We start from the raw sequence: 54729 nt of genomic DNA, 5'->3' as shown, positions 1-54729 counted from the left end.
CCGAGGGCGGTCGTCGGTCCGTGACGGTGGTCACGGCCGGCCACACCGGTCTCTGCGGTGAACGGGGGTGGGTCAGCCCGCGGCGGCGAGTGCCGCGTCGTAATCGGGCTCCTGGCCGATCTCGGGAACCAGTTCGGTGTAGGCGACGTTGCCGTCGGCACCGACGACGACGACCGCACGGCCCAGCAGTCCCGCCATCGGACCGTCGGCGATCGTGATGCCGTAGTCCGCGCCGAAGCTGTCGCGGAACGCCGAACCGGTGGTCACGTTCTCGATGCCCTCGGCACCGCAGAATCGCTTCTGCGCGAAGGGCAGATCGTTCGACACGCACACGACGGTGGCACCGCCGGCGGCGGCACGCTCGTTGAAGGTGCGGACGCTGTTGCCGCAGACCGGGGTGTCGACCGACGGGAAGATGTTCAGCACGACGGACTTCCCGCGGAACTGCTCGCTGTCGACCACGCCGAGGTCGGTGCCGGTCAACGTGAACGACGGGGCCGGGCTGCCGACCGCGGGCAGTTCGCCGACGGTGTTGATGGGGTTTCCGCGCAAGGTTATCTGTGCCATGGGCACAGTCTGCCAAGCCGGAGCGGCGGGTGGGCGGTCAGGGTGCTCGCGGGAGTCACCGTGGGGTGCGCGTCACCACTCGATGATGCGTACGAGGTAGGGCGCCATGTCCGTGGTGCGCACCGGCGACACGGCCACCGCGGTGTCGCTGACGCCGACCATCTTGCCGTTGCCGACGAACATCGACACGCTCTGCGTGCCGTCGGGGCCGTAGAAGAGGAGGTCGCCCGGCAGGGCCTGGGAGGGCAGGATCTTGCGGCCGACCTTGTACTGCTCGCCCGACGAGCGCGGCATCTTGATGCCGGCGCCGGCGAAGGCGTACACGATCAGGCCGGACGCGTCGAAGCCCGCCACCCGCGGTGCGGTCGGCGCGGCGGGGGCCGCGGGCACCAGGAGGCTGGGGACCAGCGGATCGGGGTTGGCCGCCGCCAGGCCCGTCGCGGACTGCTCGGGCTGCATCGCGCGCTCGGCGCTCGCCGGGGGCAGCGAGGGGCCGTTGACGTCGCCGCCGCCGTAGGTGAACGGCACGCCCTGCTGGGAGAGGGCGCGCTTGACCACCAGGTCGATGGCTTGCTGGCGCTGCGCGGGCGTCGCGTAGGTGTCCGCGTTCGCCACGCCCGCGAACAGCATGGCGAAGCTGATCGCCATGGCGGTGATGGCGGTGAATGCCCTGGTGCGTGTCATCGTTCTTCCTACTTCTGCAGTCGGCGGCCACGTGTGCTGGAGCCGTGGTCGAAGGAGTCACACGAATCACTCGAGTCACACCCGTCTCAAGTGTGCCAGTCCTCCTGTCAATAACCGGGTGTCGGTCGCGAACTTTGTCGGACCGTGACCGAACGGTTATCACCGGGTGTGTGCCCAATCACGTTTTGCTGGTTGCGGTTTCGCATGCCACGCCGAACGGTCGCCGTGCGAGGATGGCGGACGTGATGCCGATGCCGGAACAGCCCTGGTCGACCGCGCTGTGGAGTTCGATCGAACCGGTCTTCGACGCGATCCTCGCCCACCCGTTCATCACCGGCCTCACCGACGGGACCCTCGACGACGCGGCCTTCGCGCACTACGTCGCGCAGGACGTGTACTACCTGCGCGACTACGCGCGGGCCCTGGCGATCGTCGGGGCGAAGGCGCCGACCCTGGCGGACACCGCGATGTTCGCCCGTCACGCCGCCGAGGTGCTGGACGTCGAGTTGGCGCTGCACGGGTCACTGCTGCCCGAACTGGGGCTGGACGTCGACGCGCTCGAGGCGGCGCCGGTCGCCCCCACCACCACCGCGTACACCAGCTACCTGCTGGCCGCCGCCTATGGCGGGAGCTTCGCCGAGGGGCTGGCCGCGATCCTCCCCTGCTACTGGATCTACGCGCGGGTGGGCGCCGCACTGGCCGAACGCGGCTCGACCGATCCGCGCTACCAGCGCTGGATCGACGGATACTCCGGCGAGGAGTTCGCCGCGACCGTCGCCGAGGTGCTGGTGCTCACCGACCGCACCGGCCCGACGCTGTCCGCCGACGACAGGGCCGCCGCTGGTGACCACTTCGTGACGACCGCGCGCTACGAGTGGATGTTCTTCGAGGCCGCCCACCGCCGGGAAGCCTGGCCGGTCTGATCGGTTCGCCACGTAAACCGTTGTCGGACAGACACTTCGGTTACGCGGCCAGCGGGTCCGGAATGTGAGTGGCAGGCAGGTGGCAGGCACTGCCACGGGCGCGGTCGTCGACGGCGGCCGGAGGACGTCACGTCCCGAGTTTCAGGTGGCCGCGCTCGGGAACAACCGCACCATCACCGACGTTGACGAGACGCTGTACCAGAACTCGAGAGGACATTGCCATGGCTACCGATTACGACGCACCGCGCAAGACCGAAGCCGACGATGTCGCCGACGAGTCACTAGAAGCCCTGGCGGGCCGTCGCAACGACGCCGCCACCGCAGTGCTCGACGTCGACGACGGTGACGAGGGGGAACTGTTCGACCTCCCCGGCGCAGACCTCTCCGGTGAGGAACTGACCGTCCGGGTCGTGCCGAAGCAGGCCGACGAGTTCACCTGCTCGCGCTGCTTCCTCGTCCAGCACCGCAACCGGATGGCGCTGCAGACCGATCAGCAGCAGATCTGCTCCGACTGCGTCTAGAGCGCGTCGATCGTCCGGGCGATCCGGTCGAGCATCGCGTCCACCTGATCCGCGTCGAGTCCCCGCTTCCCCAGCGGGGACTTCGTGAATCCGACGCTGCGCACGTCGGCGGCGGACAGGTGACCCCTGCCGTCGAGGCGCCGCGCCGCCAGCTGCAGGAAGTCGTAGACCGACTTCTCCTCGTATCCCCGCTTGTTCCACGGCGACTTCTCGAACGTCGTGGAACGGACCTCGTCGGCCGTGAGCGCGGAGTCGCCAGTAGTCACGCCTGCCGATGGTAGGCGCGTCACCGCGCGGCGAGGTAACCGATCAGCGTGTCCGCCATGGCGGGGATGGCCTCGCGCGCGACCACCTCGTAGCCGTGGGTGCTCAGCGTCGGTAGGCACAGCAGACCCGCCCGCGGCGCGATCCCGCCGGCCTTGGCGTGCGACGCGTCCGACTCGAACGCCCCGAGCACCGCGGCCTGCGGCGACGACCCCGACTCGGTGGCGCTGCGCATCAGATGGTCGGCGACCGACTTGTCGTACACGCTCAGTGCGTCGCCGTACGCGACGATCGGTCCCCCGCGACCGCCGTCGAGTACTCCGCCTCGGCCGGGCCCACCTCCAGCGCGATCACCAGGTCGCCGGGCAGGGTGCGGGCTGCATACGCGCCTCCCACGCCACCGATCTCCTCGTTGGTCGTGAACACCAGGTAGGCGTCGATGGACGGCCGGATCCCGCGCTCCCGCATGCGCCTCGCGGCCAGCAGCAGGGCGGTGACCGGCGCCCGGTCGTCCATGAAGTAGCAGCCGAGGTAGTCGCCGAACTCGACGAGCGTCCGCTTGCTCCGGTCGACGCACACCCGCGTGCCCGGTCCGACCCCCGCCGCCGACAGCTCCTCGGTGGTGCGGCCGGTGAACACGTAGACGTGCAGCCAGTCCAGGGCCTTGTCGCCCTGGTCCGGCTTGGTCTCCCAGATCGACTGGCTCTCCTTCGTCGTGTGCTCCGACCCGAGGGTCAACACGCCACACAGCGTCTCGCCGTCGCCGAGGATCGCCACCGGGCCGAGACCGAAGTTGCCGGGATACATCGTGCCCAGTGGTGACAGGCGCAGCGAGCCGTCCGGTTCGACGCGCTTCACCAGCATCGACAGCTCGTCTAGGTGTGCCATGACCCGCGTCGCCCGGGCGTCCGCCCGGTCCGCGCCGTGGATCAGCCCGATCAGGTTGCCTGCCTCGTCCACCCAGGTCTCGTCGGCGAGCGGTTCGAGTTCGCGGCGGCAGACGTCGCGCACGGCGTCCTCCTGACCGCAGGGTCCGTAGGTACTCAGCAGCTCGCCGAGCAGGGGCCGGAAGTCGTCGTCGGTCACCCGGAGGGGCTACCCGCTCGGGATGCGAACAGTCAGTCCAGCACCGAGCGCACCAGCCGGCGCCACCCGTCGACCCTCGCGGGATCGGTCACCGCATACCGCCGGACCAGCGCGGGGTCGGGACCGGGCGGCATGGGCGCAACGGGAAGCCGGCCGTTCCTCGGCAGCAACGACCGTCCCTCGCCGACGACGTCGCCGTCGAGCAGCGCGCGGGTGCCGAGCGTGCACGCGTACGGCAGCGCGGGCAGTGACCCGGCCAGCGCCAGCCCCGCGGCCAGCCCGATCGAGGTGCCGAACGTCGAGGTGACTACGCACGGCAGGCCGACCGTCTCGGCGACGCGCAGCGCCCGGCGGACGCCGCCCAGCGGCGCGCACGCCAGGACGGCGACGTCGGCGGCGTCGGCCAGGGCGTCCAGGTCCCCACCGACGGCGGGCATCGCGATCCGCACGCCCACCCGCCGGCGCACGGCGGCGACATCGCCGAACTCCCGGCACGGCCGCTCGACGTACTGCAGGTCGCCGACCGCGTCGACGATGGCGCCGATCGCCCGGATCGCGGTGTCGGCGTCCCACCGGCCGCCCGCATCGCAGCGGACGGCGCCGCCCGGGCCGAGAGCGTCGCGCACCGCGACGACCCTCGCGACGTCGTCGTCGATCGGCCCGGTCCCGACGGTGACCTCGGCGACCGCGCACCCCGACTCGGCGGCGAGCGCCGCGGCGCGCGCGGGATCGACCGCCGGGATGGTCGCCGCGATCGGCACGTCGCCGCGCAGGGGTTCCGGCCAGCCGACGGTGCCGGGTTCGGTTGCGGCGGTGAGCCATCGGGTCAACCCGTCGGCGGTGCTGCCGGGCCACGGCGCGAACTCGCCCCAGCCCTGCGGCCCTTCGAGGAGGACGCCCTCGCGCACGGTGAGTCCGCCCGCCCCGTACCGGACCGGGATCGCGAAGACCGGCGCGGTGTCGAAGTCGATCAGCGTCCTCACCGGGCCCAAGCTAGTCACGCCGGGGCGACGGCTACCCGCCGGGTGGCTCCCAGTGCACGACCTTGACGCACGTCATCTCGTCGAGCAGTTCGGGACCGAACCCGAAGCCGTTGCCGCTGGCCCGCCGGGGCTCCGCGGCGCCACCCGGCGCGCCCCCGAACACCGCGTTGATCTTCACCGTGCCGACGGGCAGCGAGCGCCACGCGGTCTGGGCATGGGTCATGTCGGCCGTGAGTACCGTCGCCGCGAGGCCGTACCGGTCGTCGCACGCCTCGGCCAGCGCCGTCTCGAAGTCCGGCACCACCCGCACGGGCGCCACCGGCCCGAACGTCTCCTCGCGCATCACCAGCATGTCCGGCGTGCAGTCGGTCAGCACCGTCGGAGGGTAGAAGGTGCCCGGGCCGGGGCGCGGCTCACCGCCGGTGCGCACCGTCGCGCCGGAGCGCACCGCGTCGGTCACGTGCCCGTGGACCGCGTCGCGCTGTCGTCCGTCGACCACCGGCCCGATCCGGGCGTCCCACTCCCGCGCCGCGGTCACCAGTTCGGCGACGAAGGCGTCGGCGGCGGGTGCGACGACGTAGATGCGTTCCACCGACGTGCAGATCTGGCCGGCGTTGGCGAACGCGCCCAGCGCCGCCTGCTCCGCGGCCCACCGCGGGTCGACGCCCGCGTCGACGATCAGGGCGTCGTTGCCGCCGTTCTCCAGCAGCGCCTTGGCACCGCGTCGGGCGCACGCCGCGGCGATCTGCCGTCCGGTGGCGGTGCTGCCGACGTGCGCCACGGCCGCCACCCGGTCGTCGTCGGCCAACCGGGCGCCCACTCCGTTGCCGCCCAATTGCCCTGCAGCACGCGGCCGCCGTGCAGCGGACCGAGTTCGGCGTACTGGACGAGCGTGGCCGCGCCGGCCTCGACGCCCCCGAGCGCGTCGGCGCGCGGCTTGCCGGCCTCGCGCTCGTTGAGGTCGGCGAGCTCGTCGGCGGCCGCGGCGACCGATGCGGCGGCCGCGGTGAGCGCGGCGGCGCGTTCGGCGGGGGCGGTGCGCGCCCAGCCCTCGCCGGCGCGGACGGCGGCCTCGACGGCGGCGTCACACGCCGACGGTCCGGTGACGGGCAGGCGGGTGACGACGTCACCCGTCCGCGGATCGAGCACTGTCAGTTCGATGGTGTCGGTCACTGTCCTCCTCGGATCACGACCGGCTCGTCGGTGTCGACCGACCGCCGGATCGCGGCCCGGGGTACCCGCTGTCCGTCGCCGAAACCACCGTCTCGGAGCGGGACCGCAGGTGGCCGGGCGTCAGCCCAGTCGCTCGCCGTAGACCCTGTCGACGGCCAGCGTCATCAGCACCCGGCGGTCGGACACCATCACCGCGCGGTACTCGTCCCAGTCGGGATGCTCGCCCGCCGCCGTGCGGTAGTAGTCGACCAGCGCCTCGACCTCCGGGCCCGCCGGATCGGTGCCGGGTCCGATCAGCGTGACCGGTCCCTCGGCGGTGGCCCAGGACCGGCCGTCGGCGCTGGTGACCTCGAGTGCCGCCCGCGGGTCGCGGCGGAGGTTGGCGGTCTTCGCGCGGCCCTCCGTCATGGACACCCGGATGGTCTCGGAGGCGCGGTCGTAGAACGGCGTGACGGGCGACAGTTGCGGCAACCCGTCGGACTTGATGGTGGCGAGGACCCCGAGCCGGGCGTCGGCGAGCAGGTCTCGAGGATCGAAGGCGTCGGACATGGTGGGCGCAACCAGCGGCCGGACTACGGCATTCCCGGCGCGCGCGGCCCGACTGACACCATGGACGGCGTGACGGAGGACGACGGCGTGGCGGGACACGTCGCCACCCAGGTCGGCGAGTGGGCGCTGCGGGCCGACGGCCCACCGCGGCGCGGCTTCCGCTCGGTGATCCTGCCGGTGACGACGTCCGACGGCGTGCCCGCGGCGCTCAAGGTGGCCATCCCCGGCGTCGCCCCCGTCGAGGACCACCTGGTGCTGCGCCGGTGGGCGGGCGCGGGTGCGGTCCGGCTGCTGCGCGCGGATCCCCGCCGCGGCGCGCTGCTGCTCGAACGCGCGCTGCCGCGCGATCTCGTCGACCTCTGGGACGTCGAGGCGTGCGAGGTGGTCGCGGCGCTGTACCCGCGGTTGCACGTCCCGGCCATGCCGCAGCTGACCGACCTCGCCGACCTGGTCACCGGTTGGGTCGACGACCTTGCCGCCCTCCCCCGCAGCGCACCCATCCCGCACCGACTCGTCGAGCAGGCCGTCGGCGTGGGTCGCGACCTCGCGACCGACGCCGCCACCAGTGCCACGGTCCTGCACGGCGACCTGCACTACCGCAACGTGCTGGCCGCCGAGCGCGAGCCGTGGCTGGTGATCGACCCCAAGCCGCTCAACGGCGACCCGCACTACGAGATCGTCCCGATGCTGTGGACCCGGTGGGACGACCTCGCGGGCGACACCCGCGACGGCATCCGCCGACGGTTCTTCGCCCTGGTCGACGCGGCCGGGCTGTCCGACGAGCGGGCCAGGGACTGGGTGGTGCTGCGGATGGTGTGCGACGCGATGGTCGCGCTGCGCGCCGCCGAGGTCGATCGGTCCTGGCTGACGACCTGCATCGCGGTGGCCAAGGCCGTGCAGGGCTGAGCGGACGTCAGACGCGGCGGTTCAGCTCGGCGCCGATCAGGGGTGCGATCTTGTCCGCCATGTAGGCGTGTCCGGCGTCGGTGGGGTGCACGCCGTCGCCGCCGATCAGCTCGGGTCTGCCCACGAACCAGCCCTCGGCGATCGGGTCGACGAAGGTGGCGCCCGCGACGCCCGCGGTCAGCCGCAACACGTCGCGGATCTGCAGGACGGCGGGGGGAACGTCGGCGGTCGGCCACGGCGGACCGATCACCAGCAGCCGCGCCGACGGCGCCGTGCCACGGGCGAAGTCGAAGGCGCCCCGTGCCATCGAGGCGAGCGTCAGGGGGTCGACGCCCTGATCGTTGCGCGACCCGTAGAACACCACCAGTGTGTCGTCGGGGTGTACCGCACGCGGCGCCAGGTCGCCGAAGACGCTGTTCTGGTAGCCGCGTACGACGTACCCGGCGCGGCCCTCCGCGGCGACGTCGGCGTCCACCTGGGTGCCCTGCCGGGCGAGCTGCCGCCACGCCAGCGTGGTCCAGTTCCTGGCGCCGTTGCCGCCCTCGTTGCTGCCGGTGGTGTACGAGTCGCCGACGATGGCGATGGGGATCGACGGCGCGTCGCGGCCCGCCATGGTGATCTCGGGTGTGGCGGGGTTCGTCCACGCGCCGGCCAGCACCATCAGTGCGAGCAGCATCGCCACCGAACGGCCCACCAGGTACCTCCACATTCAGCCGGCCGAGGCCGGACGCGACGTCAGCCGGCGCGGGCCGGACGGGGTTCCGATCGGGGGTCGTGATCGGAGAGGTTCTGCAGCCTACCGCCGCCGGCTGAGTCCTTCGCCGACGCGTCGCGCGGTGCGGTCGCCACCCCTCGGACGTCGACCATCCGCCGCATCCAGTGCCGGGCCGGTTCCTCGACCAGGTGGTACATCAGGCAGCCGACGCCCAGGGCGGCGGCGAGCAGGCCGAGCAGGATGACCACGCCCGCGGGGCCCGCCAGCGTCAGCTCGAACTGCTTGGTCGCCCAGATCCACGCGTTGTGCACGATCTCGTGCACCATGTACAGCCCGAACGACACCTGGCCGAGGTACACCATGACCCGCGTGGACAGCAGGCGCGGGAGCGTCCCCGCCCCGATGGCCAGCGTCACGATCAGTGGCACGAACAGCAGGTCCACCAGGCCGCCGGCGTCGGGGATCCGCGGGTTCGGGTGGGCGTCGAAGTAGTACAGCGCGCCGACCACTCCGGCGAGGATGAGCACGGACGCGCCGCCCGCCAGATGAGCGGCGCGGTCGCCCACCCGGAGCTTGCGCACCGCCGCGCAGGCCAGCGCCCCCGCCGTGAACTGCATGACGATCCTCGGCAGCCAGCTCCACGGGCTGTAGAACTCCCCCGACGCCAGCAGCAGCACCACCGGCGGCAGCGACGCCGCCATCGCGAGCACCAGCAGGCTGCGGGCACGGGTCGCGCGGGCCACCCGGAACACCACCAGGATCAGGCCGCCGAACAGCAGGTAGGCCAGCCACTCGGCGCTGATCGACCAGGCCGGACCGTTCCAGCTGGAGAAGTCGAAGTACGGCTGGAACCAGAGCTGGACCAGGAACAGCTGACGCAGATAGCTGGTGGCGTTGAACTCCGCCGTGCTCTCCGGCGGCACGTGGCCGACGTAGATGGTGAAGATGACGAGCGCTGCCGCGAGGTGCAGCGTCACCAGGTACACCGGCCACACCCTGGCCAGCCGCAGCCACAGGAAGCGGATGGTGGCCCTCGTCGACCAGGTGCGCCCCATCTTGTCCAGGTAGTTCCAGGTCAGCACGAAGCCGCTGAGGATGAAGAAGAGGTCGACGCCCTGCGCGCCGCGATCGAGGACCGGGCTCAGCGCCGACGAGAATCCCGGTGCGGCCTCCCAGAACAGCGGCCGGAAGTGGAAGAGCACCACCCACACGGCGGCGACGATGCGAAGACCTGTCAGGGCCTTGATCTCACCGCTGCGCACAACACTCATTCCGTACGACTTCTCGAATTCCGTCTTCGCGTCACTGGCACGTCTCGGGGACGTCACTGCCCTGGGCTGCCGGGGTTCGGTGACCAGGCGGACAGCACTGGCAGGGTAACAGCGCGGGGCGGCCGGTGGCGCGGCCCGCGACCTGTGTGATCGCTGGCAGCCCGGTGGGATGCAGCCGGTCGCGGCCCAGCTCGGGCGCGGTGTCCGCCGGAGGTGGGTGGCTCTGCGCTCTATGCCTACCAGGCTCTGCTGCAACGGGATTCGATGCCGGATCGGACGGGACGGTTCGCTGGTGGTGGCCGGCGGTTGCGTCCGGCGCGTGGCCTGGCCGGGCCCGGCCGGACCGCCGTCGCGGGCCGCCCGGCGACCGTCGGCCCGGGCGCGTCGCGACCGAGGCCGGGACCACTTTCCCCCATCCCGGCGCCGCGCCGCGGCCACGGGGTCCACACTCCACGGTGAAGCCCGCGCCACAGCCCCGGCGCGGCGTGACCGAAGCGAGCCCGCATGCCCCTGAAGGATCTCCAGCCACCACGCCGCGTCGTCCTCGCCGGTGCCGTCCTCGGGGTGGCCGCCACGGCCGCCGCGTGCAGCAGCGACGGTGAGGGCGCCCAGCCGTCCGCCGCGTCGACCGCCGCCGGACCGCCGGGAACGCTGACCGCGACGGCGGACGTCCCCGTCGGATCCGGCGTGATCCTCGACGACGTCGTGGTCACCCAACCCACCGCCGGGGTGTTCAAGGGCTTCTCCAGTGAGTGCCCGCACGCCGGCTGCAAGGTCTCCGAGATCGCCGACGCGACCATCGTCTGCCGGTGCCACGGCAGCACCTTCGACCTGGAGGGCGCCGTCGTGAAGGGCCCAGCCACCAAGCCCCTCGAGCCGAAGGCCGTCGCCGTCCGCGGCGATTCGATCGTCGCCGGCTGATCCGCGGTCGCGGTGCGAGGATGGCCGGGTGAGCACGCGCTGGCAGCAGACCGACGCCCCTCGCGGCGACGAGTACGACGACCGCTGGCGGACGCTGGAGGCCGATGGCCGACCGATCCACGGTGAGGCCGACCTGGTCGACGGCCTGCTCGACGAGATCGGTGGCTCCCGGGTGCTCGACGCCGGCTGCGGCACCGGTCGCGTGGCGATCGAGCTGGCCGGGCGCGGCCGGTCGGTCGTCGGGGTCGACCTGGACGAGGCGATGCTGTCGGCCGCCCGTGCGAAGGCGCCGGGGTTGACGTGGGTGGCGGCCGACCTGACCGACGTGGCCGGGCTGGGCGGCGACCCGTTCGACGTCGTCCTGCTCGCCGGCAACGTGATGATCTTCGTGGAGCCGGGCAGCGAGGCCCGCGTGCTCGCCGCCCTCACCGCGCGGCTGGCGCCCGGCGGGCTTCTCGTCGCGGGCTTCCAGGTGGAGCCGCGGCTCCCGCTGGACCGGTACGACGCCCTCGCCGCCGATGCCGGACTGCGGCTCGTCGCGCGGTGGGCGACCTGGGACCGCGAGCCGTTCACCGGCGGCGACTACGCGGTGTCGGTGCACGGCCGGGCGGACGCGTGACCGACGCGCTGCCGACGCCCGACGGACGCCTGCCCCACCTCGCCGACGTCGTGCCCGCGGTGCTCACCGCGATGGGTGCGACCGGCTTCTCCAGCCCCATCGACCTGCCCGCCGACGTCTCGGGTGCGTGCGTGCTGCTGATCGACGGCCTGGGCGCCGACCTGCTCGACGCGCACGCCGCCGACGCGCCGGTGCTCGCCGGGATGCGGGGCCGGGCGCTCAGCGTCGGCTTCCCGTCGACCACCGCCGCAGGGCTGGCCGCCGTCGGCACCGGACACCGCTCGGGCGAACACGGCATGGTCGGCTACAGCTTCCTGCTGCCGGGCACCGGCGTCGTCAACGCCCTCACCTGGCGACCGCACCCCTGGGGCGACGACCTGCGTGGCCGCGCGGAACCCGAACGCGTGCAGCCACTTCCGACGACGTTCGAACGGGCGGCGACGGCCGGCGTCGCCGTCAGCGTCGTGTCGGCCGCGAAGTTCGAGGGATCCGGCCTGACCCGCGCGGTGCTGCGCGGCGGGCGCTACGTCGGCGTCCACGCCATCGGCGACCTGGCCGCGCGCGTGCGCTCCGTGATCGACGACGGCGGCTTCTGCTACGGCTACCACGCCGACCTGGACATGCTCGGCCACCTGTACGGGCCGGGATCGGACCCGTGGCGGATGCAGCTGCGCCAGGTCGACCGCCTCGTCGAGTCCGTGGTCGACGGCCTGCCGCCCGGCGGCCTGCTCGCCGTGGTCGCCGACCACGGGATGGTGGCCGTCGACACGGCACGGACAGTCGACGTCGACGACTCCCCCGGACTGCTGCGCGGCGTCGCCGCCATCGGCGGGGAGGTGCGGGCCCGGCACGTCTACGTCGACCGCGGCGCCGCCGACGACGTCCTCGCCGCCTGGCGGGGCACGCTGGGCGACCGGGCCTGGGTGGTGTCGCGCGACGAGGCGATCGCTGCCGGCTGGTTCGGTCCGCGGGTGTCCGACGGTGTCCGGGCGCGTATTGGTGACGTGATCGCCGCCGCCCGCGACGACGTGGCACTCGTCCGCCGCGCGACCGAACCGGTGGAGTCGTCGTTCATCGGCCACCACGGGTCGCTGACGACGGCCGAGCAGCGGGTACCACTGCTGCTCGCCCACCGCTGACCCGGCTACCCTCGACGCCCGTGATCGTCCTGCTGCCGCCGTCGGAGACCAAGCGCGACGGCGGCGACGGTCCGCCGGTGCGGTTCGAGGCGCTTGGCTCCCCCGACCTCGACCCGGTGCGCCGCAGCCTGGCCGACGAACTCGTCGCGCTCGCCGCCGACCGCCCGGCCAGCCGGGCCGCCCTCGGCATCTCCGCCAAGCAGGACGGCGAGATCGACCGCAACGCCGCCCTGCTGACGGCGCCGACCATGCCCGCGATCAGCCGCTACACCGGCGTGCTCTACGACGCGCTCGACGTCGAATCGCTCCGCGGCGCGACGGCGGTGCGGGCGCGGGCCCGGCTGATGGTCGGCTCGGCGCTGTTCGGGCTGCTGCGCGCCGACGACGAGATCCCCGCGTACCGGCTGTCCGCGGGCTCGAAGCTCCCCGGCGGGCAGACGCTGGCCGCGCGCTGGAAGCCGACGCTCGAACCCGAACTCGCCGCGCTGTCCCGCACCGAGTTGGTCGTGGACCTGCGATCGGGCGCGTACGCGTCGCTGGGGCGCGTGCCGGGCGCCGTCGACGTGGACGTGGTGTCGGAGAAGCCCGACGGCAGCCGCGCGGTGGTCAGCCACTTCAACAAGGCCCACAAGGGGCGGCTGGCCCGCGCGCTGGTCACCTCCCGCGCCGAACCCGACGACGCCGCCAAGGTCGCCGCGATCGCGCGGCGGGCCGGCATGACCGTCGAACGCGACGGCAACGCGCTGCTCGTCGTCATCCCCGCCTAGGGGCCGGGATAGATCCCTCGGCGAGCGTGCGTGTCTGCGGGCGACACGCCGAGCCAAAGGGCGAGTTCACGCACGCTCGCGGGAGGCTCAGCGGGGCGGGACCACTGCGCGAACGTCGAGCTTCCGTCGCTCATTCGCATCGGACTCGACGGAAAGTCGACGCTCGCGAGTCCCTCAGCCGAGCGACGTGATCCCGGGCGCCGGCGCGTCCCAGTGATCGGCGTTGACCGCGGCCTGCCACGGCCGCCGCCGCACCGGTCCGTGCCTGCCCCTGGGCCACCCGACCACGACGTGTCCGGCGAGCATCCAGTCGTCGGGCACGCCGATCGCGGTGCGCAGCAGTGTCTCGCCGCCGTAGGACGCCCAGCTCGTCAGGCAGGCGCCCAGCCCCTGCGCACGCGCGGCGAGCAGGAAGTTCTGCATCGCCGGGAAGATCGAGCCGCCGAGCAGCATGTCCGACGCCAGCCGCAGACGCTGCTGGGCGAACAGGATCGACGTGGATTCCCCTGCGCGGTCGTGGAACTCGTAGGTGGCGCGGTTGTCCCGGGCGCGCCGGGACTCGTCGTCCACCGCGGGACGGGTCAGGCCGTAGGCCTCCTCGATGACGGTCAACGCCTGACGCGCGGCCTCGGCGACCACGGCCCGCTGCTCGGCCGACCGCAGCACCACGAAGCGCCAGGCCTGCGCGTTGGCACCCGACGGCGCCCACGTGGCCGCCTCGATGCACCGGGCCAGCACGGCGTCGTCGACCGGCTCGTCGGTGAACCTGCGGATGGTCCTGGCGGTCGACATGACCTCCCAGACGTCGTCTCGGGTGTCCGGCATGACGGGCGTCGTCCCCTTCTCGTCAGCGGTGCGAGGCGCTCAGAGCGTCCCGAACAGCTCGATCGAATTGCCGTCGGGATCGGCGATGAACATCCACCCCATCCCCGGCACGGGCGCGAACTCGGTCGGCGGCTCGACGATCTCGTAGCCGGCCGCGGCGATCTGCTCGGCCGCCGCGCCCAACCCGGTGATCCCGATCGTGAAGTACCGCAGTCCGCCCTGGGCCTTGCCGCCACCCGCGACGGGCGGGGCGGCCGGCGGGGTGTGATAGCTGACGAGCTTGAGGACGCTCCCGCCGAGGACGTATCTGCGCTGCGAACCCTCGGCGAACTCGATCTCGCCCTGCAGTTCCAACCCGAGGAAGCCCTCGTAGAAGGCGACCATCGCGTCGAGGTTGGTGGTGACCAACCCGATCTCGACGGTGGGGCTGAGCAGGTCGAGCTTCACGGTCACCTCGCGCGATCGCAGTCGGGTACTTCCGCGTCGGAGCGTAGCCGTTCGTCAAGCACGCGCGTGGACGTCGTGGCGGCGATTGGCCGAACGCGTCGCGGCCGGCGACCGTAGTCTCACCGCATCCATGCGAGGAGGGACCACCGGTGCAGACGTTCTGGCGCTACGTGCGCATCCAGGCCGGCACCTTCGTGTGCGGCATCGTCGGGCCGATCTTCCTGGTCCTCTTCTTCGCCTTGCAGCCCGACCCGTCGATCAAGTGGATGTACTGGTGGGGACTGCTGATCACGGCGGCCGACGTGCTGATCGCGCTGTGGCTCGTCTCCGGGATGCGGCCGGACCAGGTGGTGCGCGAACCCGAGAACGCCGACGCCGACTGACCCGCCGAACGTGCGGCTACGGCGGCCGAACGGCCGAAATCCCGCCGTACCCGCACGTACGACGCGCACCCGGAACGCGCGGGCACGGACACGCCGCGGCACGGGCCGATTTTCCGGACTGGCAGCGATCTGACAGACTGTGCCGCGAGGGGAGTATTCCTTCGCCGCGGTTTCGTCATCACGTCGTCCAACGTTGGGCGGCCGGTGCCGCGGGCCGCATCATGCGGTGGCAGAGACCTCGGCCGTTTTGTCGCGACCGGAGGACTTTCTCGTGAACGTAACCACCATCGAGTGGGCAGTGACACTGGGCGTGACGCTCGCCGTACTGCTGTTCGACATCATCTTCATCGCCCGCAACCCTCACGAACCCACGTTCAAGGAATGCGCGATCGCGCTGTCCTTCTACGTCGGCCTGGCCATCGCCTTCGGCGTCTGGGTCACGTACTTCCACGGCAGCCAGTACGGCGTCGAGTTCTTCGCGGGCTGGCTCACCGAGTACAGCCTCTCGATAGACAACCTGTTCATCTTCCTGATCATCATGGCCAGCTTCAAGGTGCCCAGGAAGTATCAGCAGGAGGCACTGCTGATCGGCATCATCCTGGCGCTGATCTTCCGCGGCATCTTCATCGCGCTCGGCGCGGTCGCCATCAACCAGTTCTCCTGGATCTTCTACGTCTTCGGCGCGTTCCTCGTCTACACGGCGATCACGCTGGTGCGCGACACCGACCACGACGACGACGGCGAGAACTCCGTCGTGAAGTTCGCCCGCAAGCACTTCACCATCACCGACAAGTGGGACGGTCTGAAGCTGTGGATCAAGGAGGACGGCAAGCGTCTGATGACGCCGATGTTCCTCGTGATCGTGGCGCTCGGCACCACCGACCTGCTGTTCGCGCTGGACTCCATCCCCGCGATCTACGGGCTCACAAAGGAGCCCTACATCGTGTTCACCGCGAACGTGTTCGCGCTGATGGGTCTGCGCCAGCTGTACTTCCTGCTGGGTGACCTGCTGAAGCGGCTGGTGTACCTGTCGTACGGGCTCGCGTTCATCCTCGCCTTCATCGGCGTGAAGCTCGTCCTGCACGCGCTGCACGAGAACGAGCTGCCGTTCATCAACGGCGGCGAGCACGTCCCGGTGCCGGAGATCCCCACGCTGCTGAGCCTCGGCGTGATCATCGTGACGCTGATCGTCACGACGGTCGCGAGCCTCTACAAGACCCGGGTGGTCGACAAGAAGGACGTCGCGGACATCAACACGCTCGACGGCGACGACACCGCTCGGGCCGACGACACCGCCGACCCCACGCAGCCCGTCGACAAGGATCGCAACCTGCCCGGTTCGCCCTAGGGCCGGTCGGGTTGCCGATCGGATCGGCAGCCCGCATGATCCGAGTCGATGGACCTCACCACAGCACGTGAACTGGCCGACATCGACGCCCTCGGGCAGGCCGCCCTGGTGGCCGCCGGTGACCTCACCGCGACCGACCTGCTCGAGGCGGCGATCCTCCGGGTCGACGCCACGCGCGACCTGAACGCCGTCGTCACCGACCTGTTCGACCGTGGGCGCCGGCAGGCTGCCGCGGTCGAGCGGGTCGGCCCGCTGGCGGGTGTGCCGTTCCTGCTCAAGGACCTCGGCGCGTCACTGGCCGGTGCGCCCGAGGCGATGGGCTCGCGGGCACTGCGCACGCACGTCGCAGGGCAGAACGCCTGGATCGTCGACCGCTACCTCGACGCCGGCCTCGTGGTGTTCGGCAAGACCAACACCCCCGAGTGGGGCAACCACTGCACCACCGAGCCGTCGCTCTTCGGGCCGACGGCGAACCCGTGGTCGGCCGACGTCACGCCCGGCGGGTCGAGCGGCGGGTCGGCCGCCGCGGTGGCCGCCGGCGTGGTGCCCGCCGCCTCGGGAGGTGACGGCACGGGCTCCATCCGGGTGCCCGCGTCGTGCTGCGGGCTGGTGGGCCTGAAGCCGCGCCGCGGCCGGACGTCGTTCGCCCCCGGCGCGGGGCACGGCCTCGAGGGCCTGGTCAACGAGCACGCCCTGACGCGCACCGTCCGGGACAGCGCCGCCCTGCTCGACGCGGTCGCCGGATCCGCACCCGGCGACCCGTACACCGCGCCGCGGCCCACCGGGTTCCTCGCGGCGCTCGCCGAACCGGTCGCGGCGCAGAAGGTCCTCACCACCACCGCGTCACCGTTTCCCGGTGCGACGACGCATCCCGAGGTCGCCGCCGCCGTCGACGCCGTGGCCACCGTCCTGCACGGGCTCGGTCATCACGTCGACGCGGGCGCGCCGACCATCGATCCCGACGCGGTCGCCGACGCCATCGCCGTGCTGCACACCGTGAGCAACGCGCAACTGCACGCCTTCGCCACCGACCACCTGGGCCGCGAACCCCGCGAGGACGAGTTCGAGGAGAGCACCTGGGTGATGATCCGGGAGGGCCTCCACACCACCGGGGTGGCCTACGCCGAGGCGATCGGTGCCGTGCACGCCCAGACCCGGCGGTTCGTGGCGGGCATGGGCGATCACGACGTGCTGCTGGTGCCTACGCTGCTGACGTTACCGCCGCCGTACGCCCTGCTCGACCGGCCCCGCGGCACCACCCGCGCGTTCTTCGACGTGGAGTTCGCGACGACGGGATGGACCACCCTGGCCAACGTGACCGGCTGGGCCGCGATCTCCCTGCCGCTCGGCGTCAGCGCGGACGGTCTGCCGATCGGGGTGCAGTTGATGGCGGCCGACGAGACGGTGCTGCTCCAGCTGGCTGCCCAGCTCGAGGACGCGATGCCGTGGCGGGATCGCCACCCGGCCGCCTGGATCGGCGCCTGAGGCGAGGTCAGTCCACCGGGACGGGGTTTGCGGCCGGCACCGGTATGCGTGCCGTGATCGTCGTGCCCACGCCGGTCCGGCTCGCGACGGCGAGTTCACCCGCCACCGCCTCGATGCGGTCCTTGAGGCCGATGAGACCGCTGCCGCCCCCGGTCGCTGCTCCCCCGATGCCGTCGTCGGCGATCACCAGCGTCAACCCGGCGTCGTCGAGCGTCGCCCGCACCACGACCTCGGACGCCTCGGCGTGTTTGGCGACGTTGACCAGCGATTCGGCCACCACGTAGTAGGCCGCCACCTCGATCGACTCGGGCAGCCGGCCCGCCACCGACAGTTCGAGGCCGACGGGCACCACCGAGCGCCGAGCGAGCGTCTTCAGCGCGGGCGCGAGCCCACCCTTCGACAGGATCGCCGGGTGGATGCCCCGCGAGAGTTCCTGCAGTTCGGTGTACAGGTCGGCCATGCCGTTGATGAGGTTCTCCACCTGCTGGCGCAGCGTCGGGTCGCCCTGGGGCATCGACGCCTCCAGCGTCCGCAGCCCCAGACCCAGCGACACGATGCGCTGCTGCGCGCCGTCGTGCAGGTCTCGCTCGATGCCGCGGCGCGCCTGATCGGCCGCCGCCACGATCCGTGAGCGCGAGGCCTTGAGTTCCTCGCGGTTCTCGGCGTTGCGGATCGCCGTCCCGATCAGATCGGCGAAGTCGCAGATCTGCTCCTCGGCCTGCGGCGGCATCGGCTCGGCACGCGCCGAGCCGACGATCAGCGCGCACCGGCAGACGCCGTCGACGACGACGGGCGCGCCGACCCCCGAGCGCAGCCCCAGGTCGCGCAGGCGCGTCGCGATGCTCCCCTCGACCCCGGTGTAGTCGTCGATCCGGGCCGGCGAGCCGGTGCGGTGCACCCGGGCGGTGACGCTGTCGCCGTCGAGCGACAGCCGCTCGCCCACCACCAGCTTGAGCCGGTCGGTGGCGTCGACGGCCGCCAGCACCACGCACGTGTCCTCGGACTCGAACTTGGTCAGCGTGACGTGCTCGACGCCGAGTCCGTGCGCCAGTTCGGTGACGGCCACCGGGTAGATCTCGCCGGGTTCGGCGCCGCGCGCGACCAGGGTGGCGACGCGCCGCAGCGAGGCCTGCTGACGGGCGAGCGCGTCGGCTTCGCGCCTACGCCGCTCGGACTCGGCGGCTCGCAACCGGGCCTGGCCGGCGAGGACGTTGGCCAGCAGCGCCACGGGCAGGAACACGAACAGCGCGGCCGCGACGCCGTCGAGGTGGAAGTACAGGTAGACGAGCGTGCTTGCGACCGACATCGCGACCGCCAGCCCGACGTGCCACCCGGCGGACACGACGAGCACGCCCAGCAGGAAGATCGCGCCGAACGCGTTCTCCGGCGCCACCCGGGCCAGCACCAGCACGACGGCGGTCTCGACGGCGAGGAAGCCGATCGCGACCACGATCCCCCAGCCGAGCGGGCGGGCGTCGGGACGCAGCACCACCCCGAGCAGACGACTGCGGAGCGGTCGCTGCCCATCGAGACGTTCTCCGTGGTCGGTCATCGATCCGGATGGTAGTGCGTCAGCGGTAATACGGTGATTCCCGCTAGCAGCAATGCCGGCGTCGCGCCGCGCTGCCACACTCGAGGCATGTCGAATTCAGGAGGTACCTCGTGCGCTGCCTGATCGTCGACGACAGCGCCAACTTCCGCGATGCCGCGCGCAGCATGCTGGAGCGGGCGGGCATCGACGTCGTGGGCATCGCGAGTAACACCCAGGATGCGCTCGCGCAGTACCGCGACCTGCATCCCGACGTGACGCTGGTGGACGTCGACCTCGGCGCCGAGAGCGGCTTCGACCTGGTCGCCGAACTGCACGGCTGTGACACGCCCGCGCCGTCGACGATCCTCATCTCGACGCATTCCGAACAGGACTTCGCCGACATGATCGCCGCCAGTCCGGCGCTGGGCTTCGTCCCGAAGTTCGCGCTGTCGGCCGCCGCCATCCGGGAACTCGTCGACGGGCGGGACTGACCGGCTCAGAGCGAGTCGAGGTACATGATGACCGCGCGGACGCGACGGTGGTCGTCGCCGGCCTCCGGCAGGCCGAGCTTGGTCAGGATGCTGCGCACGTGCTTCTCGACGGTGCCCTCGGTGACCCAGATCCGGCGCCCGATGCCCGCGTTCGACAGCCCCTCGGCCATCAGCGTCAGCACCTCGCGCTCGCGGGCGCTGAGCGCACCCAGCGGATCGTCGCGCCGGCGTGCCGACACCAGTTCGGCGACGAGTGCGGGGTCCACCACCGACGCGCCACCGGCGATCCGGCCGACGGTGTCGACGAAGTCCGCCACGTCGGTCACCCGGCTCTTGAGCAGGTATCCGATGGAGTGGCCGCCCGCGAGCAGTTCCATCGCGTGGTCGACGTCGACGTGCGACGACAGCACCAGGATCGCGACGCCGGGCCACTCCTCGCGGATCTTCTTGGCGGCGTCGAGCCCCTCGGTCGTGTGCGTCGGGGGCATCCGGATGTCGACGACGGCCAGGTCCGGTTCGGCATCCCGGACCAGGTCGAGCAGACCGGTGCCGTCGCCGGCCTGACCCACCACGTCGAACCCGGAACGCTCCAGCAGGCTCGACAACCCCTCCCGCAGCAGGACGTCGTCATCGGCGACCACCACCCGTATGGCACTCATTCCGGGAATTGTCGCACCCACAGCCACTTCGACGCTCGCTGACAGGCATCGTCGTCCCGCGGCCGTTTGCCACGTTCGCGCGTAAGCGATGCAGCGAAGCCGGTCGGGACGGCATGGCGTGCGTGCGACACTCTTGCTCATGGTCATGTCAATCGATCGCCCCAAGCTGGAAGGCAACGTCGCCGTCGGGGCCAACCGCCAGCTCGGGTTCGCCGAGTTCGGCGACCCGCTCGGCCGCGCCATGTTCTGGTTGCACGGAACGCCCGGCGCGCGCCGCCAGATCCCGATCGAGGCGCGTGCCTACGCCGCGCACCACGGCATCCGGCTGATCGGCATCGACCGCCCCGGCATCGGCTCGTCGACACCGCATCAGTACCCGAACGTCCTGGCCTTCGCCGACGACCTCCGCACCATCGCCGACGTGCTGGGCATCGGGCAGATGGCCGTCATCGGCCTGTCCGGCGGCGGCCCGTACACCCTGGCCTGCGCCGCCGCGATGCCCGACCGCGTGGTGGTCGCCGGCGTCCTCGGTGGCGTCGCGCCGACGGTCGGCGAGGAGGGCATCGGCGGTGGCCTGATGGGCTTCGGCTCGAAGATCGCCCCCGCCCTGCCCGTCGTCGGGTTGCCGTTGCGACTGGCCGCCGTGGGCCTGGTGCGTGCCATCCGCCCCATCGCGCCGGTCGCCCTGTACGCCTACGGCCGGATCTCCCCTCCCGGCGACCGCCGCCTGCTGGAACGCCCCGAGTTCGGCGCGATGTTCCTCGACGACCTGCTCAACGGCAGCCGCAAGCAGCTCGCCGCCCCGTTCGCCGACGTGGCGGTGTTCGCCAAGGACTGGGGATTCCGGCTCGACGAGGTCAAGGTGCCGGTGCGCTGGTGGCACGGCGACAAGGACCACATCGTGCCGTTCGCGCACGGTGAGCACGTGGTCGCCCGGCTTCCCGACGCCCAGTTGACCGCGCTGCCCGGTGAGAGCCATCTCGGCGGCCTGGGTGTCGCCGAGGAGATCATCGGCTCGCTGATCGATCTCTGGGACGAGGTCGACGGGAAGCGCTGAGCGACGGTCAGCCCGGCCGGCCCATCACGCCGTCGAGCCAGTCGAACACGTACCCCTCGAACAGGGTTGCGCCGAATCCCTCGCAGTGCCCGCCCGCGCCCTCCGCGGCGCTGAACGTCGTCAGCCGCTTGGGGCACGTCAGCTGCTCGTAGAGCACCTCGCCCTGCGCGGCGAAGTCGCCCTCCCCCTCGGTCAGCAGCGTCGGGCAGCGGATCTCGCCGGCGACGCCCTCGAGGCTGAACTGGAGCTGCCTGCGGAGGAAGTCGCCCACGGTGACCGCGCCCATGGCGGCCATCCGCGACCCGAACCACTCCCGGGACCGGGCGTCGGTCACCAGGCCCTCGAGTGCGGCGTCCACCTCGGGGTCGGCGTCGCGCACCCGGTCCAGGAACCGATCCGGATCACCGGGCACGCTCGCGGCGAGTGCGCCGAGACGTGACGCGAAGTCGTACTGGCCGGGATCGGCGATCAGCGCCGCCACCCGCTGCTCGAAGGCGGCGGCACGCGGGCCCAGGTATCCGCCGAACGAGCGGCCGAGGACGGCCACCGCCTGCGGGTGCACGCCGGTCTGCTCCAGCAGCCAATCGAACGCGACGCCGAACGGCACCTCGAAATCGGGCCGGAGGGCCGTGCCGTGCTCGACCAGCATGCCGCCCTGCCCGGGGCCCTCGAAGACGAAGAAGTTGTAGCCCCGCGGCAGCGCCATGTACCCGGTCGCGGCGTAGCCGGACTCGGCGGTCGAGTCGAATCCGCAGGGCGCCAACACCGTCGGACGTGGCACTCCGTCGTCGGCGGCCTTGAACAGGTAGCCGGTCATCGTGGCGCCCTCGAACGGGATCTCGGCCACGATGCTGGTCCACTCGAGCAGCGGAAGCGCCGCGCGGAACGCGGCCCGGTGGTTGCGCCACGCCCGCTGCACCCGCTCGTCTTTGACGTCGCGGCGCAGGAAGAAGAACGACTGCCGCCAGTACTCCGCGGCGCGCAGGTACGCCTTGCGGGCGGTCACGGCGCGGCCCTTCGCCAGCGCTTCGTCGCCGAGCCGGCGCGCCACCTCGGCGGTCGCCGACCACTCGTCGAACCACGAGTCGTAGTCCCCCGCCCGCGTCCGCTCGGCCGTCGCCATCGCCTCGCCGAGGTCGGCCGCCTCGGCGGCGACGGCGATCAGCGTCCGGCTGAGCTGAGCGTTCATCTCCGCGTCGTCCACCAGGTTCTTCACGCCTCGTCCGTTCCCTTCGCGACATCCATCGTGCGGGCGTCCATCCTCTCGGTCGGTGTCCGGATCACCGGATCCGGGCATTCGTGGGATCGTAGACGGCCTTGCGCGACAGCGTGATCGGATACCGCGTGCCACCGACGTTCACCTCGTACCCACCGGTGTCGATCCACTCGGCGCGCACCGGCGAGCCATCGGTCGAGCGCACGTGGGCCAGTCCGACGCACGCGCCGGTGGTCTCCCCCCACGCCGCCGACGTGACCTGGCCGGCGACGACGCCGTCGCGCAGCACGAGTTCCCCGCCCCACAGCATCGCGTCGGGTGAGTTGACCGCGAAGCTCACCACCCGGCGCCGCGGCCCATCCGCCCTGGCCTCCTCGACCGCGGGACGGCCCAGGAAGTCGACGTCGGTGTCGAGCTTGCACGTGAACAGCAGCCCCGCCTCGACCGGGTTGTCACCGGGGGTCAGCTCGCGGCCGAAGGCCCGGTAACCCTTCTCCAGTCGCAGCGACTCGATCGCGTAGTAGCCGCCGCGGGCCACCCCGAGCGCCTCGCCCGCGGCCATCAGGTCGTCGTAGACGCCGACGGCGAACTCCGCGGGCACGTACAGTTCCCAGCCCAACTCGCCGACGTAGGTGATGCGGGTGGCGCGAACCATGCCGTAGCCCAGGGTGATTCGGCGGCTGGTGCCGAACGGGAACGCCTCGTCGGACAGGTCGGCGTCGCTGAGCGCGGACAGCAGCTCCCTCGACCGCGGCCCCATCACGCCGAACACCGCCATCGCCGACGTCACGTCGACGAGTTCGGCGCGGTGCCCCGCGGGCATGTTCCGGCGCACGTGGTCCCGGTCGCGCTCGGTACTGGCCGCGCTGCTGATCATCAGGTATTCGGTCGCGCCGGTGCGGGTCACGGTGACGTCGGCCTCGTAGGTGCCGCGGGCGTTGAGCATCCCGGTGTAGACGCACGTGCCGACGGGGACGGCCATGTCCGCGGTGCACAGCCACTGCAGGGCGGCCTCGGCGTCGGGACCGGTGACGAGGTACTTCGAGAACGACGTCTGGTCGAACACCGCGACCGCCGTCCTGGTGGCGGTCTGCTCGGCGGCCGACCACGGCAGCCAGTTCTGCTTGCCCCAGGAGTATTCGATGACGGGGTCGTGACCGGGGGGTGCGAAGAAGTTGGCCCGCTCCCAGCCCATCCTGCTGCCGAAGTTGGCGCCCGCGGCCGCCAGCAGGTGGTGCACCGGCGACCGGCGGAACGGCCGCGCGGTGCTCATCTCGCGGTTGGGCCACGGGATCTCGTAGTGCAGGCCGAGCACCTCGGCGACCCGGTCGTGCAACCAGCGGTTGTTGCCGTTGAACGCGGCGAACCGGCGGATGTCGACGCCGGTGAGGTCGGTGGTGGGGCTGCCCTCGACGATCCACTCCGCCAGTGCCCGGCCCGCGCCGCCCGCCGACGCGATGCCGACCGAGTTGAACCCCGCGGCGACGAAGTAGTGGTCGCACTCGGGCGCCTCGCCCAGGATGAACTGGTTGTCGGGCGTGAAGCTCTCCGGCCCGTTGTACAGCTTCTTCAGCCCGGTCTCCTCCAGTACCGGGATCCGCAGCAGGGCGTTGTCCATGAGGATCTGGAAGTGCTCCCAATCCTCCTCCAGCAGCTGGAATTCGAACGGATACGGGATGGCGTCCGGACCGACCCACGGCTTGGCCTCGGGCTCGAACCCGCCGATCACCAGACCGCCCACCTCCTCCTTGAAGTAGGTGTAGCCGTCGGGATCGCGCAGGATCGGCATGTTGGTGCCGACCCCGGCGATGGATTCGGTGACCACGTAGAAGTGCTCGGCGGAGTGCAGCGGCACGTTGACCCCCGCCATGGCGCCCACCTGCTTGGCCCACTGGCCGGCGCAGTTGACGACGACGTCGGCCTCGACGTCACCGGCGTCGGTGCGGACCCCGGTGACGCGGGGCCGCCGCCGATCGTCGTCGCCGCCCTCGGTCAGGATGCCGATCACCCTGGTGCGCTCGCGGATCCGGGCGCCCCGCATCCGGGCGCCCTTGGCCAGCGCCAGGGTGAGGTCCGTGGGGTTCGCCCTGCCGTCGGCCGGCAGCCAGATCGCGCCGACCAGATCGTCCACGCGCATCACCGGATAGTGCGCGAGCGCCTCGTCGGGGGTGAGCAGCTCGCACTCCATGTCGAACGCGGCGGCGTTGGCCGCCGTCCGCCGCAGCTGGACCATCCGGTCCTCGGTGCGTGCCACGGTCACGCCGCCGCACTGCCGGTATCCCGCGGTGAGGCCCGTCTCCGCCTCGAGTTCGGTGTACAGCGCCGTGGAGTACTGCACCAGCCGCGTGCCGCCCTCCGATGCCCGCAGCTGGCCCACCAGACCCGCTGCGTGCCAGGTGGTTCCGGACGACAGCCGGCCCTGCTCGAGCAACAGCACGTCGGTATGACCGAGCTTGGTCAGGTGGTAGGCGACGCTGGTACCGATCACGCCCCCGCCGATGACGACCACCCGGGCGCGGTCGGGTAGGCCGGTGTCGGTGTGCTGGGCCACTGTCGTCATTCCTTCAGTCCGGTGCGGAGGCGTCGTCGAGCAGGCGGGTGAAGTCCGGCCCCCGGAACTCGGCGACGGCGCGCTCGTAGCGCTCCATCCCCCATCCCCAGAAGTCGAAGTCCAAGGGGCTGGAACCGTTCTGGATGCAGCCCCACAGCGTCCAGCCGTACTGCGACACCGTGCCCTGCAGCCGTGCGCGGGCGATCCTGTGGCGCAGCGGCCTGCCGTAGTAGCAGGTGACGAGTTCCTCGAGCTGATCCAGCGACAGCCGGCACTCCCGCCACACGTTGCCCAGTTCGAAGCAGGCGTCGTTGTTGCCTGAGTACTCGTAGTCGATGAGCCACATGTGGTCGCCGTCCTCGACGAAGTTGGCCGCCAGCAGGTCGTTGTTGCAGGGGACGGTGGCGTGCTCGCCCGCCAGTGCCCGACCGATGGCGGCGAACTGGCCGGCGTAGGACTCGTAGTCGTCGGGGATGCGAAAGCCGTTGTCGTGGGCGGTCTGGAGGTAACGCGACTGGATCGCAAACATGTCGAAGTCGTCGCGGAAACGCGGCCCGCCGTGCAGCGTGCGGCATCCCGCGGCGACCTTGGCGAGCACGCCCGGTCTGGCGAAGTCGTCGTCGGACAGGGTGCGGCCGGGGACGAAGCCGATCAGCAGGATGCCGAGATCGGGCCGGTAGTCGATCACGGGTGCGCCCACCCCCGCCTCCTCCGCGGCCCGGGAGTTCACGTACTCGTTGTCCCGGTCGATGGCGAGCAGGCTCGTCGCCGAGTCGCAGCAGCGGGCGACGTACATCCCGGTGGGCGTGGTGACCTTGACGTTGCGGTTGGTCAGTCCCCCGTCGAGATCCTCGAGTAGTCGGGGCCCGCGGGCCAGCGCCGGGAACTGGCCGAGCAGCTCGTCGAGTTCGGCGTCGGGTAGCGCGGCGAACGACACCCGGTCAGGCTCCGTCCCCGCCGGTGAGGGTGCGGGCCAACAGGTGCATCGCCACGGTGGTCGACCGCTCCCTGACGTCGGAGCGGTTGCCGGGCAGCAGCAGCGTCCGGGTGGTCGTGGTGCCGTCGCCGAGCATCACGCTGAAACAGACAGTGCCGACCGGTTTTTCGTCACTGCCGCCGCCGGGACCCGCGATGCCGGTGGTGGAGACGGCCGTGTCGGCGCCGAAGCGGCGCAGGGCGCCCGCGGCCATCGCCTCCGCGACGGGTTCGGACACCGCGCCGTGCAGCGCGATCAACGCGGGATCCACCCCGAGCAGTTCGGCCTTCGCCTCGTTGGAGTACGACACCACACCGCCGGCGACGTACGCCGACGACCCGGGGCGGTCGGTCAGGCGGGCGGCGACCATTCCCGCCGTGCACGATTCGGCCGTCGCGATCGTGCGGCCGGCCAGCAGTGCCGCCACCTGATCGTCGATCAATGCGCCGTCGGTCGAGAACATCTCGCGCCCGTGGTGCTCGCGCAGCAGGTCGACGAGGTCCGAGTACACCTGCTCGTCGGCCGGCTCGTACCGCGTGACGATCTCGAGTTCGCCGCGCCGCAGACACGTCGTGATCTCCATGCGATCGAACCCGGCGATGCTCTGCTCGCCGATGCGCAGCGTCTCGGCCAGACCCGACTCGGGCAGTCCGAACGTCCGGACCGTCTGCTGGCGGTACACCGTGCGGCCGGCGGTGGCCTGCTCGACGGCGGCCGTGGCGGCGGCGCGCGGCCACATCGGCTGCAACTCGCGCGGCGGCCCGGGCAGCACCACCACGGTGGGTGAGCCGGGCACCACGACGCCGGGCGCGGTGCCGACGGGATCGAGGATCTCCGCACCCACCGGCACCATGGCCTGCTTGCGGTTCGCGGCGAGGACGGCGTCGAAGTCGACCGATCCGCTGCCCTGGCGGCCGCGGATCATCCGGCGCAAGATGTCGGCGATCTGTTCCTCGAGGGCGGCATCCAGCACCAGGTCGCGTCCGCAGAACTCGGCGACCGTGGCGACGGTGACGTCGTCGGCGGTGGGGCCGAGGCCGCCGCTGGTGATGATCAGGTCGACGCCCTCGGCCGCCAGGAAGCGCAGCTGGGCGAGGATGTCGGCCGGCCGGTCGCCGCAGATGGTGATGTGGGCGAGTTCGATCCCGAGTTCGAGCAGCTGGTCCGCAAGCCAGGGGCCGTTGAGATCCCGGACCCGTCCGGTCAGGACCTCGGTACCGGTGACGACGATTCCCGCGCGAGCGCTCACGGGAGATGACACTACGACCACCTCACCCGTCACGTGGCGCGGCGGGCGTCGACGCACTCCGTTCAGCGTTTCGTCACACGTGCCCGCTAGGTTCGGCGGCCGTGACGACCGCCGTCCTGGCCATGCCCGCGGTGTTCGACCCGCTGTACTGGCTGGGCGAGGGCGGACCGTTCGCCGCGGCGCTGCTGCCGGGCGTGATCGTCATCGTGTTCGTGGAGACGGGGCTGTTCTTTCCCTTCCTTCCCGGTGACACCCTGCTCGTCACCACCGGTCTGCTTGCCGCGCAAGCGAACGCACCGGTCGGCGTCTGGACGTTGGGATTCGGTGCGATGCTCGCGGCGGTGGCCGGCGGGCAGCTCGGCTACGTCGTCGGCAGGCGTCTCGGCCCGGCACTGTTCAGCAGGGACGACGCGCGATTCCTGAAGAAGCGCTACCTGACGGCGTCGCACGCGTTCTTCGAACGGCACGGCCGCACGACGATCCTGATCGGTCACTTCGTGGGCGTGGTGCGGACGTTCGTGCCGGTCGTCGCCGGTGCATCGGGCATGCCGTACCGGGTGTTCCTGGTCGTCGACGTCATCGGCGCCGCCGCGTGGGCGTTCGGCCTGACCCGGGTCGGCTATCACCTGGGCACCCTGCCGGTGGTGAGTGCACACCTGGAGCTGATCGTGCTGCTCGTCGCCGCGCTGTCGGTCCTGCCGGTCGCCGTGTCCGTGGGGCGCACGGCGGTGCTACGACGACGGGGCCCCGCGGGCGGCGGCTACCGTGGTCCCATGGCCTCCACATCCAGCGAAGACCGTGCCGCCGACGTCGCCGCGGGTGACCTCGTCGACGTCGACCGCGGCGACGGACCGCGCCCCTTCAAGGTCGTGCACAGGGACGACACCAGCCGCGACGGCAGCCCCGCGGTGCTCTTCACCTTCGAGGACGACGACGGCGAGACGTTCGACCTCGAGTACGCCGCCGACGCGCCGGTGACCCGTGCGCTGGAGTCGAAGTGGGAGTCCGAGCAGGTGGGACGGACGCCCGACTCGGCTCAGTAGCGGCGACGGTCGTCGTCGTCCTCGTCGCCCACCACCGGCTGCTGCTGTTCGACGTAGTCCGCGGGATCGGACTCCAGGCTCACCTCGCCGACGCCGTCGATGCCGACGTCCGGCCGCTCGGCGGTGTCACGTGCCTGCTCGGCGACGTCGGCCGGGTTCGCCTCGTTCGGTGGTTCCATGCTGGACATCGGTCGATCTCCCCTCTGCCGTCTCCGGGGGCGGTTCCGCCCCGGCGACGCGCATACCCCGCCGGCGGCGGCCGGTAACGTCCCGCGGACGGTCAGCGCGATTCGACGGGGACCTCGACGGCGGGCGCGTTGTAGGGCGTCACCCGAACCCAGTCGGCGGTGGCCGCCGGGTCCGGGACCGACGCGCGCACCTCGACGGTCTCCCCGGGGAACACGGTCACGTAGTTGTCGTCGTAGGTGATCGGCAGGACCTCGTCGCCGTCCCGGGTGGGGGTCACCTCGACCCGCGCGAAGAACGCGATCCGCGCCGTCGGGTTGGTCAGGCGCACGGTGACGTCGCCGGCCTCCCGTCGCGCCGAGATGGTCAGCGGGGCGGGCGGCAGCGCGTTCAGGGCGGTCATGTCCGCCCAGTTCGACTGGTTGAGCTGGAAGGCGAAGTCTCGGTTGGGGTCGCCCACGTCGTCGTTCTGCCGGGACTGCCAGTAGACGTTCTCGGTGACGACGCGGCCGTCGCGGCCCAGCAGCTCGGCCCGGACGAAGAACACCCGCGCGTCGGTGGCCACCCGGGGCAGCCGCAGCGCAGGCACCGCGCCGCCCGCGGGCACCGCCAGCGGCCCGCTGGTCCGGTCGTCGCGGACGCGTCCCTGCGTGTCGTACACCCGCACCCGGACCCGGAGGTCCGACTGGTCGGTCGGGGTCTGGTTCACGGCGGTGACCAGGGCGGATTCGTGGTTTCCGGTGGCGTACGAGTCGAAGGTCACCGTCAACGGCCGCAGCCCCTTCTTCGCGCCGAAGTAGGCGCCGCCGGGCCGCAGGTAGTAGTCGAACAGGTTGCCGAAGAACGACGGCCAGTGGTTGTTCAGCATCCAGTAGAGCGTCATCTTGTGCCCGGCCCATCCGAGCGCGGCAAACGACTCGAACTGTGCCCGCGTCGACTCGTAGTGCGCCAGTTGGGCCTTGGCGGCGAACTCCTGAGCGCTGCCGGACGGGCCGTAGCGCCGGTTGACCGCCCGCTGGATGCTGCGCAGGCCGGCGTTGTCCGGGTTGGACCCGGCGTGGAAGTACCAGTAGTCGTTGACGGGCCACAGCTTGTCCGGCGGGATGAAGCGCTCGAGGCTCGCGAACGGTGGGATGTGCTCGTTGTCGCCCTGTTCGGCCGACGCGCCGCGGGCGGCCCGGTACTCGCCGCTGAACCAGTACGTCGGCGGCCGCCACGTGTAGGGCCCCGCCATCTGGATGCCGTCCCACAGTCGCCGGCCGTCGGCGTCGACGGTGTAGGAGGACACGCTGTCCACGACGGCGTTCTGCCAGTGCAGGTCTCGCAACACGGCGTGGTAGGCGTCGGCGACCGGTGCGGGTGGCCGCCCGTCGCTGGCGTTGGCCCACACGAACGCCGAGGCGTGCGATCGCAGCATCGACACCTGTGACCGCTGACTCTCCCGCGCGACCCGGTTGTCCTCGGCGTCCCACTGGGGCCACTTCTCCCACTGGTTGCAACACATCCAGCCGACCATCAGCGGGATGCCGAGTTCGTCGGCGCGCTCCACGAAGCGTTCGGTGGGAATCTTCGACTCCAGGCGCAGCATGTTCAGCCCGAGGTCGCGGGTGTAGCCGAGGATGGCGTCCTCGCGTGCGGGGTCGTGGTCGTAGAGCAGGTCGGGCGTGTAGGTCGCGCCGCGGACCAGGAAGTCGCGGCCGTTGACCTGGAGGTAGAAGCTGCCGCCGAGACCGAGTTCGGGGAACTTCTCGTCGTCGTCGCGGAACTGTGCGACCTCCCGCACGCCGAAGCGCTGCGTCGTGGTGTCGACCGCGCGACCGAACTGGACGAACTCGAGGCGCAGGTCGTACAGCGCGGGCTCCCCCATCGTGTACGGCCACCACAGCGTGGGCTCCGACAGCGTCAGCGCGGCGAAGTCGTCCGGACCGAACGTGGCCTCCACGGTCTCGCGGGGTCCGATGCTGACCGGACGCTCCACGGTGATCGTCGGGCTGCCGGGGCGCCCGATGGTGGCTCGCAGCACGCCGCGCGCACGGTCGGACGACGTGTTCGACAGGTTCGCGTAGACGGTGAGACGTGCGCTGTCGGTGGCGGGTAGCGGCAGGTCGGTGGTGACGGTCGCGTCGCCGATGGTCACCGTGCCCGACGACCGCAGGGAGACGGGCTTGAAGATTCCCGCGTTGCGGTCGGCGACGAACGAGTTGCCGTTGGCCGGGTTCTTGTTCGGCCCCTGGTATCCGAGGTAGTTCCAGTTGATCCAGTCGAACCAGCTGTCGGCGAGCTCGACGCCGTCGACGTCCTGCAGGGCGCGTTCGGGGGTGACCCTGACCGCCAGGGTGTTGGAGCGACCCGGTTCGATCCAGCGGGAGACGTCCACCTCGTGGTCCACGTACATGCCGACGATCTCGTCGTCGCCGGCGACGAGGTGTCCGTTCAGCCAGACCTGCGCGCGGTAGTTGATGCCCGGGAAGCGGAGTTGGTAGCTGGTGTGCCCCGCGGGCGCGTCGAACGTCGTCCGGTACCACCAGTCCTGCCGCCACAGGTCCTGCGGGACGTCCTCGAGCAGGTTCTTGCCGTAGTACAGGTTCGGGTAGGTGCCGTCGTCCTCGAGCGCCTGCAGCACCGTGGCCGGCATGGTGCGCACCTGGTGCCATCCGGTGGGCTGGTAGTCGGCGCGCGAGACGGTGGCGCCGTCGTCGCCGACGTCGCGGGACGAGGCCAGCTGCCAGCCGTCGGCGAGTTCGGTTTCGGTGGCCGGCGGCTCGGGCTGGGCGAAGCGGGGTAGGTCACCGGCGACGACCAGCAGCAGCACCAGCGAGATGACGAGCCCAAGGACGGCCGTCCGGCGCATCTCGGTCGCGATGGCGCGGTTCCCCTGTTCTCCCGAGTCGATCGCGAGGTGCGTCGTCGGGCCCATTCTGCCCGTGCCGCGGGTCAGGGGCGCGGGCTACCCGAGATACCGCTGATCAGGCGATCGCAGACGACGAACATCTGCGTCAGCGCCTCGTCCGGGTCGGCGGCCCGCGCCACGAAGAGCGCCGCCTCGTCGAGCGCGCCGAGCAGGACGTGCGCGGTGGGACGCAGCGGCTGCTCCGGGATGGCGCCGTCGGACATCGCCTGGGTGAGCATCGCCTCGATGATCCCGAGGCCGTATTCGGCGCCCACCTCGCGCCACCGTGCCCAGCCGAGGACGGCCGGCGCGTCGATGAGCACGATGCGCTGGACCCTCGGCGAGGAGCACTCCTCCAGGAACAGGCGTGCGCCGATGCGCATCGCGGCGAGCTGGTCGGCCGGTGCCGCCGCGGCGATGCGGGCGGTGATCGCGGTGACCAGTCCGCGTTCGACGTCCTCGTAGACCTCGGCGAAAAGTCCTGCCTTGTCACCGAATTGGTGGTAGAGCGCACCCCGGGTCACGCCGGCCGCGTCGACGATCGCCTGGGTGGACACCGCGGCGTACCCCTCGTCGGCGAACAGCGCCCGGCCGGCCTCGAGCAGGCGCGCCCGGGTGGCGGCCGTGCGTTCGGCCTGGGTGCGTCGGGTGGCGCCGCCCGCCTCGTCGTTGACTTTCATACAGTCTGCACGTAACTTTCATACCGAGTGTTCGCAAGTGTCAGGGAAGGGTAGCGGAGATGGCCGAGATCAGGTTGCCGGGAGCGACGATCCCCTATTCGGTCCTGGGGCCCGACGATTCACCGCACCCGCCCGTGGTGTTCGTGCACGGCATCCTGGTGGACCACCGGCTCTGGCTAGGGGTCGCGGAGCGTCTGGCGCGCAACGGCTTTCGCTGCTACCTGCCGGACCTGCCGCTGGGCTCGCACGTGCTGCCGGTCGACGACGAGGTGCTGACCAGTCCGTCCACGGTCGCCGAGCTGGTGCACGCATTCCTCGTCGGCCTCGACCTGGCGGACGTCACGCTGGTGGGCAACGACACCGGCGGCGGGCTCTGTCAGTTGCTGATCGACGCCCACCCCGACCGCGTGGGTCGCGTCGTCTTCACCAACTGCGACGCCTTCGAGAAGTTCCCGCCCTTCCCGTTCAACGCGGTGTTCGCCACGATGCGGGGTCCCCGCAGCATCAAGGTGCTGGCCGGGCTGATGCGCGTGCCCGCCCTGCGCAACTCGCCGCTGGGATACGGCCTGCTGCTGCGCCGCGACGACGAACTCACGGCGTCCTGGGTGCGGCCGTGCGTCGACGACCCGCGCATCGCACGCAACCTGGCCACGCTGCTGCGCGGGGTCGCCGCAACGGATCTCACCGACGTCGCGACACGGCTGCCACGGTTCGGCAAGCCCGTCACGCTGGTGTGGGGTCAGGCGGACCGCTGTTTCACGCCCGCGCTCGGCAGACGCCTGGCGGGGCTGTTCCCCGACGTCACGCTCGTCGAGGTGCCCGGGGCGCGGACGTTCGTCGCACTCGACGCGCCGGACGAGGTGGCCGACGCGATCACGCGGGTGGGCGCGGCCCGCGGGGCGTGACGGGACTAGAACAGGTCCTTGTGCGGGACGTCGGTGACGAGACCGCCGTCGACGATGAACTCGGCGCCGGTCGAGAACGACGACTCGTTGCTGGCGAGGAACACGACGAACGTCGCCACCTCCTCGGACTGGCCGGGCCGGCCGAGCGGGGCGGTCACCATGTCGTCGGGGAAGTGCTTGGTCATCGGGGTCCGGATGAAGCCCGGGTGCAGCGAGTTGACCCGAATGTTGAACTTGCCCAACTCGATCGCGGCCGACTTCGACAGGCCGCGGACCGCCCACTTCGTGGCGACGTAGGGGTGCACCATCGGCGCGCCGCGCAGACCCTCGATCGACGACACGTTGATGATCGAGCCGCCGCCGGCCGTCTTCATCGCGCCCACCGCCGCCTGCATCCCGAGGAAGGTGCCGGTGAGGTTGACGTCGAGCACCTGCTGCCACTTCGTCATGTCGAACTTGCCGATCTGGCCCAGGGCGACGATGGCGGCGTTGTTGACCAGGACGTTCAGCGAACCGAACTCGTCGACGGCGGTCGCGACGGCGGCGTCCCACTGCTCGGCGTCGGTGACGTCGAGGTGGACGAACCGCGCGCTCTCACCGAGTTCGTCGGCGAGTGCCTTGCCCTCGTCGTCGAGGATGTCGCCGATCACCACCTTGCCGCCCTCGGCGACCAGCGCCCGCGCGTGCGCGGCTCCCATGCCCCTCGCGCCGCCGCTGATCAGTGCAACTTTGCCGTCCACGCGTCCCATGACGCGACAGGCTACCTCGTGCCGAAAACCAACTAGAACCTGTTCCAATTCGCGTGTCCAGCACGCATACTGCGTGGGCATTCGTCGGGAACGGCGGCCGGGAACCTCGGCCGGGAGGAGGAACGAGGATGGCGATCCGCGTCGCACTCGTCGGCACCGGGAACTGCGGCGGCCTCGCGCTGCGGCAACTCGTGGAGGACCAGCGCTTCGACCTGATCGGCGTCTGGGTGTCCAGTGCCGCCAAGGTCGGCAGGGACGCAGGTGAACTCGCCGGGCTCGACGTCACCACCGGTGTCGCCGCGACCGGCGACCTCGACGCGATCATCGCCGCGGCGCCGGACTGCGTCGTCTACTGCGCGATGGGCGACACCCGGCTCCCCGAGGCGATGTCCGACATCCGGCGTCTCCTGTCCGCGGGCATCGACGTGGTCGGCTCGGCGCCCGGCGTGCTGCAGTACCCGTGGGGCGTGGTCCCGGACAAGTACATCGGACGCGTGGAAGACGCTGCGCGCGAGGGTGATTCGACGGTATTCATCACCGGTGTCGACCCCGGCTTCGCGACCGACCTGCTCCCCTTCGCGCTCGCGGGCACCTGCCAGAGCATCAGCCAGATCCGCACGATGGAGATCGCCGACTACGCCACCTACGACGGCGCGACCGTCATGTTCGACGTCATGGGCTTCGGCAACCAGATCGGCGACTTCCCGATCCTGTTCCAGCCGGGCGTGCTCAGCATCGCATGGGGCACGGCCATCCGGCAGTTGGCCGCGGGCCTGGGTGTCGAACTCGACGAGATCAGGGATTCGGTGGAGCAGGAACCCGCTCCCGAGGACATCGACGTCGCGGTCGGCCGGATCGCGAAGGGCACGGTGGCCGCCCTGCGGTTCCAGATCGAGGGTCTCGTCGCCGGCGAACCGGTGATCGTCGTGGAGCACGTCACCCGGCTGCGGGGCGATCTGCGGCCCGACTGGGCACAGCCCGCGCAGGAGGGCGGGTCCTACCGCGTCGAGATCACCGGCGAGCCGTCGTACGTCATGGACGTCTGCCCGACGAGCCGCAACGGGGACCACAACTACGCCGCGATCCTGGCGGCGGCGGGCCGCATCGTCAACGCGATCCCGGACGTGGTGGCCGCGGCGCCCGGCATCCGCACCACGCTCGACATGCCGTTGGTGACGGGGCGGGGCCTGGTGCGCTAGACGTCAGGAGGCGTCGCGGCGGTCCACGTTGGACCACTCCAGCCGAACGTGGGTGCCCGAGTCGGAGGCGTCGATCGTGGCGCTGTCCGCCAGCGCCTCCATCAGCGGGATCCCCCGGCCGCGGCTGAGCTGGCTGGGCGAGTCCGGGCTGCGCCAGTGGCCGCGGTCGGCCACGACCACCGAGATGGTCGAACGCGACGGGTCATGGGCGGCGCGCACGTCCATCGTGCCGATGTGCTCGGCGCCCACGTAGGCGAACTCGGCGCAGTTGGCCAGGGCTTCGTTGATGGCGAGGACGAGGTCGCTGGACCGGGTGGCGTCCAGGCGGAAGAACAGCCGGAGCCACTCCGCGAACTCGTCGCGGATCCGCCCGGCGGTGGCGGCGTCGGCGACCACTCCGATGCGCTCGAAGCGTTCGGCATCGGCAACGTCGGTGGTAGGCATTGAATCGATCATCGCAGGTGATGGTTACCCGGTCGATCCCCCCGATAAGCGCTCGGGCGTCTCGAGTTGGTCTCAGGCGTTGAGCGCGGCGAGTGCCTCGTCGAGGGTGGCGTACAGCGGCACGATGTCGGCGATGCCGACCAGCTTCAGCGGACGGCTCGTCGCGGGTCCCTCGGCGACGAGGAAGAACGTCGTCGCGTCGTCCTTCTCCTCGTGCGCGGCGACGATGACGCCCATGCCCGCCGAGGCGAGGAACTCGACCGCGGTGAGGTCCACGACCAGGCCGCTGGGCTTCTTGCCCATCGCGGTGCGGATGGCCTCTTCGAGCTGTGGCGCGGTCAGCATGTCGACCACCCCGGACGGCGCCACCACGGCGACCTCCCCGATCTGCCGCTCGCTGACCTCACACGCCGATGACGAGGAGGCCGCGTTGGCGGCTGATGCTTCGCGATTTTCGTCCAAGGCCCATCTTCCCTGTTCGGCCGCATCGCTGGCTGCGAATCGGCGGTACTTCCATACTCGCGAGGCTGCAGACTGAACCCGGCAAGAACGAAACTGCTCTGGTCGAACCTAGCGGATGGACGTGACGTCGTGGTTATCGGCTGCCGTCTGCGGCGGCGTTCGGCGGGCAACGATGCTCAAATGGGTGGGGTGACACACACCCCGGCGGCGCGCCGCCCGACGAGCACCCCGTGAGCGCGGCGGCGGCGACCCCCGCCACCTCGGACGACCAACTGGCGGCGATCGCCGCCAGCCCGCGCGACGCCGGGATCGGCGCCTTCTTCGATCTCGACGGCACGCTGGTGTCCGGCTTCACCGCAACCGCCCACGCCGGCCATCGCATCCGTCGCCGCCAGGCCCGGGTGGGCGAGGTGCTCGGCGTGGTGGAGGCGTCGGTGCGCTACCGGCTGGGCCGGATGGAGTTCGAGCGGCTCATCGTCAAGGCCGCGGGCTACCTGCGCGGCGATTCGCTCGCCGATCTCGACGGTCTGGGCGAGTACCTGTTCCGCCGCCACATCGAGACGCGGGTGTTCGAGACCATGCGGCGCATCGTCGCGGCCCACCAGGAACGCGGTCACACCGTCGCGCTGAGTTCGTCGGCGCTGACCATCCACGCCGAGCCGGTCGCCCGGTTCCTGGGCGTCGACACCGTGATCTGCAACCACTTCGAGGTGGACGACGGCGGCACCCTCACCGGCGGGATCGTCGAACCCATCGTGTGGGGTGCGGGCAAGGCCGCGGCGGTCGGCCGGTTCAGTGCGTCGCACGGCGTCGCGCTGGAGCGCAGCTACTTCTACGCCGACGGTGACGAGGACATCCCGCTGATGCGGGCCGTCGGCATGCCGCGGCCGGTGAATCCGCGCGCACGCCTCGCCGCCGAGGCCAGGCGCGAGGGCTGGCCGGTGCTGCTGCTCACCGACCCGAATCGGCCTGGGTGGTCGACGAGGTTGCCGCGCCGGACTGCCCGTCGATGATCGCGCGCACCGTGCGCCGGCACCGTCCGCACTCGGAACCGGCGCCGCACGCCGTCGCCACCTGGTTCGTCGTGCGCGCGCCGGCGAGGACGGCGGTGATCACCGCCTGACTCGTCACGCCGACGCACAGGCACACGTACATCAGACGGTGCCCGTCGGGTCGGGCTCCCCGATCCGCAGCATCTGGCGCAACCTGCCCACGAAGACCGGCGGATAGGCGCCGATGCCGGCGCGGCCGAGCCACTCCGACGACAGGTCCGAGTCGCGCAGCCAGTGCCGGGCGTGGCCCTCCTCGTCGATCTGGAACAGCATCATGACCTCGCGCGGATCGTCGAAGGCGCTGAAGATCGACATCTTGCGGATGCCCGAGGCGCGTAGGTCGGGCAGCGTGTCGTGGACGTGCAGGATCAGGTTGGTGACGTCCTCCACGGGGGTGACGACGGCGACCAGGACCTCGGGTGCGGTGGGGTCGGTCTCGCCGACGAGGTCGAGGCGTTCCATCAGTTCGCCCGCGAACACCGCGGGGATGTCGTCGACGCCCACCGCGTCGAACCAGTCGAAGAACACCCGCGACCGCAGGAGTTCGATGACCGTCTCGCGGGTGTGGATCGCGATCATCACCATCACGCGGCCCGGGTCCGTCGTCGAGGTGTAGACGAGGACGTGGTGCGCGCCCATGTCGGCGAGGGCGTCCTGGCGCCGTTCGAGCAGCGGCAGGACCTTCTCGGGTTCCGGGATGCGGTAGTCGGAGGCGAGGACGAGCGAATGGTTGAGCCAGTGCGTCACGATCTGCTGCCCCTTCGGCGACACGATCACGTGTGTCAACGCGATTCTCGATGACGGTAATGGGATTCTCGGCCGCTGTCGACGGCGAATCCCGCGGAATTGGGTGGCCCCATCGGCCGACGGGGACCCCTGCGGGTAGTAAACTAGAACACGTTCCAGTTCGTTCTTCTCCGCTCACGCCCCTCAAGGAGCTGGCATGCATACTCCCCTCTGCGATCAACTCGGCATCGAATTTCCGATCTTCGCCTTCACACACTGCCGTGACGTGGTGGTCGCCGTCAGCAAGGCGGGCGGATTCGGCGTGCTCGGCGCGGTGGGCTTCACGCCCGAACAGCTGGAGATCGAGCTGAACTGGATCGACGAGCACATCGGCGACCACACCTACGGCGTCGACATCGTCATCCCCAACAAGTACGAGGGCATGGACTCGAACCTGTCGGCCGACGAGCTCACGAAGATGCTCGTCGACATGGTGCCGCAGGAGCACCTCGACTTCGCCAAGAAGATCCTCACCGACCACGGCGTCCCGCTGACCGCGGAGGACAACGAGAGCACGCTGCAGCTGCTGGGCTGGACCGAGGCCACCGCCACCCCGCAGGTCGAGGTGGCGCTCAAGCACCCGAAGATGACGCTGATCGCCAACGCGCTCGGCACCCCGCCGCGGGACATGATCGAACACATCCACGCGGAGGGCCGCAAGGTCGCCGCGCTGTGCGGGTCGCCGTCGCAGGCGCGCAAGCACGCCGACGCCGGAGTCGACATCATCATCGCCCAGGGCGGCGAGGCCGGCGGGCACAGCGGTGAGGTCGGCTCGATCGTGCTGTGGCCGCAGGTGGTCAAGGAGGTCGCGCCCGTTCCCGTGCTCGCCGCGGGTGGCATCGGCAGCGGCCAGCAGATCGCGGCGGCACTCGCGCTCGGCGCGCAGGGCGCCTGGACCGGGTCGCAGTGGCTGATGGTCGAGGAGGCCGAGAACACGCCGGTGCAGCAGGCCGCCTACGTCAAGGCCGGCAGCCGCGACACCGTGCGCAGCCGCTCGTTCACCGGCAAGCCCGCGCGCATGCTGCGCAACGACTGGACCGAGGCGTGGGAGAGCCCGGACAACCCGAAGCCGCTGGGCATGCCGCTGCAGTTCATGGTGTCGGGGATCGCGGTGTCCGCCACCAACAAATACCCCAACGAGAGCGTGGACGTGGCGTTCAACCCGGTCGGTCAGGTCGTGGGTCAGTTCGAGAAGGTCGAGAAGACCTCCGTCGTGATCGAGCGGTGGGTGCAGGAGTACCTCGAGGCCACCGGCACGCTCAATGCGCTGAACGAGGCGGCGTCGGTCTAGCCCCCTGTTTGGCCGACGCATCGGTGGGTAGCCGCCGACGCGTGTCGTCGAAGGGTTCCGGAGCGAACCGCAGCGGGTGCCTGACGTCCTTCGTCATCGCCAGCCGCGACCGGTCACCGGAGCTGGTCGCCGTCGTCGGACGGCTGCTCCGGGAGTCCTCGTGCCCGATCATCGTCGTGGACAACGGGTCTCGGGACGACTCGGTGGCCGCCCTGAGCGTCCTCGCGGCACGGTCACCGGACCGCCTCGTGGTGATCCCGCTGGCCGAGAACCTCGGCGCCGTGGGACGCAACGTCGGGGTGGCTGCGGCGGACACCCCCTACGTCGCGTTCTGCGACGACGATTCGTGGTGGGCGCCCGACGCCACCGCCCGCGCCGAGGAGATCTTCGCCCGGCACCCGACGGTGGCGTTGCTTGCGGCGCGCACGGTGGTGCTGCCCAGCGGCCGGGTCGACGAGCTGTCCGACCTGCTGGCCGGCAGCGCGCTCGGCCACGATCCCGCACTGCCCGGGCCGTCGATCCTCGGCTTCCTCGCGTGTTCGTCGATCGTCCGCAAGGACGCGTTCGAGGCCGTCGGCGGGTTCAGCCGCATCCTGCACTTTCGTGGCGAGGAGGGGCTGCTCGCGCTCGACCTCGCCGCGGCCGGATGGGACCTGTGCTTCTCCCCCGACCTGGTGGCCTACCACCAGCCGTCGTCGGTCCGTCCGCCCGACGCGGCGCAGCGGGCCCGCAGCCTCCGCAACGACGTCCTGACCACCTGGCTCCGGCGACCGCCGGGCGAGTGCGTACGTGCGGCCGGTCGACTGGCCCGCGCCGCCGCACGCGACGAGGAGCACGGCAAGGCGCTGGCCGAGGCGCTGCGGCTGCTGCCCAGCGTGTGGCGCGGACGGCGACGGCTCCCCCGCGACGTCGAGCGATCCCTGGCGGTCCTCGCCGCCGGGTGACGGGGGCCTTATCGTCTCGCCCCGTTCGCCTCCTTGCCCCGCTGAGAGCCGCGTTGAGACTGCGTCCAGGGCTGCTCTCCGCGCGGATTCACGACCCTCTGCGCAGTCTCGGGGGTGGACGTTCTGGCTGCTATCGGAATGCGGGCATCAGGGTCGTGGATTCGCCGGCTTGCCCGTCGAGATAGCGCTCAGGCGGTGGAAGTGCGAGTGGCCGTGGCCGAGGGTGCTATCTCGACGTCGACATGACGAAGCCCCCTCCCCCCGGGGATGGTTCAGGGGAGGGGACTTCGGGTTCGGGGGGATATCAGGCCAGGTCGGCGCCGGTGAGGTGGGCGATGTGGGCGGGCCCGTGGTTGCCGTGCCAGCCGGGGGTGGCGGTCGGTGCGGGGTGGGCGTGCACCTGCGGGGCGTAGGAGTAGCCGGGGCCGGTGGGCTCCTGGCCGCCGGGGCCGGCGGTGGCGTTGGCGGCGCCGGCCAGTCCGAGGGCGACCCCGCCGAGGATGGCGGCCGAGGCGATGGGCAGTGCGGCCAGGCGCAGGATGGTGGTCATGTCGATTCCTTCTGTCGGAGAGTCTGTTTGGCGTTCGGAGCCGGTGTGTTCCGGCGATGACTCAACTATGTCGCGGCGGGCGGCCGTGGTCTGTCCGGCGACCGGTGGATGGACCGGAGGAATCCGGGGTCCACCGATCGGGGGACCTCGGCCGGCGAAGAGGGCTTCCGTCTCGGCAGGCGCTATGTATGATGCTCTACATAACGCCTCGAGAAGGAGGGACCGGGTGGTCAGCCCACGCGAACGAATGGTCATCTCCACTGCGCTCCTGATCCGCGAACGCGGTGCGCACGCGACGGCGATCTCCGACGTCCTCGAGCACAGTGGCGCGCCGCGCGGTTCGGCCTACCACTACTTCCCCGGTGGTCGCACGCAATTGCTCTGTGAGGCAGTCGATTACGCGGCCGACTTCACGGCATCGAGGATGGCGACGGCCGCCGACAGCGTCGAGGCCGTCGACGTCGTGTTCGGTGGCTTCCGCAGCCAGCTGCTCGCGACCGACTACCGCGCCGGCTGCCCGGTGGTGGCCGTCGCGGTCGAAGCGGACAACCAGCCGGTGCTCGACCGGGCGGCCGCGGCGTTCGCCCGCTGGACCGACCTGATCCGCGAGCGACTCGAATCCGACGGCGTACCGGCCGCGCAGGCCGAGGAGATCGCGATGCTGGCCATGGCGTCCATCGAGGGCGCACTCGTCGTCGCGCGGACGGCGCGGGACGTCACGCCGCTCGACCTCGTCCACCGTCAACTGCGCGCGATCGTCGCCGCAGCCACCCAGCTCGACGACCACGGGAGCACGCCATGACCACTAACCTCGCCGCCGAGTGGCAACCCACCGCGTGCATCCTCTGCGAGTGCAACTGCGGAATCGTGGTGCAGACCCACGATCGCACCATCGCCAAGATCCGCGGCGACAAGGCCCATCCCGCGTCGCAGGGGTACACGTGCAACAAGGCGCTGCGGCTCGACCACTACCAGAACGACCGCAACCGGCTGACGTCCCCGCTGCGCCGTCGGCCCGACGGCAGCTACGAGGAGATCGACTGGGACACCGCGATCGAGGAGATCGCTGCCGGTTTCGCGCGCATCCGCGACGCGCACGGTGGCGACAAGGTCTTCTACTACGGCGGCGGCGGTCAGGGCAACCATCTCGGCGGCGCCTACAGCGGTGCGTTCCTCAAGGCGATCGGGTCACGTTACCGCTCGAATGCGTTGGCGCAGGAGAAGACCGGTGAGCACCTCGTCGACCGGCACATGTACGGCGGTCACACGCGCGGCGAGTTCGAGCACGCCGAGGTGTCGGTGTTCGTGGGCAAGAACCCGTGGATGTCGCAGAGCTTCCCACGCGCCCGCGTGGTCCTCAACGAGATCGCCAAGGACCCCGGACGCTCGATGATCGTCATCGACCCCGTCCTGACCGACACCGCCGCGCTCGCCGACTTCCACCTCCGCGTCCGCCCCGGCACCGACGCCTGGTGTCTGGCGGCGCTGGCCGCGGTGCTGGTGACCGAGAACCTCTGCGACGAGGCGTTCCTCGCCGAGCACGTCACCGGCGTCGACGACGTCCGCGAGGTGCTGCGCGACGTGCCGATCGACGAGTTCGCCGAGCGATGCGGCGTGGACGCGGAACTGATCCGGGCCGCGGCGCGCAGGATCGGCGCGGCCGAGAGCGTATCGGTGTTCGAGGATCTCGGCATCCAGCAGGCGCCGAACAGCACGCTGTGCTCCTACCTCAACAAGCTGCTGTGGATCCTCACCGGGAACTTCGCGAGATCCGGTACGCAACACCTGCACTCGATGTTCGCGCCGCTCTTCAGCACGAGCGGCGTGGGACGCACACCGGTGACCGGGGCGCCCATCATCGCGGGCCTGGTGCCGAGCAACGTCGTACCCCAGGAGATCCTCACCGACCACCCGGACCGGATTCGCGGCATGATCGTCGAGAGCAGCAACCCCGCCCACTCGGTGGCCGACTCGGCCGCCGTGGGCGAGGCTCTCGCCGCCCTGGAACTGCTGGTCGTCATCGACGTCGCGATGACCGAGACCGCGCGGCTGGCCCACTACGTGCTTCCCGCGGCCAGCCAGTTCGAGAAGCCCGAGGCGACGTTCTTCAACCTCGAGTTCCCGCACAACACCTTTCACCTGCGGCACGCACTGTTCGAGCCGCTGCAGGGGACGCTGCCGGAACCGGAGATCTGGGCGCGGTTGGTGCGCGCGCTCGACGTCGTCGACGAGGAGGACCTGCGCCCGCTGCGGCTCGCGGCGACGCGGGGACTCGACGCGTACGCGGAGGCGTTCCTCGTCGCGGTGAGCGCCAACCCCGCGCTCGGCCGGGTCCTGCCGTTCGTGCTGTACGACACGCTGGGCCCCGCACTCCCCGACGGGTTGGCGGGAGCGGCCGCGCTGTGGGGTCTGGCGCAGAAGGCGGCGATGACCTACCCCGAGGCCGTGCGGCGGGCCGGGCACTCCGACGGCAACGCACTCTTCGAGGCGATCCTCGCCGGCCGCTCGGGCGTGACCTTCTCCGAGCACGAGTACGGCGACGACGTCGACCTGATCACCCACGAGGACAAGCGGATTCGGGTGGCGATGCCCGAGATGCTGGCCGACGTCCGCGCGCTGCGCGACGACACCCCGCCACTGACGAGCGAGGAGTTCCCGATCGTGCTGTCCGCGGGCGAGCGACGCGCGTACACGGCCAACGACATCCTGCGCGACCCGTCGTGGCGCAAGCGCGACGTCGACGGCGCCCTGCGGATCAGCGTGGCGGACGCCGCGGCGCTCGGTCTGGTCGACGGCGGCCGCGCGCGGATCACCACCGCGGCGGGATCCGCCGAGGCGACCGTCGAGATCAGTGACGTGATGCTGGCCGGGCACGTCTCGCTACCCAACGGGTACGGCGTGGACCACGTCGACGCCGAGGGGCGGTCGCACACGCCGGGGGTCGCGCCGAACGCGCTGACGTCGACCGGGTGGCGCGACTCCTACGCCGGCACGCCGTGGCACAAGCACGTCCCGGCGCGCGTCGAGGCGCTGCCCGCGGTCTGACCGGCGGGCGGTCCGCTACGGAGTGGGCAGCGGCGCCGGCGGCGGAACGGGCGCCACGGGTGCCGGTGGCGGTACGGGAACTCCCGGTGCCGGCGGAGCGGCGAGCTGCGGCGAGTTGGCGGGGGTGAGCGGGACGTTCGGACCCGCGGCCTGCGTCGGGTACGGCGTGTTCATGCCGCGCTGCGCGAGGCCCATGATGAGCGCTTCCTTGCCACTGATCTCGTTGCTCTGGACGGCCTGCCACAGATCCCTGAGGTAGCTCGTGTTGGGCCCTTCGCGGTCCTGCGTCGCGGGATCCATGGTGGATCCCGGCGGCAGCGCATCGGGACTGGCGAGGTGCGGCTTGCCCTCGGCGGGAGCGGGCCCGGCCAGGGCGGCGGCGTCACCGGCGCCGGGTGCCGGTGCGCCGGGAGCCGGCGGGACGAGCGGGTCGGCGGGCGCCGGAGCGGCAGGTCCGGGAATCGGTGCGGCGGCGGCCTGCACGGGCGCGGCGGCCGGGCCGGGCGCCGGCACCGCGGGCCCCACGACGGGCGCGGGCGGCGGGGCCGGGACGGCGGGCTCGGCCGACGCGGGTGCCGCGAGGCAGATCGCGGCGATCAGACCGGACGCACCGCAGAGTGCGGTGGTCAGAAACCTTCGTGTGTCGTCAACCATCACGGTGGCCTCTCGGGAGGTGTTACGGCAGGGTCGAATGTTACCGGTGCTCGCTATGTGTCTTCCACCTTCGGACGAGATTCGTTACACCGGTCCCCCCGGATGGGTCTCGGAGCCGCCACCGGGTCCGACGAGAACACGTGTCACTCGGGACTTTCGTCAACCTGCCGCGACGCCTGCGAACTGTGGTGTAGCAATGCCATAGGCCACTAGACCACCTCGTGTGAGGAGCGTTCGCATGCCGGACAGCGCGACCAGCCCCGACCTGCCCCCCGGTTTCGACTTCACCGACCCGGACATCTATGCGCACCGGTTGCCCGTCGAGGAACTGGCCGAGATGCGCAAGGTCGCACCCATCTGGTGGAACGCCCAACCGGACGGCGTGGGTGGGTTCGGCGACGGCGGCTACTGGGTGGTGACCAAGCACCGCGACGTCAAGGAGGTGTCGCGGCGCAGCGACGTCTTTTCGAGCCTGCAGAAGACCGCGCTGCCCCGCTACAAGGACGGCACGGTCGACTCCCAGATCGAGACGGGCAAGTTCGTGCTGCTCAACATGGACGCCCCGCACCACACCCACCTGCGCAAGATCGTCTCCCGGGCATTCACTCCGCGTGCGATCGAGCGGTTGCGTGCCGACCTCGCCGAACGGGCCCACGAGATCGCGGACAAGGCCCTCGCCGAGGGCACGGGCGACTTCGTCGAGCAGGTGTCCTGCGAGTTGCCCCTGCAGGCCATCGCCGGCCTGATGGGCGTGCCGCAGGAGGACCGGATGAAGCTCTTCCACTGGTCCAACCAGATGGTCGGCGACATGGACCCCGAGTTCGCGAACAACGACGCGATCAGCGCGTCGGTGGAACTGATCACCTACGGCATGCAGCTGGCCGCCGAACGCGCCGACAGTCCCGGCGAGGACCTCGTCACCAAGCTCGTCCAGGCCGACGTCGAGGGGCACAGGCTCAGCGACGACGAGCTCGGCTTCTTCGTGATCCTGCTGGCCGTCGCAGGCAACGAGACCACCCGCAACTCCATCACCCAGGGGATGATGGCCTTCACCGACTTCCCCGACCAGTGGGAGCTGTTCAAGCGGGAGCGGCCGGCGACCACCGCCGACGAGATCGTCCGGTGGGCGACGCCGGTGACGTCGTTCCAGCGCACCGCGCTCGAGGACACCGAACTCGCGGGCGTCTCGATCGCGAAGGGCCAGCGCGTGGTGATGATGTACCGCTCCGCGAACTTCGACGAGGAGGTCTTCGACGACCCGTTCTCGTTCGACATCACGCGCGACCCCAACCCGCACGTGGGTTTCGGCGGCACCGGCGCGCACTACTGCATCGGCACCAACCTGGCTCGCATGACCATCGACCTGATGTTCAACGCGATCGCGGATGCCATGCCCGACATCACCTCGCTGGCCGCACCGGAACGGTTGCGGTCGGGTTGGCTCAACGGCATCAAGCACTGGCAGGTCGACTACACCGGCGGCGTCACGAAGGCGGCGACGCACTGACCTTCGGCGCGGACGGGTAGTCGAGGATGGACCGCCAATAGTCCTCGGGAATCTCCTGATTCGACCTCAGCACCAGGGCGAGGCCCGTGGCCATGGCCAGACCGAGGAGTCCGAGCCACAGGCCGGCCAGCGCGATCGCCACCCACAGCGCGGCGGTGAGCACCGGCCACGGTGACACCACCGCGAGCGCCGGGGCGAAGAAGAAGCCCAGCCCGACGTACCACGACGAGCCCGCGCGGTCCGAGGTCAGCACGAAGCGCAGCCAGCGGGGAATCGGCGGGACGTTCGGCAGGGTCGTCATCGTCTCTCCTCGGGTGGCGCGGCTCCGGCACCATCAGCGTCGCGCGCAGAGGTAGCCGGCACAATTACCCGCGAGGTAGTGGAGTGCGGTAATCGAGTGCGCCACACTGGCGTCGTGACCGTGGCCTCCCCCGCCCAGTTCGGCCCGCTGATGCGGCAGTGGCGTCGGCGTCGCCGCATCAGTCAGCTCGACCTCGCGCTCGAGGCCGACGTCTCCGCACGGCACGTCAGCTTCATCGAGACGGGGCGGTCGGTGCCCAGCCGGGCCATGGTGCTCCGGCTCGCCGAGGCGCTCGACGTGCCGCTGCGCGAACGCAATCAGCTCCTGCTCGCCGCGGGGCTCGCACCCGCGTACGTCGAACGGACGCTGGACGATCCGGACATGACGGCCGTGCGCGACGGCATCCGGCGGGTGCTGGCGGCCTACGAGCCGTACCCGTGCCTGGCGGTGGACCGGGGATGGCGGATCGTCGCGGCGAACACCGGTGCGACGGTGCTGATGTCCGGCGTGGCGGACCATCTGCTGCAGGCGCCGAACGCGCTGCGGCTGTCGCTGCATCCGGACGGTCTGGCACCCAGGATCCGCAACCTGGCCCAGTGGCGGCACCACGTGATCGCGCGTCTGCGCCGCGAGGTGGGTGCGGGCGGCGCGCCGGACCTGGCCGGCCTGCTGGCCGAGATCGAGGCCTACCCCGGCGGGTCCGAGGAGGTTCAGGACCTCGGTGGCGTGGTGGTGCCCCTGGAGATCGCCGGCCCCGACGGCGCCGTGCTGACGTTCCTCAGCACGGTCACGACGTTCGGGACGGCGCTCGACCTGACCGCCGCGGAGTTGAGCATCGAGGCGTTCCTGCCCGCCGACGAGGCGACGGCGCAGGCGCTGCGTTCGACGGCCTGACCGCTACGCCTGGACGATGATCGGATCGCCGACGCTGACCATGTCGTAGTACCAGGCCGCGTTGTCGGCGCTGAGGTTGATGCACCCGTGGCTGACGTTCGAATTGCCCTGCGCGCCGGTCGACCACGGTGCGCCGTGCACGTAGACGCCGCCCCAGGTGACGCGTACGGCGTCGTACACCGTGAGCTTGTAGCCCTCGGGGTCACTGAGGGGGATGCCGATGGTCCGGGAGTCCATGACGACGACGTTCTCCTTGCCCAGGGCAGTGAAGGAGCCGATCGGGGTGGGGAACTTCGACTTGCCCATGGACGCCGGCATCTCGCGCTGGGTCACGCCGTCGACGCTGACCGTGAAGGTGTGGGCGTTCACGTCGGCGACGCCGAGGACCGCGGCACCGGTCCGGAAGCTGGTCTTGGCGCCCCCTACGGACAGCGCGATGGTGGAGTGCGCGGGCCAGTACGACGTCGGCGTCCACTGCAGGACGTCGTCGCCGAGCCAGGCGAACTCGCCGGCCGGGGCGTCCGCGGAGGTGACGCGGACGCTCTGCTCGGCCGCGGCGCGGTCGGCCACCGGCCCGGCGTAGGTGACCGTCAGCGGATGGGCGACGCCGACGACGTCACCGGGAGCGGGTGACACCTTCGACACCGGCGTGGACGTCGGCACGGTCGCCGTCCCCGCACTGCCGAGGGCACTCGACGTCGTCACGAGCAGCACGGCCATACCGGTTGCTGCGAGTACGCGTCGCACGGAGTTGCGCAAGGTCAGTCCTTAGAGTCGAGGGTCGTCTCCATGGTAGATCGGCGCCGAGGCGCTAAGTGTTAGCCGAGCGTCCGCGCGCCAGCGCCAGCAGCAGGTAGCCGAGCGCCAGGAACCCACCGATCAGCAACGCCGCGTTCGCCAGCACCGTCAGACCGCCGACGCTGGACGGGTCGAGGAAGTAGTACGGCGCCCGTCTGCCGAGGCCGTTGAGCACGATCAGCGCCACCGCGCCGTAGACGGCCGGGTAGGCGAGCCAGGCGATCGGCTGCCACCAGCGCACCGCGCCCGCGCCGCGGCCGACGACGAGCCAGTCGACGACCGCGAGCACCGGGACCACGACGTGCAGCAGGAAGTTCGCCGGGGTGTAGCCCATGCTGCGCTCGGTCAGGAACAGGTTCCACACCAGTCCGGCGACCGCGACGTAGAGGACGACGGCGCCGCGCAGCCCGGTACGGGCGTCGGCCCTCGGCGACGCCAGCGTCCACGCGTAGTAGGCGGCCGCGAAGATGTTGGCCTGGTAGGTGAAGGTGATCAACCGCCACAGGACGCCCGACCTGGAGGTCAGTTCGACGAGCACCACGGCCAGGACCACCGCGAGCACGATCGCCAGACGGAGCGGAACGCGCAGCGCGTCACCGACGCCGCGGTCGGGCACTAATTGCCGATCCGGAGCTTGTCGCGGATACGGCCGAAGATGCCCGGCTTCTTGGTCTCGACCGGTGGGACGTAGGCGGGCGGGAGCGTCCCGGCGGCGGGCGGCACGTACGCGGGTGCCACCGGCGCGACGGGCGGCACGTAGGCCGGCGCATCGGCCACCGGAACCTGCTCGACGACCGGTGCCTCCGGCACGTACGCCGACTCCGGCAGCGGTGCCACGTCGGCGGGGGGCGCCTCGGGCAGCGGTGCGACGTCGGCGGGTGGCGCCTCGGGCAGCGGTGCGACGTCGACCGGCGGCGCCTCGGCGACCGGCGGCAGCGCAGCGGGCGACGGAGAGACCGCCACCGGCGGTGCGAGGACGGCGGGATTCGCCCGCGCGACCGCAGGCGCCCGGGGGACGTCGTCGGCGGCGGACGCGGGCCGGGCCGACGCCGCATCGTCGCGAGGGGTGAGCTGCAGGCTCAGCGCGACCGACACGGACACCACGAAGACGAGGACCCCGGCGACGAGCACGGTCGCGACGCCCGTCGACGCGCGGTCGCGGCGCCTGGCCGGTGCGGCGGTGGGCCGCGCGGCGAAGGCCGCGAACTCCCCCGCCGCCGGCGGTGCGCCGAGGTCGAGCGGGCCGTCGAGGCCCTGGGCGGATGCGAGCGCGGCGCCCCTGGCGAGCGCCAGCTGTGCCTCCTCGGGAGCGAACACCGGCACGCCGAGCGCATCCTCGAGGGGGCCGACGATGGTTTCGAAGCCGCCTGCCGAACCCACCAGCACCAGCGCCTCGGGCTGCCAGTCGGCCCGGGCGAAGACCGTGCTGAGCCAGCCGATCAGGCTCTCGTCGGAGTCGATGGCGTGGTTGAACGCGGTCTGCACGGCGCCGTTGCGGGTGTGCACGATCAGGGTGATCACTGTGTCCGGCTCGATGACGCAGACGGCGGTGGTGTCGTGGCCGATCACCGCGGCCATTCCGCGCGCCAGCGCCTCGGTGGCCGCCGGCATGCGGATGGGGACGACGTTGTCGAAACCGGACTCGGACAGCGACTTCATCAGCAGCGACGCCTCGGCGTCGGCGTCCTCGCTCCACGTCACCCCGATGGAGTGCAGTCGCAACCCGCGGGTGGCGGCCAACTCCTCGGTCCGTCGCACGGCCTCGGCGGCCTGCTGCGCCGAGGTGAAGGCGTCGTCGCGGACGTCGAACGCGCTGCCGTCCATCGTTGCACCGTCGGCGTCGGCGCCCTCGACCAGGACGAGGCCGACGGACGTGGGCGTCATCGACAACCCGAGAACCGCGTCCACATGAATCCCTTCGAACCCGCGCGGTGACCGCACCTGGCAGCGCCTCGTGGATCCGTGGACCCGGCGCCGCTGAGGCGCGCGGGGGATGCGCCTCGTCGGGGTTGGCCAACCTTTCGGGCCGACATTACCGAACGACGGGGCCACGGTCGCTCCGGGAGTGTCCGATCCACGCCCCAAGCCACGTTGACCGAAGTGTGACCTGTCGTTGACCGCGTCGGACGTCGACGAGGGTGATGATGTGATGACGATCACGTCGACCGGTCCGGTCGGGGTCGGGCGAAGGAGGGTCTCGTGACGATCTCGACGGTTCTCGACCTCGGCGGCGACGCCACCGGACGGCGCGCGACGACCGCGGCTGCCGACCAGCTCGCGCCGGGCGTCGTGTCGGTGCACGTGACGGGCATGGCACGCGCCGCGGCCTCGTGCTCGTGCGGCTGGTCCGGCGGCCGGCGCTTCCTGCGGGCGGCGGCCGAGCAGGACGCCTGGTTCCACGCGATGCACGACCGGTGCGAGGTGTCCTGCCCGCTCGTCACGCCGTGGTGACCCGGTCTCAGCCGGCGAGGATCTCCGCGAGGAGTGCGGGTTCGACGTTGCCACCGGACAGCACGATCACGGTGCGCCCCGGCGGCGTCGGCGCGCTTCGGTAGGCCGCGAGCGCCACCGCTCCGCTGGGCTCCGCGACGAGGTGGGCACGCAGGGCGAGTTCGCGGACCGCGGCGCGGATGTCGTTCTCCGACACCGTGATCAGACCGTCGAGGACGCTCCGGAGATGGGCGAACGTCAGGTCGGACGGTTGTGACCGCAGGCCGTCGGCGATGGTGCGGTTGCGATCCTGGATGGGCCAGTCGACCCGGTGGCCCACCCGCAGCGCCTCCGCGGTGTCGGCGGCGAGTTCGGGTTCGACGCCGATCACCTGGGCCGTGGGACACAGCGCCTTGATCGCGGTCCCGATCCCCGACGCCAGCCCGCCGCCGCTGACGGGCACCAGGACGGTGTCCACGTCGGGGAGGTCCTCGGCGATCTCGAGTCCGGCGGTGCCCTGCCCGGCGATGACGTCGACGTGGTCGAACGGCGGGATCAGCTCTCCACCGGTCTCGGCGACGAGTCCCGCGGCGACCCGCTCGCGCTCACCGGCACCGCACAGCACCACGGTCGCACCCCAGGCCCGGGTAGCGGCGACCTTGACGTTCGGGGTCTCCTCCGGCATCACGATGTGGGCGGTGATCCCCCAGCGGGACGCCGCATAGGCGACCGCCTGGGCGTGGTTTCCGCTGGAGTACGCGACGACGCCGCGGGCGCGGGTGGCGTCGTCGAGCGCCGCGATCGCGTTGAACGCGCCGCGCACCTTGAACGCGCCGATCGACTGCAGGCTCTCCGGCTTGATCCAGAGCGGACGGTCGGGGTCCGCCCACGGCGCGGGGACGAGCGGGGTGCGCAGCACCGACCCGCGGATCCTGTCGGCCGCGGCGCGGATGTCGTCGATGGTCACCTGCTGCACGGGACGAGCCTAGCGAGCGTTGCGGGGGCCGATCGGCGTCGCCGCGCTCCCGGCGGGCACAGTGGCGGACGTGAGTCAGCCGTTCTCCCTGCCGGTGGTGCCGCGCTACGCCGAGATCGACCAGCAGGGCGTCGTGTTCAACGGTCACTACCTGACGTGGTTCGACGAGGCGTCCACCGCGTACTTCGAGAACCTGGGCGTCTCCTTCGACGATCTGAACGCCGACCGGTACGACCTCAAGGTGCGCCACGCCGAGGTCGACTACCTGGCCTCGGTCCGCTGGCGCGACGAGGTGCGCGTCGCGGTGTGCTGCACGGCCATCGGGGCGACCAGCATCACGCTCGAGTTCGACGTGTGGCGCCGCGGTGCCGGTGACGGCGGACCCGAGGTCCGCGCCGTGACGGGTCGCAACGTCTACGTCGTGGTCTCGACCGAGGACTGGGCGAAGCGGCCCGTCCCGGAGGTGCTCCGGTCGGCGATCCCGTTGCCGCCCAGCGATTGACGCCAGGCACTACTGTCGGCACATGAGCCACGGGCACGACCACGGGCACGGTCCCCAGCGCGACCTGCCGCCGGGGATGGCCGAGCAACTGGACCTCCCCCACTCGGGTCTCGCCACGTTCGGCCACCGGCCGTTCCTCACCGAGACCAGCCAGCTCGACGCGTGGCAGCCCGACGTCGCGATCGTCGGCGCGCCGTTCGACGTGGGCACGACGAACCGCCCCGGAGCGCGGTTCGGGCCGCGGGCGATCCGCGCGACGGCCTACGAGCCCGGCACCTATCACATGGATCTCGGGCTCGAGATCTTCGACTGGCTGGAGGTCGTGGACTTCGGCGACGCGCACTGTCCGCACGGCCAGACCGAGGTGTCGCACGCCAACATCAGGGAGCGCGTGGCGGCGGTGGCATCGCGCGGCATCGTTCCGGTGGTGCTCGGCGGCGACCACTCGATCACGTGGCCGTCGGCGACGGCGGTGGCCGACGTGCACGGCTACGGCAACGTCGGCATCGTGCACTTCGACGCGCACGCCGACACCGCCGACATCATCGACGGCAACCTGGCCAGCCACGGCACGCCGATGCGCCGGCTCATCGAGTCGGGTGCGGTGCCGGGAACCCACTTCGTCCAGGTGGGTCTACGCGGCTACTGGCCGCCGCAGGACACGTTCGAGTGGATGCAGGAACAGGGCATGGTGTGGCACACCATGCAGGAGATCTGGGACCGCGGCGTCAAGGCCGTGATGGCCGACGCGGTCGGCGAGGCACTCGCGAAGGCCGACAAGCTGTATCTGTCCGTCGACATCGACGTGCTGGACCCCGCGCACGCCCCGGGGACGGGCACCCCCGAACCCGGTGGCATCACCAGCGCCGACCTGCTCCGGATGGTGCGGCAGCTCTGCTACGAGAACGACGTCGCGGGCGTGGACGTCGTCGAGGTGTCCCCCGCCTACGACCACGCCGAGCTGACCGTCAACGCCGCCCACCGGGTGGTGTTCGAGGCGCTCGCCGGGATGGCGGCCCGTCGGCGCGACGCCGCGGGCGGAAAGCCCGGTCCCCCGGCGTGGCCGGGGGCCTGACCGCGACGGGCCCGGTCAGCCCTTCCGCAGGGTGAACTGGGCGATGTCGGTGTAGCCCTCGTTGAACAGTTCGGCGCAACCGGTCAGGTAGCGCATGTACCGGTCGTAGACCTCTTCGGACTGGATGGCGATCGCCTCGTCACGGCGCGACTCCAGCGCGGCCGACCAGATCTCCAGCGTCCGTGCGTAGTGCAGACGCAGCGGCTGCACCCGGGCGACCTCGAAACCCGCTGCGGTGGCGTGCTTCTCGACGCCGGCCACCTGCGGCAGGTCACCGCCGGGGAAGATCTCGTCCATGATGAACTTGAAGAATCTGATCTTGTTCATCGTCAGCGGCAGGTTGCGCTCGGCGAACTCTTCGTTGCTGGGCTTGATGATGGTGTGCAGCAGCATCGTGCCGTCGGCGGGCAGCACCGAGTGCGCCATCGAGAAGAAGTCGTCGTAGCGCTTGCGGCCGAAGTGCTCGAAGGCGCCGATCGACACGATGCGGTCGACGGGCTCGTGGAACTGCTCCCACCCGGCGAGCAGGACGCGCTTGCTGCGCGGGCTGTCCGTCTGGTCGAGGACCTTCTGGACGTGCGCCTGCTGGTTGCGGCTCAGCGTCAGCCCGACGACGTTGACGTCGTACTTCTCCAGTGCGCGTTTCACCGTGGCGCCCCAGCCGCAGCCGATGTCGAGCAGCGTCATGCCGGGCTCGAGACCGAGCTTGCCCAGCGAGAGGTCGATCTTGGCGATCTGGGCCTCTTCGAGGGTCATGTCGTCGCGCTCGAAGTACGCGCAGCTGTAGGTCTGCGTCGGGTCGAGGAAGAGACGGAAGAAGTCGTCGGACAAGTCGTAGTGCGCCTGCACGTCTTCGAAGTGCGGCGTCAAGTCCGTGTTGTTGCTGGTCGTGTCTGGCAAGTCCATGGCCTTCGGCGTCGGTGTTCTCGTATTGCGTGCCGGGCTCCGCGCGGCTGGGGAGCCCTCCCCGTACGTCTCCGCAGTTTATGCACAGTACCGAATCCGGAAGTTCGGAACCAAACGCCCGTGCGGGGCGTGGTGGCGTCTCAGGGGGCCCCGCTCGCGGTCCGCCGGCGTGGGTCGAGGCCGCCACCCGACGACCGGTCGAGTTTGCTGGTCCGGGGTGGGTCAGTTCTCCCGGGGCACCAGTTCCGCGGCGAAGCGGTCGACGAACTCGTCGAGCGGCACGGGGCCCGCCGGCCGTACGACGAACTTGGAGATGCCGGCGGCCACGTACCGGTCGATGCGGCGGTGCAGTTCGGGCCAGCCGTCGGCGACGAGTTCGGTGGGGTCGACGTCCGGCCGCCGCCGGCGCACCGCCGCGGCCAGGCCGTCGTCCAGTCCGCCGTCGCTGATGGCCAGGTTGATCCCGTAGTGGTCGTCCTCGATCTCGCGACCGGCCTCGGCGGCCGCCGACCGGATCGCCTCCCGGGCCGCCCCCGCCTCGTCGGGGGTGAGGAAGCTGCCGAGCCAACCGTCGGCGTAACGGCCGATCCGGCGCAGACCCGCGGGCGCGGAGCCGCCCAGCCAGATGTCGAGTGGACGGGCGGGTCGCGGTTCGACCGCCGGGGTGCGCACCGTGAAGAACTCGCCGCTGAACGCGCCCCCGTCGCCGTCGAGCGCGGCCCGCAGCAGTCGGAGCGACTCGTCGAAGACGGCCGCGCGCTTGCCGTCGGGCACCACGAACACGTCGCGTTCGGCGGGTAGCGCCGAGCGCAACCCGAAGACGGGCAGCACCCGGCGCGGCGCGAGGGCGGCGAGCGAGGCCAGTTGCTTGGCGACCAGCACCGGGTGGCGTCCGGGCAGCACCACCACCGAGGTGCCGACCTTCAGCCGGGTGGTCCTGGCGAGCGCGTAGGCCATGCCGACGAACGGGTCGACCGCCGGGCTGTGAACCAGTTCGGAGAACCACAGCGAGTCGACGTCGAGCGCCTCGAGCCGGTCGACGAGCGCGGGCAGGGCATCGGGTGCGGTCTCGCCCGCCAGCCCGACGCCGAAGCGGATCTTCATCGCCGCAATTCTGCGCGCAGCTGGGTGAAGCGGAACAGACCGGGTCGGCC

Annotated in this window: 59 protein-coding genes and 2 pseudogenes (1 of these 61 only partly in view); 25 read left to right on the top strand and 36 right to left on the bottom strand. The window is 71.2% G+C overall.

The features are described 5' to 3' along the window. Positions 1–72 precede the first annotated feature (72 nt). Together tpx and ripD are read right to left on the bottom strand one after the other, a co-directional pair. Positions 73–567 carry a thiol peroxidase gene (tpx, locus tag AC1MEY_RS10165; RefSeq protein WP_480230514.1) on the bottom strand — a complete coding sequence of 165 codons (495 nt, stop codon included), beginning with the start codon at positions 565–567 and terminating at the stop codon, positions 73–75. A 72-nt stretch (positions 568–639) separates the two neighbouring features. Next, on the bottom strand, positions 640–1215 hold the full coding sequence (gene ripD, locus AC1MEY_RS10160; protein WP_480231404.1) for an NlpC/P60 family peptidoglycan-binding protein RipD: 576 nt from the start codon (positions 1213–1215) through the stop codon (positions 640–642). A gap of 281 nt (positions 1216–1496) precedes the next feature. On the opposite strand from ripD, the gene tenA reads away from it, so the two are divergent. Both tenA and AC1MEY_RS10150 read left to right on the top strand, forming a co-directional pair. Further along, positions 1497–2174 carry a thiaminase II gene (tenA, locus tag AC1MEY_RS10155; RefSeq protein ID WP_480231403.1) on the top strand — a complete coding sequence of 226 codons (678 nt, stop codon included), beginning with the start codon at positions 1497–1499 and terminating at the stop codon, positions 2172–2174. Positions 2175–2395: 221 nt separating this feature from the next. Beyond that, positions 2396–2695, top strand: coding sequence for a DUF4193 domain-containing protein (locus tag AC1MEY_RS10150; RefSeq protein WP_480230513.1), 300 nt, complete (start codon positions 2396–2398; stop codon positions 2693–2695). On the opposite strand, the gene AC1MEY_RS10145 is transcribed toward AC1MEY_RS10150, so the two are convergent. The 6 genes and pseudogenes from AC1MEY_RS10145 to AC1MEY_RS10120 all read right to left on the bottom strand — a co-directional run bounded on the left by AC1MEY_RS10145 (position 2692) and on the right by AC1MEY_RS10120 (position 6750). Then, positions 2692–2961 (bottom strand): DivIVA domain-containing protein, encoded by a 270-nt coding sequence (locus AC1MEY_RS10145; protein WP_480230512.1) that lies wholly within the window; start codon positions 2959–2961, stop codon positions 2692–2694. The genes AC1MEY_RS10150 and AC1MEY_RS10145 overlap by 4 nt on opposite strands. A gap of 20 nt (positions 2962–2981) precedes the next feature. Then, positions 2982–4045: pseudogene (locus tag AC1MEY_RS10140) on the bottom strand (M42 family metallopeptidase). A 32-nt stretch (positions 4046–4077) separates the two neighbouring features. Beyond that, positions 4078–5028: an enolase C-terminal domain-like protein gene (locus AC1MEY_RS10135; RefSeq protein WP_480230511.1), complete on the bottom strand. Its 951-nt coding sequence runs from the start codon at positions 5026–5028 to the stop codon at positions 4078–4080. Positions 5029–5059: 31 nt separating this feature from the next. Continuing rightward, entirely contained in the window at positions 5060–5809 is a 750-nt protein-coding gene (locus tag AC1MEY_RS10130; protein WP_480231402.1) for an aldehyde dehydrogenase family protein, read from the bottom strand. Then, positions 5707–6201 carry an aldehyde dehydrogenase family protein gene (locus AC1MEY_RS10125; RefSeq protein WP_480230510.1) on the bottom strand — a complete coding sequence of 165 codons (495 nt, stop codon included), beginning with the start codon at positions 6199–6201 and terminating at the stop codon, positions 5707–5709. The genes AC1MEY_RS10130 and AC1MEY_RS10125 overlap by 103 nt, the downstream gene beginning before the upstream one ends. A 120-nt stretch (positions 6202–6321) precedes the next feature. Further along, the gene (locus AC1MEY_RS10120) at positions 6322–6750 is read right to left on the bottom strand and encodes a PPOX class F420-dependent oxidoreductase (protein ID WP_480230509.1); all 429 of its coding nucleotides are present in this window, start codon (positions 6748–6750) and stop codon (positions 6322–6324) included. Between the two features lie 60 nt (positions 6751–6810). Here AC1MEY_RS10120 and AC1MEY_RS10115 point away from each other — a divergent pair, with 60 nt between their 5' ends. After that, complete coding sequence (locus AC1MEY_RS10115) at positions 6811–7656, top strand: aminoglycoside phosphotransferase family protein (RefSeq protein WP_480230508.1); 846 nt, start codon at positions 6811–6813, stop codon at positions 7654–7656. A 7-nt stretch (positions 7657–7663) separates the two neighbouring features. On the opposite strand, the gene AC1MEY_RS10110 is transcribed toward AC1MEY_RS10115, so the two are convergent. After that, entirely contained in the window at positions 7664–8350 is a 687-nt protein-coding gene (locus AC1MEY_RS10110) for an Rv0518 family GDSL lipase (RefSeq protein ID WP_480230507.1), read from the bottom strand. A 41-nt stretch (positions 8351–8391) separates the two neighbouring features. Then, positions 8392–9633, bottom strand: a complete 1242-nt coding sequence (locus AC1MEY_RS10105; protein ID WP_480231401.1) for an acyltransferase family protein — start codon at positions 9631–9633, stop codon at positions 8392–8394. A 513-nt stretch (positions 9634–10146) separates the two neighbouring features. Here AC1MEY_RS10105 and AC1MEY_RS10100 point away from each other — a divergent pair. Genes AC1MEY_RS10100 through yaaA form a run of 4 tightly spaced genes read left to right on the top strand, consistent with a single transcriptional unit; the run spans position 10147 to position 13088 of the window. Next, positions 10147–10563 carry a Rieske (2Fe-2S) protein gene (locus AC1MEY_RS10100; protein WP_480230506.1) on the top strand — a complete coding sequence of 139 codons (417 nt, stop codon included), beginning with the start codon at positions 10147–10149 and terminating at the stop codon, positions 10561–10563. 28 nt (positions 10564–10591) lie between these two features. Further along, entirely contained in the window at positions 10592–11182 is a 591-nt protein-coding gene (locus AC1MEY_RS10095; RefSeq protein ID WP_480230505.1) for a class I SAM-dependent DNA methyltransferase, read from the top strand. Next, positions 11179–12321: an alkaline phosphatase family protein gene (locus AC1MEY_RS10090; protein WP_480230504.1), complete on the top strand. Its 1143-nt coding sequence runs from the start codon at positions 11179–11181 to the stop codon at positions 12319–12321. Before AC1MEY_RS10095 ends, AC1MEY_RS10090 begins: the two co-directional genes overlap by 4 nt. A gap of 20 nt (positions 12322–12341) precedes the next feature. Further along, entirely contained in the window at positions 12342–13088 is a 747-nt protein-coding gene (gene yaaA, locus AC1MEY_RS10085) for a peroxide stress protein YaaA (RefSeq protein ID WP_480230503.1), read from the top strand. 174 nt (positions 13089–13262) lie between these two features. Here the strand turns inward: yaaA and AC1MEY_RS10080 are convergent, their stop codons facing one another. Both AC1MEY_RS10080 and AC1MEY_RS10075 read right to left on the bottom strand, forming a co-directional pair. Further along, positions 13263–13913 (bottom strand): nitroreductase family protein, encoded by a 651-nt coding sequence (locus AC1MEY_RS10080; RefSeq protein WP_480230502.1) that lies wholly within the window; start codon positions 13911–13913, stop codon positions 13263–13265. 39 nt (positions 13914–13952) lie between these two features. After that, complete coding sequence (locus tag AC1MEY_RS10075) at positions 13953–14366, bottom strand: VOC family protein (protein ID WP_480230501.1); 414 nt, start codon at positions 14364–14366, stop codon at positions 13953–13955. Positions 14367–14509: 143 nt separating this feature from the next. Here AC1MEY_RS10075 and AC1MEY_RS10070 point away from each other — a divergent pair, with 143 nt between their 5' ends. The 3 genes from AC1MEY_RS10070 (at position 14510) to AC1MEY_RS10060 (ending at position 17576) form a co-directional block, all read left to right on the top strand. Next, positions 14510–14743, top strand: coding sequence for a hypothetical protein (locus tag AC1MEY_RS10070; RefSeq protein ID WP_480230500.1), 234 nt, complete (start codon positions 14510–14512; stop codon positions 14741–14743). Between the two features lie 271 nt (positions 14744–15014). After that, complete coding sequence (locus AC1MEY_RS10065; RefSeq protein ID WP_480230499.1) at positions 15015–16091, top strand: TerC family protein; 1077 nt, start codon at positions 15015–15017, stop codon at positions 16089–16091. A gap of 48 nt (positions 16092–16139) precedes the next feature. Continuing rightward, positions 16140–17576 carry an amidase gene (locus AC1MEY_RS10060; RefSeq protein ID WP_480230498.1) on the top strand — a complete coding sequence of 479 codons (1437 nt, stop codon included), beginning with the start codon at positions 16140–16142 and terminating at the stop codon, positions 17574–17576. Positions 17577–17583: 7 nt separating this feature from the next. Here the strand turns inward: AC1MEY_RS10060 and AC1MEY_RS10055 are convergent, their stop codons facing one another. Then, positions 17584–19128: a histidine kinase gene (locus tag AC1MEY_RS10055; RefSeq protein ID WP_480230497.1), complete on the bottom strand. Its 1545-nt coding sequence runs from the start codon at positions 19126–19128 to the stop codon at positions 17584–17586. Positions 19129–19238: 110 nt separating this feature from the next. On the opposite strand from AC1MEY_RS10055, the gene AC1MEY_RS10050 reads away from it, so the two are divergent. Then, a complete protein-coding gene (locus AC1MEY_RS10050; RefSeq protein ID WP_480230496.1) occupies positions 19239–19598 on the top strand; it encodes a response regulator transcription factor in 360 nt (119 codons plus the stop codon). Positions 19599–19603: 5 nt separating this feature from the next. On the opposite strand, the gene AC1MEY_RS10045 is transcribed toward AC1MEY_RS10050, so the two are convergent. Beyond that, positions 19604–20257, bottom strand: coding sequence for a response regulator transcription factor (locus tag AC1MEY_RS10045; protein ID WP_480230495.1), 654 nt, complete (start codon positions 20255–20257; stop codon positions 19604–19606). A gap of 139 nt (positions 20258–20396) precedes the next feature. On the opposite strand from AC1MEY_RS10045, the gene AC1MEY_RS10040 reads away from it, so the two are divergent. Then, the gene (locus AC1MEY_RS10040; RefSeq protein WP_480230494.1) at positions 20397–21314 is read left to right on the top strand and encodes an alpha/beta fold hydrolase; all 918 of its coding nucleotides are present in this window, start codon (positions 20397–20399) and stop codon (positions 21312–21314) included. Positions 21315–21321: 7 nt separating this feature from the next. Here AC1MEY_RS10040 and AC1MEY_RS10035 read toward each other — a convergent pair whose 3' ends face one another. From AC1MEY_RS10035 to AC1MEY_RS10020, 4 genes are all read right to left on the bottom strand, one after another. Continuing rightward, positions 21322–22530: an alpha/beta hydrolase family protein gene (locus AC1MEY_RS10035; RefSeq protein WP_480230493.1), complete on the bottom strand. Its 1209-nt coding sequence runs from the start codon at positions 22528–22530 to the stop codon at positions 21322–21324. Between the two features lie 64 nt (positions 22531–22594). Next, positions 22595–25090: a GcvT family protein gene (locus tag AC1MEY_RS10030; protein WP_480230492.1), complete on the bottom strand. Its 2496-nt coding sequence runs from the start codon at positions 25088–25090 to the stop codon at positions 22595–22597. 4 nt (positions 25091–25094) lie between these two features. Beyond that, positions 25095–26018 (bottom strand): choline/ethanolamine kinase family protein, encoded by a 924-nt coding sequence (locus AC1MEY_RS10025; RefSeq protein ID WP_480230491.1) that lies wholly within the window; start codon positions 26016–26018, stop codon positions 25095–25097. Positions 26019–26022: 4 nt separating this feature from the next. Next, a complete protein-coding gene (locus tag AC1MEY_RS10020; protein WP_480230490.1) occupies positions 26023–27306 on the bottom strand; it encodes a competence/damage-inducible protein A in 1284 nt (427 codons plus the stop codon). 101 nt (positions 27307–27407) lie between these two features. Here AC1MEY_RS10020 and AC1MEY_RS10015 point away from each other — a divergent pair. Beyond that, positions 27408–28067, top strand: a pseudogene (locus tag AC1MEY_RS10015) (DedA family protein); the annotation flags it as partial. 275 nt (positions 28068–28342) lie between these two features. On the opposite strand, the gene AC1MEY_RS10010 reads toward AC1MEY_RS10015, so the two are convergent. The 3 genes from AC1MEY_RS10010 to AC1MEY_RS10000 all read right to left on the bottom strand — a co-directional run bounded on the left by AC1MEY_RS10010 (position 28343) and on the right by AC1MEY_RS10000 (position 32105). Then, positions 28343–28537, bottom strand: coding sequence for a hypothetical protein (locus AC1MEY_RS10010; protein WP_480230489.1), 195 nt, complete (start codon positions 28535–28537; stop codon positions 28343–28345). Positions 28538–28629: 92 nt separating this feature from the next. Then, the gene (locus AC1MEY_RS10005) at positions 28630–31452 is read right to left on the bottom strand and encodes a glycoside hydrolase family 2 protein (protein WP_480230488.1); all 2823 of its coding nucleotides are present in this window, start codon (positions 31450–31452) and stop codon (positions 28630–28632) included. A 17-nt stretch (positions 31453–31469) separates the two neighbouring features. Then, positions 31470–32105 carry a TetR/AcrR family transcriptional regulator gene (locus AC1MEY_RS10000; RefSeq protein WP_480230487.1) on the bottom strand — a complete coding sequence of 212 codons (636 nt, stop codon included), beginning with the start codon at positions 32103–32105 and terminating at the stop codon, positions 31470–31472. 59 nt (positions 32106–32164) lie between these two features. Between AC1MEY_RS10000 and AC1MEY_RS09995 the strand changes: the two genes are divergently transcribed. Next, on the top strand, positions 32165–33010 hold the full coding sequence (locus tag AC1MEY_RS09995; RefSeq protein ID WP_480230486.1) for an alpha/beta fold hydrolase: 846 nt from the start codon (positions 32165–32167) through the stop codon (positions 33008–33010). Positions 33011–33015: 5 nt separating this feature from the next. Here AC1MEY_RS09995 and AC1MEY_RS09990 read toward each other — a convergent pair whose 3' ends face one another. After that, positions 33016–33759: a glucose 1-dehydrogenase gene (locus AC1MEY_RS09990; protein ID WP_480230485.1), complete on the bottom strand. Its 744-nt coding sequence runs from the start codon at positions 33757–33759 to the stop codon at positions 33016–33018. A 128-nt stretch (positions 33760–33887) separates the two neighbouring features. On the opposite strand from AC1MEY_RS09990, the gene AC1MEY_RS09985 reads away from it, so the two are divergent. Beyond that, complete coding sequence (locus AC1MEY_RS09985; RefSeq protein ID WP_480230484.1) at positions 33888–34958, top strand: NAD(P)H-dependent amine dehydrogenase family protein; 1071 nt, start codon at positions 33888–33890, stop codon at positions 34956–34958. A gap of 3 nt (positions 34959–34961) precedes the next feature. Here the strand turns inward: AC1MEY_RS09985 and AC1MEY_RS09980 are convergent, their stop codons facing one another. Both AC1MEY_RS09980 and AC1MEY_RS09975 read right to left on the bottom strand, forming a co-directional pair. Beyond that, positions 34962–35414, bottom strand: a complete 453-nt coding sequence (locus tag AC1MEY_RS09980; protein ID WP_480230483.1) for an ATP-binding protein — start codon at positions 35412–35414, stop codon at positions 34962–34964. Positions 35415–35474: 60 nt separating this feature from the next. Next, positions 35475–35864 (bottom strand): STAS domain-containing protein, encoded by a 390-nt coding sequence (locus AC1MEY_RS09975; RefSeq protein ID WP_480230482.1) that lies wholly within the window; start codon positions 35862–35864, stop codon positions 35475–35477. 230 nt (positions 35865–36094) lie between these two features. Between AC1MEY_RS09975 and AC1MEY_RS09970 the strand changes: the two genes are divergently transcribed. Then, positions 36095–36877: an HAD-IB family hydrolase gene (locus AC1MEY_RS09970; protein WP_480230481.1), complete on the top strand. Its 783-nt coding sequence runs from the start codon at positions 36095–36097 to the stop codon at positions 36875–36877. Here AC1MEY_RS09970 and AC1MEY_RS09965 read toward each other — a convergent pair. Together AC1MEY_RS09965 and AC1MEY_RS09960 are read right to left on the bottom strand one after the other, a co-directional pair. Further along, entirely contained in the window at positions 36816–37019 is a 204-nt protein-coding gene (locus tag AC1MEY_RS09965) for a (2Fe-2S)-binding protein (RefSeq protein ID WP_480230480.1), read from the bottom strand. The two genes, AC1MEY_RS09970 and AC1MEY_RS09965, sit on opposite strands and share 62 nt — an antisense overlap. After that, positions 37019–37693 (bottom strand): fatty-acid--CoA ligase, encoded by a 675-nt coding sequence (locus AC1MEY_RS09960; RefSeq protein WP_480230479.1) that lies wholly within the window; start codon positions 37691–37693, stop codon positions 37019–37021. Before AC1MEY_RS09960 ends, AC1MEY_RS09965 begins: the two co-directional genes overlap by 1 nt. A gap of 166 nt (positions 37694–37859) precedes the next feature. On the opposite strand from AC1MEY_RS09960, the gene AC1MEY_RS09955 reads away from it, so the two are divergent. Both AC1MEY_RS09955 and AC1MEY_RS09950 read left to right on the top strand, forming a co-directional pair. Further along, positions 37860–38993, top strand: coding sequence for a nitronate monooxygenase (locus AC1MEY_RS09955; RefSeq protein WP_480230478.1), 1134 nt, complete (start codon positions 37860–37862; stop codon positions 38991–38993). Positions 38994–39034: 41 nt separating this feature from the next. Further along, on the top strand, positions 39035–39937 hold the full coding sequence (locus tag AC1MEY_RS09950) for a glycosyltransferase family 2 protein (protein WP_480230477.1): 903 nt from the start codon (positions 39035–39037) through the stop codon (positions 39935–39937). A gap of 304 nt (positions 39938–40241) precedes the next feature. Here the strand turns inward: AC1MEY_RS09950 and AC1MEY_RS09945 are convergent, their stop codons facing one another. After that, the gene (locus AC1MEY_RS09945) at positions 40242–40487 is read right to left on the bottom strand and encodes a hypothetical protein (protein ID WP_480227430.1); all 246 of its coding nucleotides are present in this window, start codon (positions 40485–40487) and stop codon (positions 40242–40244) included. 226 nt (positions 40488–40713) lie between these two features. Between AC1MEY_RS09945 and AC1MEY_RS09940 the strand changes: the two genes are divergently transcribed. Then, a complete protein-coding gene (locus AC1MEY_RS09940; RefSeq protein ID WP_480230476.1) occupies positions 40714–41289 on the top strand; it encodes a TetR/AcrR family transcriptional regulator in 576 nt (191 codons plus the stop codon). Beyond that, positions 41286–43532, top strand: a complete 2247-nt coding sequence (locus AC1MEY_RS09935) for a molybdopterin-dependent oxidoreductase (RefSeq protein WP_480230475.1) — start codon at positions 41286–41288, stop codon at positions 43530–43532. The genes AC1MEY_RS09940 and AC1MEY_RS09935 overlap by 4 nt, the downstream gene beginning before the upstream one ends. Before the next feature lie 15 nt (positions 43533–43547). Here AC1MEY_RS09935 and AC1MEY_RS09930 read toward each other — a convergent pair whose 3' ends face one another. Beyond that, positions 43548–44186 carry a hypothetical protein gene (locus tag AC1MEY_RS09930; RefSeq protein WP_480230474.1) on the bottom strand — a complete coding sequence of 213 codons (639 nt, stop codon included), beginning with the start codon at positions 44184–44186 and terminating at the stop codon, positions 43548–43550. A gap of 238 nt (positions 44187–44424) precedes the next feature. On the opposite strand from AC1MEY_RS09930, the gene AC1MEY_RS09925 reads away from it, so the two are divergent. Further along, positions 44425–45693: a cytochrome P450 gene (locus AC1MEY_RS09925; RefSeq protein ID WP_480230473.1), complete on the top strand. Its 1269-nt coding sequence runs from the start codon at positions 44425–44427 to the stop codon at positions 45691–45693. Here AC1MEY_RS09925 and AC1MEY_RS09920 read toward each other — a convergent pair. Beyond that, positions 45671–45994, bottom strand: coding sequence for a hypothetical protein (locus AC1MEY_RS09920; protein ID WP_480230472.1), 324 nt, complete (start codon positions 45992–45994; stop codon positions 45671–45673). The genes AC1MEY_RS09925 and AC1MEY_RS09920 overlap by 23 nt on opposite strands. Before the next feature lie 150 nt (positions 45995–46144). Here AC1MEY_RS09920 and AC1MEY_RS09915 point away from each other — a divergent pair, with 150 nt between their 5' ends. After that, the gene (locus AC1MEY_RS09915; RefSeq protein WP_480231400.1) at positions 46145–46888 is read left to right on the top strand and encodes an MmyB family transcriptional regulator; all 744 of its coding nucleotides are present in this window, start codon (positions 46145–46147) and stop codon (positions 46886–46888) included. 3 nt (positions 46889–46891) lie between these two features. On the opposite strand, the gene AC1MEY_RS09910 is transcribed toward AC1MEY_RS09915, so the two are convergent. From AC1MEY_RS09910 to AC1MEY_RS09900, 3 genes are all read right to left on the bottom strand, one after another. After that, positions 46892–47608 carry a L,D-transpeptidase gene (locus tag AC1MEY_RS09910; protein ID WP_480230471.1) on the bottom strand — a complete coding sequence of 239 codons (717 nt, stop codon included), beginning with the start codon at positions 47606–47608 and terminating at the stop codon, positions 46892–46894. Positions 47609–47699: 91 nt separating this feature from the next. After that, a complete protein-coding gene (locus AC1MEY_RS09905) occupies positions 47700–48302 on the bottom strand; it encodes a Pr6Pr family membrane protein (protein WP_480230470.1) in 603 nt (200 codons plus the stop codon). Next, the gene (locus tag AC1MEY_RS09900; protein WP_480230469.1) at positions 48302–49570 is read right to left on the bottom strand and encodes a DUF7159 family protein; all 1269 of its coding nucleotides are present in this window, start codon (positions 49568–49570) and stop codon (positions 48302–48304) included. The genes AC1MEY_RS09905 and AC1MEY_RS09900 overlap by 1 nt, the downstream gene beginning before the upstream one ends. Positions 49571–49885: 315 nt before the next feature. Here AC1MEY_RS09900 and AC1MEY_RS09895 point away from each other — a divergent pair, with 315 nt between their 5' ends. Beyond that, complete coding sequence (locus AC1MEY_RS09895; protein WP_480230468.1) at positions 49886–50137, top strand: hypothetical protein; 252 nt, start codon at positions 49886–49888, stop codon at positions 50135–50137. A 7-nt stretch (positions 50138–50144) separates the two neighbouring features. Here AC1MEY_RS09895 and AC1MEY_RS09890 read toward each other — a convergent pair whose 3' ends face one another. Further along, a complete protein-coding gene (locus tag AC1MEY_RS09890) occupies positions 50145–51092 on the bottom strand; it encodes a threonine ammonia-lyase (protein WP_480230467.1) in 948 nt (315 codons plus the stop codon). A 70-nt stretch (positions 51093–51162) separates the two neighbouring features. On the opposite strand from AC1MEY_RS09890, the gene AC1MEY_RS09885 reads away from it, so the two are divergent. Next, positions 51163–51594 carry an acyl-CoA thioesterase gene (locus tag AC1MEY_RS09885; RefSeq protein WP_480230466.1) on the top strand — a complete coding sequence of 144 codons (432 nt, stop codon included), beginning with the start codon at positions 51163–51165 and terminating at the stop codon, positions 51592–51594. A 76-nt stretch (positions 51595–51670) separates the two neighbouring features. Continuing rightward, a complete protein-coding gene (gene speB / locus AC1MEY_RS09880; RefSeq protein ID WP_480231399.1) occupies positions 51671–52669 on the top strand; it encodes an agmatinase in 999 nt (332 codons plus the stop codon). A 15-nt stretch (positions 52670–52684) separates the two neighbouring features. Here the strand turns inward: speB and AC1MEY_RS09875 are convergent, their stop codons facing one another. From AC1MEY_RS09875 to AC1MEY_RS09865, 3 genes are all read right to left on the bottom strand, one after another. Further along, entirely contained in the window at positions 52685–53569 is an 885-nt protein-coding gene (locus AC1MEY_RS09875) for a cyclopropane mycolic acid synthase family methyltransferase (RefSeq protein ID WP_480230465.1), read from the bottom strand. A gap of 228 nt (positions 53570–53797) precedes the next feature. Next, positions 53798–54679: a TIGR03854 family LLM class F420-dependent oxidoreductase gene (locus tag AC1MEY_RS09870; protein WP_480230464.1), complete on the bottom strand. Its 882-nt coding sequence runs from the start codon at positions 54677–54679 to the stop codon at positions 53798–53800. Continuing rightward, positions 54676–54729, bottom strand: the 3' end of a protein-coding gene (locus AC1MEY_RS09865; protein WP_480230463.1) for a class I SAM-dependent methyltransferase. The gene runs 714 nt beyond the window's last position; the window shows 54 of its 768 coding nt (coding positions 715–768); its start codon lies beyond the right edge, outside the window; the stop codon is at positions 54676–54678. Before AC1MEY_RS09865 ends, AC1MEY_RS09870 begins: the two co-directional genes overlap by 4 nt.

This window comes from Mycobacterium sp. PTI7, assembly GCF_056679845.1.
Note: the sequence above shows the minus strand (reverse complement) of the source record. Positions and strands in the feature narration are given on the sequence as shown.

What these genes read in the sequence shown, in the direction of transcription:
- tpx (WP_480230514.1), bottom strand. Translation starts at nt 567, where the DNA reads ATGGCACAGATAACCTTGCGCGGAAACCCCATCAACACCGTCGGCGAA.
- ripD (WP_480231404.1), bottom strand. Translation starts at nt 1,215, where the DNA reads ATGGCGATCAGCTTCGCCATGCTGTTCGCGGGCGTGGCGAACGCGGAC.
- tenA (WP_480231403.1), top strand. Translation starts at nt 1,497, where the DNA reads ATGCCGATGCCGGAACAGCCCTGGTCGACCGCGCTGTGGAGTTCGATC.
- AC1MEY_RS10150 (WP_480230513.1), top strand. Translation starts at nt 2,396, where the DNA reads ATGGCTACCGATTACGACGCACCGCGCAAGACCGAAGCCGACGATGTC.
- AC1MEY_RS10120 (WP_480230509.1), bottom strand. Translation starts at nt 6,750, where the DNA reads ATGTCCGACGCCTTCGATCCTCGAGACCTGCTCGCCGACGCCCGGCTC.
- AC1MEY_RS10115 (WP_480230508.1), top strand. Translation starts at nt 6,811, where the DNA reads ATGGACGGCGTGACGGAGGACGACGGCGTGGCGGGACACGTCGCCACC.
- AC1MEY_RS10100 (WP_480230506.1), top strand. Translation starts at nt 10,147, where the DNA reads ATGCCCCTGAAGGATCTCCAGCCACCACGCCGCGTCGTCCTCGCCGGT.
- AC1MEY_RS10080 (WP_480230502.1), bottom strand. Translation starts at nt 13,913, where the DNA reads ATGCCGGACACCCGAGACGACGTCTGGGAGGTCATGTCGACCGCCAGG.
- AC1MEY_RS10060 (WP_480230498.1), top strand. Translation starts at nt 16,140, where the DNA reads ATGGACCTCACCACAGCACGTGAACTGGCCGACATCGACGCCCTCGGG.
- AC1MEY_RS10055 (WP_480230497.1), bottom strand. Translation starts at nt 19,128, where the DNA reads ATGACCGACCACGGAGAACGTCTCGATGGGCAGCGACCGCTCCGCAGT.
- AC1MEY_RS10045 (WP_480230495.1), bottom strand. Translation starts at nt 20,257, where the DNA reads ATGAGTGCCATACGGGTGGTGGTCGCCGATGACGACGTCCTGCTGCGG.
- AC1MEY_RS10040 (WP_480230494.1), top strand. Translation starts at nt 20,397, where the DNA reads ATGGTCATGTCAATCGATCGCCCCAAGCTGGAAGGCAACGTCGCCGTC.
- AC1MEY_RS10030 (WP_480230492.1), bottom strand. Translation starts at nt 25,090, where the DNA reads ATGACGACAGTGGCCCAGCACACCGACACCGGCCTACCCGACCGCGCC.
- AC1MEY_RS10010 (WP_480230489.1), bottom strand. Translation starts at nt 28,537, where the DNA reads ATGTCCAGCATGGAACCACCGAACGAGGCGAACCCGGCCGACGTCGCC.
- AC1MEY_RS10005 (WP_480230488.1), bottom strand. Translation starts at nt 31,452, where the DNA reads ATGGGCCCGACGACGCACCTCGCGATCGACTCGGGAGAACAGGGGAAC.
- AC1MEY_RS10000 (WP_480230487.1), bottom strand. Translation starts at nt 32,105, where the DNA reads ATGAAAGTCAACGACGAGGCGGGCGGCGCCACCCGACGCACCCAGGCC.
- AC1MEY_RS09995 (WP_480230486.1), top strand. Translation starts at nt 32,165, where the DNA reads ATGGCCGAGATCAGGTTGCCGGGAGCGACGATCCCCTATTCGGTCCTG.
- AC1MEY_RS09990 (WP_480230485.1), bottom strand. Translation starts at nt 33,759, where the DNA reads ATGGGACGCGTGGACGGCAAAGTTGCACTGATCAGCGGCGGCGCGAGG.
- AC1MEY_RS09985 (WP_480230484.1), top strand. Translation starts at nt 33,888, where the DNA reads ATGGCGATCCGCGTCGCACTCGTCGGCACCGGGAACTGCGGCGGCCTC.
- AC1MEY_RS09980 (WP_480230483.1), bottom strand. Translation starts at nt 35,414, where the DNA reads ATGATCGATTCAATGCCTACCACCGACGTTGCCGATGCCGAACGCTTC.
- AC1MEY_RS09965 (WP_480230480.1), bottom strand. Translation starts at nt 37,019, where the DNA reads ATGTACGTGTGCCTGTGCGTCGGCGTGACGAGTCAGGCGGTGATCACC.
- AC1MEY_RS09955 (WP_480230478.1), top strand. Translation starts at nt 37,860, where the DNA reads ATGCATACTCCCCTCTGCGATCAACTCGGCATCGAATTTCCGATCTTC.
- AC1MEY_RS09945 (WP_480227430.1), bottom strand. Translation starts at nt 40,487, where the DNA reads ATGACCACCATCCTGCGCCTGGCCGCACTGCCCATCGCCTCGGCCGCC.
- AC1MEY_RS09935 (WP_480230475.1), top strand. Translation starts at nt 41,286, where the DNA reads ATGACCACTAACCTCGCCGCCGAGTGGCAACCCACCGCGTGCATCCTC.
- AC1MEY_RS09930 (WP_480230474.1), bottom strand. Translation starts at nt 44,186, where the DNA reads ATGGTTGACGACACACGAAGGTTTCTGACCACCGCACTCTGCGGTGCG.
- AC1MEY_RS09925 (WP_480230473.1), top strand. Translation starts at nt 44,425, where the DNA reads ATGCCGGACAGCGCGACCAGCCCCGACCTGCCCCCCGGTTTCGACTTC.
- AC1MEY_RS09920 (WP_480230472.1), bottom strand. Translation starts at nt 45,994, where the DNA reads ATGACGACCCTGCCGAACGTCCCGCCGATTCCCCGCTGGCTGCGCTTC.
- AC1MEY_RS09915 (WP_480231400.1), top strand. Translation starts at nt 46,145, where the DNA reads ATGCGGCAGTGGCGTCGGCGTCGCCGCATCAGTCAGCTCGACCTCGCG.
- AC1MEY_RS09910 (WP_480230471.1), bottom strand. Translation starts at nt 47,608, where the DNA reads ATGGCCGTGCTGCTCGTGACGACGTCGAGTGCCCTCGGCAGTGCGGGG.
- AC1MEY_RS09900 (WP_480230469.1), bottom strand. Translation starts at nt 49,570, where the DNA reads ATGACGCCCACGTCCGTCGGCCTCGTCCTGGTCGAGGGCGCCGACGCC.
- speB (WP_480231399.1), top strand. Translation starts at nt 51,671, where the DNA reads ATGGCCGAGCAACTGGACCTCCCCCACTCGGGTCTCGCCACGTTCGGC.
- AC1MEY_RS09870 (WP_480230464.1), bottom strand. Translation starts at nt 54,679, where the DNA reads ATGAAGATCCGCTTCGGCGTCGGGCTGGCGGGCGAGACCGCACCCGAT.